This is a genomic window from Verrucomicrobiota bacterium (assembly GCA_039027815.1).
Taxonomy (GTDB): Bacteria; Verrucomicrobiota; Verrucomicrobiia; order Verrucomicrobiales; family JBCCJK01; genus JBCCJK01.
This window is the reverse complement of the sequence record JBCCJK010000015.1, coordinates 1-55470: the sequence shown is the minus strand read 5'-3', so window position 1 is coordinate 55470 and position 55470 is coordinate 1. Positions and strand designations below refer to the sequence as shown.

Sequence of the window (55470 nt, the reverse complement as noted above, 5' to 3'; positions counted from 1 at the left end):
GATGGAGGCGATGGCTTCTTTGGCGTAAGCGTCCAGGCCTTCGAGTTGGGCGAGGTAGGCATCCGCATTGGCTTGATAGTCGCCGGCGTGATCAGGATCGAAGTCGATGAGCGCGTCCCGAACGACCTCAGTAGCTCTCATCCAGCCTTTTACGTCCATCCAGACGTGGGGATCGAGGTGCTCCTCCTCATCCGTGATGACGAAATCACCCTGATCGAGAATGGTTTCGGTAACCGCATGGACCGGCTTTCCAGTTCGCGCGACTCGGACGAGAACGTCCGTCATTTTCCCCTCCAAGAGCAGGCCATTGTAGAAGATGATGTCGGCTGCTTGGAGGGCCTTCACATCGGCGGTGGTAGGCTTGTAGAGATGGGGATCGACTCCTTCTCCAATGAGGTTCTCGACCTGAGCGTGCGGGCCGGCGACGTTGCGGACCATGTCCGCGACCATGCCCACCGTGCCAACGATGCGGTAGGTAGAGGAAGTCTGTGGCTCGGGAGCGTCACAGGCGAAAAGACAGAGCGAGATGAGAAAGAGAAGAAGGAAGCGCATGGCTGTTTTTGGTTGCGTGGAGTGGTGGTCAGACCTCGAAGGTGATGCCAATCGAGGCGTAGGCGAAATCGCGGAGTGAGGCGTCGCCAGGATGGTGGAGAGGTTGGCTGTCGATCCCCCAAGTATGGGCGATGGAAGCGTAGACAAAGCAGTGCTCGTTGAGAGCGATCTCCGCGGTCAACGAGCAGGAAAGATGGTTCAAGCCATCATGGCCGTCCGAAACGAATCCTTGGTTTCCACCCAATTCGATCTGCGGAATGAGGGTCAAGCAGTCATGGACGGGCCAGGGGCGTAGCAAAGAGCCCACCATGAAATAGCCCTCAGACTGGACGCCGTAATAGACGTCCACACTGAGCTCCAGCGCGTGGGGAAGGAGAAGCGTGGTGCCGAGGCCGAGTTCGTTGTCGAAGGACTCGCCAGGCGCGAAACGCAAGTGATTGAAACTGGGGGTGAGGGCCAACGGTCCCCAATCGAAGGTGGAGGAGAGAATGGCGTTGAGTTCTTGATAATGCTGACTCGGACTTTGCCCGAGCCAGAGTTCGAGCGCCGCCTTTCCCAGAGAAGCGCTGCCGGTCACACTGACGAGGCCGTCGCCTTCCAAGAGATCCCGCCCTTCCAGGACGTAATGGGACGCCACCTCCGCAGAAGCGGAGATTTCTGGCTGGAGTGCGAAAGTCGCCGTCGGCAGCAGGAGGAATAAGATGATGGTCCACTTCATGAAACCAGAGTCATGGCGGCTAATCTTGAGTGTTCAAGATATTTTATTTGAGTATTGCAATTTAGTGAGATGAGTTTTCAGTTTCCCATGCCGACCAGCACGGTGGAGAACTACCTCAAGGCGGCCTTGCGTCTCGAAGAAGGAGGGCAGTTCGCTACGGTAGGGGGGATTGCCGAGGAGCTAGCGGTGACTCCCGGCACCGTCACCACGATGATGAAGCACTTGGCGAGCGAAGGCTTGGTGGATTACGCGCCCCGTAAGCAAGTTTCTTTGACGGAGTCTGGACGGGCTGCGGCGCTGCAAGTGCTTCGCCGCCATCGCCTGATCGAGACCTTTTTGGTGGAAATTATGAAGCTCGACTGGGCCCATGTGCATGAAGAAGCGGAAGTGCTGGAACACGTCATTTCCGACCGTCTTGTTGAGCGCATGGACGAGATGTTGGGGCGACCAGACTGCGATCCCCACGGCTCGCCCATTCCCGATGCCAGGGGAGTGGTCTCGGAGCGAGGAGGGCAGCCGTTGTGCGACTGCCGAGTCGGGGACCATCGCCTGCTGCGGGTGCAGGGCGAGCGGCGGGGCCTGCTCGACTGGTTGCAAGAGCGGGAGCTGGTTCCGGGGGTGGTGTTCTCGCTTGAGGAACGGGACGACCAAGCTGGTGTCTTCTCCCTCCAGCTGGCCTCGGGCAGACGGGTGAGTTTCGATGCCGAGGTGGCTGGGAATCTTTGGGTCGGTCCGGCTAGGTGAGGGGATGGGGTGGGAGCTTTCCGGTTTCGGGGGTGCGCTCGACGAATTGGACTGCGGCCTCCAAGGCTTGGTGGCGGGTTTCGTTGAAGGAGGGTTTGAGGTCGCCCGTGCGGCCGATCCGCTCCAAGCGCTCCCGGACCTCGCCCTCCTGGGCACAGATGTAGACGGCCAGTCCGGCGGCCCGAGCCTGGCGGACGACGTTTTCGATGGCGAGGGCCACGGTGGTGGAAAGGATGGGGACGTCCTTGAGGTCGAGCACGAGGGCCTGGGCCTGGTTCAGTTCCTCCTGTTGCCGGGAAATGGCCTTGGCCACCCCGAAGATCATGGGGCCGCTCAGGTGAAGGAGGACGACCCGACCGGCGGCGCGTTCGAAGAGGGCTCGTTCGGCGTCGTCCAACTGCGGCTCGTCCTCGCTGGTGTCGATGGCCTTGACGCCGGTTTCTTGCTGGAGGCGGGTCAGGCGATCGATGGTGAGGATATTGGCCACGAAGACGCCCACGCCGACCGCCACGATGAGGTCGACGAAGACGGTGAGCGCCATGACGCCATACATGATGGCCATGGCGGAGCGGGAGACGTGGTGGGCTCGTTTCAGGAAACTCCAGTCGAGGATGTCGACCCCCACTTTGACGGCGATGGCCGCCAGCACCGCCATCGGGATGCTTTCGAGATAGGGGGCGAAGACCAAGACCACCAGTAGCAGCAGCAAGGCCCGGATGATCCCGGCCACTGGGGAGCGGCCGCCGACTTGGATATTGACGACGGTTCCCATGGTGGCGCCCGCGCCAGGGAGGCCGCCGATGAAGCTGGCTGCCATGTTGCCCAGGCCTTGGCCGATGAGCTCGCGATTGGAGTCGTGCTGCTTGCGGGTCAAGCTGTCGGCGATCATGGCGGTCAAGATGGTGTCGATGCAGCCGAGGAGACCCAGGATCATGCCTTCGAACAAAATCAGGGTGAATTGCTCCCCTGAGAAGAGGGGCAGCCGCAAGGTGGGAAGGCCCATCGGGATTTGCCCGATGCGCCGCAAATCCGCCTCTCGGAAAAAAAGCCAAGCCACCAAGGTGCCGAGGACGAGGGCCGCGAGGTGCGGAGGGCACCAGGGCCGCCATTTTTTGGGCATGAAAAACAGCACCACCAAGGCCAGAGCCGCCAGCAGGCACTCCAGGCTATCCACGCCCGCGAAGAGGTCCGGGAGAGCCCGGACGACTTCGATGGCTCCCCCCGGGGGGGTGGATTGCCCGGTCAGGGGGGCCAGCTGCATGAGAATGAGGAGAACGCCGATCCCCGACATGAAGCCGGAGATGACGCTGTAGGGCATGAGGCTGACGTAGCGCCCGAGCTGGAAGGCCCCCAGAAGGACTTGGGTCAGACCCGCCACCAGGACGACCGCGAAGGCCATGGCGAGGCCGTTTTCGGGATCGGCGGCCACCAAGTTCATGACGACCGCCGTCATGACGACTGTCATGGGACCGGTGGGTTCGGAAATGAGGGTTCGGGTGCCCCCGAAGAGGGCAGCAAAAAGACCGACGCAGACGGCCCCATACAAGCCGGCCTCAGGCCCGACGCCCGAGGCGACCCCGAAGGCCAGGGCCAGGGGCAGGGAGATGACGGCGGTGGTGATGCCCCCAAAGAAATCCCCCTTCCAGGAAATGGATTCAAATCGACCATAGCGGTCAAAGACCCGCCGCAGTGCTCTCTGGTTTCTCTCCATGGGGGCGACCTTGGGGTAAGGAGAGAAAAGGGGGAAGACTTTTTCTGGGTAATTCTTGGTCCGACCCGCCCCGGCTTGGTCAGGGGGAGTTCGTTTTTAGTTTTCGGGGGCGAGAAGGCTAGTGGGGCGGGGAGCACGCCTTCTGAGCGCCTTGGTCTGGCCCGAAATCCACTCGGCCATTCTACCAGCCAATTCTGCAGCTTGGTATTACACCCGCCGACGCTTTCGCTTGAGATCGAGCTGGGCCATGGATTTTTGGATGAGCGCTTCCGTGAGAGCGGCCTCTTCGGGGTCGCTCAATTCATCCAGCGCTTCCTGGGCCTTTTTCATGGCCGCTTCCACGATTTCTTCGTCGATTTCGTCTTCGCCCAGGGCGAGGTCCGTCAGGACGGAGATCCCTTCAAAGGTGATTTCCACCAGTCCTTCTCCCACGGCCAGTTCCTTCGTTTGGTCGCCTATGGTGTAGGAGAGTTCCCCCGGGTGGAGGGTCGTGACGAGGGGCGCGTGCTGAGGAAGCACGCCCATTTCCCCTTTGAATCCAGGCAGGACGGCGATGTCCACTTCGCCAGAGAAGATTTCGCTCTCCGGAGTCACGATGCGCAGGGGAAGAGGCATTTCTTTGAAAACTCGGTTAGTCTTGGCCTTTGTCCACGCTTTCGATCCCGGCCTTCATGTAGAAGTTGGCCTCAGGCACGCTGTCCCATTTGCCATCGAGGATTTCTCCGAAGCCTTTGACGGTTTCTTCCACCGGGACGTAGACCCCGGCCACGCCGGTGAAGACTTCGGCCACGTGGAACGGTTGGGAGAGAAAGCGCTGCAGCTTCCGCGCGCGGTAGACGGTCAGCTTGTCTTCATCGGACAGTTCGTCCATGCCGAGAATGGCGATGATGTCTTGGAGGTCTTTGTAACGCTGGAGGACATTTTGCACTCCCCGGGCCACTTTGTAGTGTTCGTCACCCACGACATCGGGGGCCAAGGCATTCGAGACTGAGGCCAGCGGATCGACTGCGGGATAGATCCCGAGTTCGGCCAAGGAACGCTCGAGCACGACGGTGGAGTCGAGGTGGGCGAAGGTGTTGGCCGGGGCGGGGTCGGTCAAGTCATCCGCCGGGACGTAGACGGCTTGGAAGGAGGTGATGGAGCCCTTGGTGGTGGAGGTGATGCGCTCTTGGAGGCCAGCCATTTCCTCCGACAGATTCGGCTGGTAGCCGACCGCGGAGGGAGTCCGGCCGAGGAGGGCGGAGACTTCCGAGCCGGCTTGCGAGAAGCGGAAGACGTTGTCCACGAAGAGGAGCACGTCCTGGTTTTGCTCATCCCGGAAGAATTCAGCCATCGAGAGGGCGGAGAGGGCCACCCGGAGACGGGCGCCGGGGGGCTCGTTCATTTGCCCGTAGACCAGTGCCACCTTTGATTTCTCAATGTTTTCCCGGTCGATGACGCCGGATTCCGACATTTCCTCATAGAGGTCATTTCCTTCCCGCGTCCGCTCGCCCACTCCAGCGAAGACGGAGTAGCCCCCGTGGTTTTTGGCGATGTTGTTGATGAGCTCCATGATGACGACGGTCTTGCCGACGCCGGCCCCGCCAAAGGCTCCCACTTTTCCGCCTTTGGTGAAGGGGCAAATGAGATCGATGACCTTGATGCCGGTTTCGAGGATTTGGGCGCTGGTGCTCTGGTCGGTGAGGGCCGGGGCCGGACGGTGAATGGGATATTTCTTTTCGTGGGGAACGGGGCCGCGTTCATCGACCGGGTCGCCCGTGACATTGAAGATGCGGCCAAGGATGCCATCGCCCACCGGGACCGAGATGGGGGCGCCGGTATCGACAATCGACATCCCGCGCTTGAGACCTTCCGTGGTGGTCATGGCGACCGCCCGCACCCAACCGTCTCCCAGGTGAGCCTGGACTTCCAGGGTGAGGGTGGTTTCCTGGCCGCCGAGCGGGTAGGTGATGTTGAGGGCGTCGTAGACTTTGGGGAGTTTCTCGGCCTTCGAGAAATCCGCGTCGACGACGGCGCCGATGACTTGGACGATGGTTCCGGTGTTGCTCATGGTAGGGAAAGGTTGCTAGACTTCGGTCTTCAGAATTCAGCGGGAGGTAGTCTGTGGAATGGTTTGGGAAATGGGTGGGGATGGGGCTTGCCTTGGGGTTCAGAATCGAGTGGCTGAAGACGGAATTCTGAAGCCTGACAAACTTCTTCACTCGAGGGCCTTCATGGCGGTGGTGATTTCGAGGAGTTCGTTGGTGATGGCAGCTTGGCGGACCTTGTTGTATTGCAAGGTCAGGTCGGAGATGAGTTCCTTGGCGTTGTCGGTGGCGGATTTCATGGCCACCATCCGGGCCGAGTGCTCGGAGGCGCGGGCTTCCAAGAGCATCTGATACACTTGGTAGTTCAGATAGAGCGGGAGGACGTGGTCGAAGATCTGTTCCACATTGGGCTCGAAGAGGTAGCCTCCGGCGGGCACTTCCCCAATGGCCTCGCCCTCGGTGACCCCGGTATGACAGATCGGGAGGAGGTCAATGAGGATGGGCTCTTGTTTGATGGTGTTGATGAAGTTGGTGAAGGCGATGCGGACTTTATCCACCTTGCCTTCCAGGAACTGATCACGCAGGAATCCGGCGATGACTTTGGCTTCCGCGAAGGGGACCGGGTCCTTGATCTCGAAGTCCGCCAGCATGTTTTTGCCGAGCTTGGCGAGGGAGCGGCGGCCCTTGGAGCCGACGGTCACGATCTGGGTGTCTTCCTGGCAGGCTGGGAGGACTTGTTTGAGGAGGTTGGTGTTGAGTGGGCCGCAGAGTCCCTTGTCTGTGGTGATGACGAGGAGGGCCTCTTTCGTGCCTTCCCGGACTTCCAGGAGCGGGTTTTTGGAGTCCTCGGTGTCTTCCTGAATGTCATTCAGGATTTTATTGAGCATGCCGGCGTAGGCGCGCCCGGCGAGGGCTTGGTCCTGGGCCTTTTTCATCTTGGACGCCGCCACGAGCTGCATCGCGCGGGTGATCTGCGCGGTGTTCTTGACCGACTTGATTCGGCGGCGGATGTCGCGGGTGCTGGGCATCTCAGTGAGGGAGGGTCAGGACCGGAGTGCTTAGCTCCAAGTGCTTTTGAATTCGTCGAGGGCGGCTTTGGTCGCGTCGACGGTTTCTTTGTCCTTTTTCATGCTCGGCTGGTCATCGCGGATCTTGGCCAGGAGGTCCTGCTTTCGCTCCACGAAGAATTTTTCCATGGCGCTCTGGCAGTCCTTGATTCGCTCGACGGCCACGTCATCGAAGTAGCCATTCTGCATGGCGAAGAGGAAGATGACTTCCAATTCCATGGCCATGGGATTGTATTGGCCCTGTTTGAAGAGTTCGACGATGCGCTGGCCCCGCTCGATTTTCTGCTTGGTGGCGGCGTCGAGGTCCGAGCCGAATTGGGCGAAGGCTTGGAGTTCCCGGAATTGCGCCAGATCGAGTTTGGTGGTGCCGGAGACGTCCTTGACGGATTTGGTCTGGGCGGCGGAGCCGACCCGCGAGACGGAGATGCCGACGTTGATGGCGGGGCGGATGCCCTGGTAGAAGAGGTCGGTGTCGAGGAAGATTTGCCCGTCGGTGATGGAAATCACATTGGTCGGGATGTAGGCCGAGACGTCACCGGCCTGGGTTTCGATGATGGGCAGGGCCGTGAGAGAACCGCCTCCTTCGGCCTCGGAGAGGCGGGCGGAGCGCTCCAAGAGACGGCTGTGAAGGTAGAAGACGTCTCCCGGGTAGGCTTCGCGTCCCGAGGGGCGGCGGAGGATGAGGGAGACTTGGCGGTAGGCGACCGCGTGCTTGGAGAGGTCATCGTAGACGATGAGGGCGTCCAGGCCTTGGTCCATGAGGTATTCAGCCATGGCGCACCCAGCGTAGGGGGCGAGGTATTGGTTCGAGGCCGAGTCCGAGGCGGAGGCGGAGACCACGATGGTGTAGTCCATGGCGCCGGCGTCTTCCAGGGTTTTGATGATCCGGGCGACGTTCGAACGCTTTTGGCCGATGACGACGTAGATGCAGTAGAGTGGCTTGTGATCCTTGAGCTGGCCTTCTTCGGCGGCCTTGTTTTGGCGGGCCTGGGAGATGATGGTGTCGATGGCGACGGTCGTTTTGCCGGTCGACCGGTCTCCGATGATGAGTTCCCGCTGGCCCCGGCCGATCGGGATCATGGCGTCGATCGGGAGGATGCCGGTCTGGACGGGAACCGAGACCGATTTCCGTTTGATGATGCCGGGGGCGATTTTCTCGACCGGGTATTCCGCTTCGTTTTCGATCGGGCCCTTGCCATCGATGGGCTGGCCGAGGGCATTCACGACCCGACCAAAGAGACTTTTGCCAACGGGAACGGAGAGGAGGCGGCCGGTGGTTTTGGCTTCGTCCCCTTCTTTGATGTGAAGGCTGTCCCCCAGGAGAATGACGCCGACTTCGGTTTCCTCCAGATTGAGGGCCAGACCAAAGAGGCCGCCGGGAAACTCGATCATTTCCATATACATGACCTCGCTCAGGCCTTCGACCTTGGCCACGCCATCACCGATGGAGCGGACCGTGCCGACATTCGTTTTGGTGACGGAGGTGGCGAGGCTGTTGATTTCGGATTCGAGTTCTTCGAGGATGGTGCTCATGGGAAAAGTGGGCTGGGGTGGCGGCGTTCGGTTTTCAGCAAGGGGCTAGAGGGCTTCGGATAGGTGATGGAGGCGGGCTTGCACGGAGCCGTCCCAGACATCGCTCCCGACTTGGATGCGGAGTCCCCCTAGGAGGGCTGGCTGGGTCGTGAATTCGAAGGTGAGGTCCTCTCCGTATTTGCTTTTGAGGGTGCGTTCGAGCTGGCTTTGGGTGGCGGCATCGAGGGGTTCGGCGCTTTGAATGAGGGTGTGGCGTTTGGCTTGTTCCAGTTTCACGAGACGCCCGAAGGCGCTCAGCACCATGAGGGCTCCGCGGGGATTTTTTTCCCGCACGCCCTTCATGACCTGCAAGGCTCGTTCTCCGGAAAACTTGCCATCGAGAAAGCAGAGCTGGAGGAGCTGGCGAGCGGTGCGCTGGGCGTCTTTGGAGACCTTCATGAAGGATTAGATTTCGGCGACCGCTTCCTGGTTGAGGCGATTCTTGTCCTCTTCGGTCAGGACCTTGCCAGTGACTTTGGAGGTGCTGGCGATGAGGAGGCGAGAGAAGTCCTTTTTGAGGTCGGCCATGGCTTGCTCGCGCTCGAGCCGGGTGGCTTCGCGGGCCTTTTCCACGATTTGCTGGGCTTCTCCGAGGGCGGATTCCTGCTTTTGGGTGCGGAATTTCTCGGCGGTGGCGTTGGCTTCGTCGATCATGGCCTGGGCCTTGTCGTTGGCCTCGGCCATCATCTCTTTGACCTTGTCCTCTGCCAGAGAGAGCTGGTCCTTCATTTTGGCGGCGTTGGCCTCGGCTTCTTCGATGGTGCGGCGCCGGGCTTCCAGTTGGGCCACAATGGGGCCAAAAGCGAGCTTCTTCAGGATGAAGAAGACCAGTAGGAAGCAAAGGAATTGCGCGATGAGCGCAGGAAAGTTGAATCCGAGCAGCCCCGAGCCTTCCGGAGGAGCGGCAGCTGCGATGAGGGCCAAGGAACTGATCATGAGGAAGCGGTAGGTAAGAAAAGCGGAGTGGCCACTGGCCGGTCCGGCCAGCGACCACGCCGATGGGGAATTACTTGATGAACGCAAGGACGAGCGCGTAAATCGCGATCGCCTCGGCGAGTGCCATGCCGAGAACGGCGATGGTGAGGATCTGTCCGGAAGCACCGGGATTGCGACCGGTGGCTTCGGCGGCTTTGGTGCCGATCATGCCAATGGCGATGGCAGCGGCAGCACCGCAGACAGCCATGGCGTAGTCAGCGACGCCGGCGGCGGCGAGGATCATTTCTCCAGCCATAATAGTAGTGGTTGTAGGTTCAGTGGTTTGTTTTCAGTTGTCGATCCCGCCGCCCACAGTCGTGATGCCATGGTCCCGACGGAAAGAGTGTTTTCAATGAGGCGCGCCCTCCTCGTGGTGGTCGTCATGCGTGGTGGAGAGCTGGATGTAAACAGCGCAGAGGAGGGAAAAGACGATGGCTTGAAGGAAGCCCACCAGGATTTCCAAAAAGTAGAAGGGCACCGGCACCAGGACGCGGGCGATGTAGGCCAGGGCGTTGCCCAAGCCGAGCTTGTCCCCTAATTCGGCCATGGTGTGGAGCAGGGTTTCCCCGGCGAAGATATTGCCGTAGAGGCGCAGCGAGAGCGAGAAGGGGCGGACGGAGATCGAGACAATCTCCAAGAGGCCCACAAAGAGGAAGATGGGGATGAGGGCGGTCCGAAGGATCCCGGTCAGCCCGCCCTTGGGGGCGAAGAGGTGGGCAAAAAAGCCGCCCACGCCCATTTCCTTCATGGAGATGACCAGCCACACGACCATGAAAAGCAGGGCGATGGCGAGGTTGTTGTTGATGTCGGCACCGGGCGGGCGGAGGGCCGGCTTGCCATTGAGATAGATGGTGCCGACCCCGGGAATGAGCCCCAACCAGTTGGAGACAAGGTAGAAGAGAAAGATGGTGCAGAGGAGGGGGAAGGCCTTGGGGGCGATTTTCGGGCCCACGATTCCCTCGACAAAGCTGTAAAAGCCATCCACGACCATTTCGAGCATGTTCTGGAGGGTGCCCGGCACGCGCCGCATTTTGCTGGTGGCGGCTCGGCAGACGAAGAAGAGAATGCCGCCGGCGATGAGGGTCACCACGAGAGCATTCGTGAACCAAGGGAGAACCTCAAAAAATGCCTCGGCAGTTTGGCTGACAGCGAGTGGAAGAGAAGGAGCGTGGGCGGTGGCCGGCGACATTCGTGAGGCTGTCTGAAGTGGAGCGGTTGAGGGGTCCCTTCTGAGGGTTCAGCCGGGAGGGGGGAATAGTTGTATGGGTCCCTCGACAGGCAAGCGGAATTTGCAAAAATATCGCGAGACCGCTTGATTTTCCGGGCGATTTCCCGTCAATCGGCGGTCGCTTGTTTTGGCTTGCAGCCAATGCGCTTTGAGCCATGCTTTCCGCCCCGCCCAAAGCACGGGTAGCTCAGCGGTAGAGCGACTGGTTTACACCCAGTTGGTCGGCGGTTCGATCCCGTCCCCGTGCACCATCTGGTCCGAGCGAGGGGTGGTTTGGGGAGCGCGTGATGGCCTCGGCCAGCGCTTCCTTTCTGCTAGCGGCTATTGCCAGGAGACGATGGCGTTGCGGAGTTTGCGCGGGTCGGCTTCGGGTCCCTTTTCATCGCCGAGGGCGACGGCACCCACGCCCTTCTGAAGGGCTCCACTGTCGATGCGACTTTGGATTTCAGTCAGCGGGAAGACGGTTTTGTTGATGGCTTTGTCGAAGTCCCCGTCCACGGCCACGATGTAGGGGAAGCCAAAGGGATCGAAGAGTTCGACTTGGTTTCCCGAGCTGTTCAAGACAAACCCGTCTTTGTAGTCGCCCGAGATGTCACCGGTGGCGTCTTTGCTTTCCAGGAAACGGAGGCCTTTGAAATTGATGTAACGCGTCCCATCATCGGTCCCGATGCCGGTCAGCTCGGACATGAAGCGCGCGTTGTAGCTGCCCGGGACGGCCGCGAACTCGCTTTGGGTGTTGGCGGTGTTGTAAGCGCTATCGGTGGTGGTGGTGGTGGCCCCTTGCGGATAGCGGTTGTATTCCAAGGCGAAGGATTCACAGGCCTGGGCCAAGGCATTGACTGTGGTGGTGGCAGCGGCCCGCCGGGCCTTGTTGGTGACCATTTGGTAGGCGGGGAAGGAGAGCCCGGCCAAGACGGCGATGATGGTGATGACGGTCAACAACTCGAGGAGAGTGAAGCCTGCGAGGCGGCGGGAGAGGGGAAGGGGCATAGGATGGGGGGAAGTGAACGTTTCGAACTGGCAGGCTAGTCCCTCCGCCTGCAAGAAGCAAGGGGAGAACCCGGTGGCCGAGCGAGAAGAAGAAAAAGCCCTTTTCCCACCTTTCCGAGCGCGGGGAGCCGTGGCAGGGAGGGGCTTCCATCCGTGGCTGATTCCTTAGAAACACAACTCCTCAAGCTGCTGTCTGCCCCGAGCTATCAGCCGAAGAACAAGACAGAATTGGTCGCGGCGCTCGGGCTGAAGGGGGAAGCAAGAGCGGACCTCCGGGCGGCCCTTCGCCAGTTAGAGAAACGCGGCCAGGTCCGGCGGGTCCGCAAGAGCCGCTACGCGCTTCCTTCCGAGAAGAGTTCCCAGAAAAGACCAAGCGCAGGGCGGGCGGGGAAAAGGGTCTTGGAAGGGACCTTGCAAGTGGATCGGGGAGGGATGCCCTGGTTTTTTGAGGACAATACGGGGGGGCTGCGCGGAGAGCGCTACTTTGTCAATCGCCACCACCAAGGGAGCGCGCTCCATGGCGACCGCGTGCGGATCCAGCTCCAGGAGGCGCAGGCCAAGGCTTGGCAAAAGCACCTGCCCAGCCGCGCTCGGAAGGCCGTTCAGGAGAAGCGGGGGCCGGAGGCCAAGATTCTGGAGGTGGTTGAGCGACGGAAGGGGGGGGTGGTCGGCACGCTGAGACGCTCCGGAAAGTTCTGGCGAGTGGAGGTGGAGGATTTGCGTTTTCCGCCCGTCATTGCGCTCAAGGGGCAGCCCCAGGGGGGCCAGCTGGAGCGGGCCCCACGCGAGGGCGATCAGGTGGTGGCGGTCATTCACAGTTTTCAGGGAGGCCGCAGTGTTCCCCGAGGCGAGCTGCTCCGGGTCCTGGGACGGAAGGGTGATCCCAAGCTGGACATTTTGGCCATCATCCACGGGCATGATTTGCCGCTGGAGTTTCCCGAGGAGGTCTTGGCGGCGGCGGAGTCGATCGACGAGTCGGTGGCAGGGGAGGGCGTGGCGGAGGAGCGGGAAGACTGGAGGGATCGCGTCGTGTTCACGATCGATCCCTTTGACGCGCGCGATTTCGATGATGCCATTTCGGTGGAATGGCTCCCGGAAGGGGGCTGGCGCTTGGCGGTCCACATCGCGGATGTCTCGCACTACGTGGAGCCGGGGAGCCCTATGGATCGGGAGGCGCGGCGGCGGGGCAATTCCGTCTATCTGGTGGACCGTGTTTTGCCGATGCTGCCGGAGCGGCTTTCGAATGGGATTTGCAGCCTGCGGCCGGAGGAGAATCGCCTGACCTTCGCGGCCATTCTCGATTTCGATCCCAAGGGCCGGGTGCGCAAGGCGCGCTTCAGCAAGGCGATGATCCAGAGCGCCAAGCGCTTTACCTACGAGGAGGCTTTTGCGCTTTTGCAGCCGGTTTTGGAGCAGCCGGCCGCGGCGGCCAAGCGGGCTCCGGAGGGCAGCGTGGAGAAGATGCTGTATGAGGCGTGGGCGCTGGCCAAGCGACTTCGCCGCAATCGCTTCGAGGCCGGTTCCTTGGATCTGGATATGGCGGAGGTCAAAATCGTGATCGACGACCAAGGCCTGCCGACGGAGATGCGGCGGATCGATTACGATGAGAGCCATCAGCTGATCGAGGAATTCATGCTGGCGGCCAACGAGGCGGTGGCCAAGGTGCTCAAGCAAAACAGCCGCCCAGCGCTCTACCGCATTCACGAAGATCCGGACTTCGATAAGCTGAACGAGTTCGCTGAGACGGCCCGGCTGCACGGTCACCGCATTGGCGACCCCACCAATAAGAAGGAGGTCAATCGGCTCTTGGAACAAATCAAGGGCAAGCCGGAGGAGCACAGTCTCAAGATCGCGCTTCTCAAAAGCTTGAAGCGGGCCGCCTACAGTGCGGACCCGCTCGGCCACTATGGCTTGAGCAAGGTGGACTACACCCACTTCACTTCGCCCATTCGACGGTATGCCGATCTGGTGGTCCACCGCGCCCTCCAGGCCTGGCTGCGAAAGAGCCGTGGGCAAGGGGCGCCCCGGACCCCGGGCTATCCCGAGCTTCAGGAAATCGGCGAACACATTTCGAAGACGGAGCGGATCGCGGCCGAGGCGGAAATGGACACCCGCAAGATCAAGGAGATCGAGTATCTCGAAAATTTGGCTCGCGATGCTGAATCCCCCATCTTTGAGGCGGCCATCACGGAGGTGGCTCGGATGGGGGTCTTCGTGGAGCTGAGCGATCTTTTGATCAGGGGCCTCGTCAAGCTGGAGGACTTTCCCAAGGCGCGGCGTGGGTATGCCTTTGACCCCCGGGGGCAAGCCTGGAGCAGCCGGGATCCGGAGCGAGTCCTGGCGGCTGGGGGCAAGGTGCGGGTCCGCATCGCCCGGGTGCACCGGGAGAAGCGCTTGGTCGACTTTTCGATTGTTTCCTGATGGCGAGGGACTGGGTCAGCTGGGTGAGGGCTGGTGTCGGTTTCAGGTTTCGGGCTCGAAGAAAATCAGCGCGGCGTCTGGTGTCGTGGCCTAGTCTGATGGGAAGATCAGGCGGCCGTTTTACCAGTTTCTATGGCGGAAGCTATTTTTGGGTTCCGGCGAGTTCGCGTGCGCCCGTGAAAATGCCCACGAAGTAAAAGAGGGCGCAGATCGCGAAGAGGAGGAAGAGGGCGGTCAGGAGCCAGAAGGGCGTGCCTTGGTGGGAGAGCAGCTTGGCCGCGGTATCGCTTTCCGTGCCTTCGCGCACGACAGTGGGATCGTTCGGGAGATAGACCACCTCCAGCCGCTCTCCTTTTTCGAGATCACGGAAGACTTGGAGGTCGGCCCGGTGGTCGTGAAAGCGGATTTCCACTTTGCTGGCCAGTCGGCGGTCGCGGAGAAATTCGCGAGCGTTGGAGACCCGGGCCTGGGCCTGCACTCCTTCTTGCGCCAGCCGATAACTGTCCTGGAAGGAGGGCAGGACGAACCAGGCGCTGGCGGCCGCCAGGGTGCTGAAGGCCAGGCAGATGAGGAAGCATTTGAGACGCCGTCCCGCGCCGGTGTCTCCCAGGGAGAGCGCCAGCAGGTAGACTCCGCCGAAAAGGCTGATGGCGATGCCGACCTTTTCGTGGACCGGGAGCACTTCGGAGACTTCGTAGGCATCCCGGTAACAAGCGATCCCCACGGCGATGAGGCCGAGGGCCACGACCCAGGCTTGGATGGCTTTGATGGGGAGGCGCAACTGCCCCATTCATCCGAACTCGGGCCCGCTTGACAAGTTTCTTCTCGCTTTCGAGGAAAAAACTCACCCGAGGACGGGGGCGCAAAGACACCGGCTCCCCTCCATTCTACCAGTGAATTCTGGAGCCTGGTATTAGCGGACGTCCAGGGGAGGGCGTTTCCCGACCACCAGGACCAAGGTCTTGGCCTGGCCATTGCGCGAGATTTGCACGGGGACGCTCTCTCCTGGGCTGGCTTCGGCGGCCAGGCGACGCAGTTGGGAAAGCCGTTCGATTTCCTCGCCTCCGAAAGCGGTCACGAGATCGCCTGGGCGGAGTCCGGCGCGGGCGGCCGGGGTGCCTTCGACTACTTGCGCGATCACGACTTCGCCTTCGGGGAGGCCGCTTTCCCGGGAGAGGGCCTTGGTGACTTCTGCCAGCTGCACGCCCATGTAGCCGCGGGTGACCGAGCCTTGGTCGATCAGTTGGCTGGCGACTTCGAGGGCGTCGTTGGCGGGGATGGCGAAGCCGATGCCGACGTTGCCACCGCTGCGCGAGAAGATGGCGGTGTTGATGCCGACGACCCGGCCCTTGTTATCGATGAGCGCCCCGCCGGAGTTCCCGGGGTTGATGGAGGCATCCGTCTGGATGAAATCTTCATAGCCGGTGATGTCGAGATCGGTCCGGCCCAGGCTGCTGACGATGCCGGAGGTGACACTCTGGGTCAGACCGAAAGGCGAGCCGATGGCGAGCACGAAATCGCCCACTTTCAGCTGGTCGCTATTTCCGAAAACGGAAGCGGGAAGGTTTTCAGCTTCGATTTTGATGACCGCGATGTCGGTCGCGCGATCGGAACCGACCACTTCAGCGAAGTAGGCCTCATCCCGCCCTTCTACGGTGACCTCCAGCTTGTCCCCCCCGCGGATGACGTGGGCATTGGTCAGAATGTAGCCATCGGTCGTCAGGATCACCCCGGAACCCAAGCCTTGCGGCACCGGAATCTGCTCCACCGAGCGCTCTCCTCTCTGCGGGCTGCCGAAGAAACGGCGCAAAAGCATTTCCTCTTGGGAGGTGGAACTCCGCTCGACAATGCGGGAGGAGGCGATGCTCACGACGGTGGGCGAGGTCTTTTCCACGATGTTGGCGTAGCCCGAGTTGGGGCCGACGCGGTCGGGCGGGGTGTCCTGGATGGCGACCCGCTCGAGGACACTTTCAGCGGAGAGGCCAAGCGGCAGCCAGAGCGTGGCAAGGAGGAGAGCGAGACGGGTCATAGTGGAAGATGGGTTGCTTGCAAGAGGCGACGAAAGAGGGCCCCTTTGTCTTCAACGCGTTGTCATGAGTTCTTGACGCAAATTGATCGCGAGCTGGACCAGGGGGGTGACTTCCTGGCCGGCATCGCCCGGGAAGGTGTGTCGTCGCAAGGTCACTTCCGGGGGCATGGTCGAGGGTGGCGAGCGTTCCCCCAGGTAATGCAGGTGCTGCCAAAGAGGCAAGTCTTCCCGCCGGCGGATGAGGGCGTCCACTCGGGCGAGTTCTTCGTCATCGGCTAAGAACGCCAGGTAGACGGTGCGCGGGGGAATGGGTCCGGCCAAGCTGTGGGCGGTTTCCAGGAGCAAGGTGACACTGGCCGCGTCGGAGAGGAGGTCTTGGCCGGGGGGATTATCGAAAGCGACCGAGACCAGGATGGCCCCAGCGGTTTGTTTCTCCCCCGGGATGACCAGAAGAAGGGAGGCGAGTTCCTCATCCACGGCGATCTTTTCCGGCTGGTAGTCCATGTTGCCGAACCCGACTGACCCTTCGAGAAAGCGCTGGGTCCGCAAGAGCCGTTGGCGGGCTTCGGCATCGCCCAGGTGACGATTGCCGAGTAGGGGGCCGTGGAGCTTGTCGAGATAGTCTTCCGTGGAGTCGCTATCCGGGAGCTTGGAGACATCCTGTCCGCTGACCCGGTAGCCGGGGATTTCTTGTTCGCTCGGCTGGGTAGCCTGGTAGGCCGTGTAGGCCACCGAGAGGATGATGCCCAAGGGCAGCAACATCAGCAAGAGTGGCAGGAGCGGCTTTTTCTTCTTCATGCGAGCAGGTCGGCGATGGCTTCGGCGGCTCGTTCGTGGGTCCCGCCGAGGCCGAGCTGCTTGGTCAGTTGGTGGAATTCCCGTTGGAGGGTGCGACGGCTTTCCGCGTTGTCGAGGAGCCGCTTGAGCTCGCCCGCGATCTTTTCGCCCCGAGCGTTCCCCTGGAGCAATTCTTTTACGAGAGGTCGATCTGCCAAGATGTTCACGATCCCGAGGTAAGGGATGCGCACCAGCATTCGACCCGCCGAGTAGGTCAAGGGCGCCACTTTGTAGACGAGACAGTAGGGCAGGCCCAGGAAGGCGGCTTCGAGGGTGGCGGTGCCGGAGGCTACGGCGGCCACTTGACAGCGGCGCATGAGGCGACGGGATTCGCCCCTCTGGATGGTGGTGCAGCGAAGTGCGTCGGGAAAGGCCCGCAGACGCTCCTGGATGAGTTTCTCCAGGCCCTCATTGGCGGCCGAGACCACAAAGCGGTAGGAGAGATCGATGTCGTTCAGGAGGGTGATCGCTTGCAGCATTTCGGGGAGCAGGGCCTCGACTTCGCGCTCACGGCTACCGGGAAAGAGCCCGATCAGTCCCGGCTCCCGCTCGATCTCTTGGGCGCGGACTTCGGCCAGTTCGTCCACCAGAGGGTGGCCCACAAACTCGGTTGGGAGACCGGAGGCTTGGTAGAGGGCTTTCTCGAAGGGAAAGATGCAGAGCATGAGGTCGAGCGTCCGAGCCATGGCCGGGATGCGCCCGCGATTCCAGGCCCAGACCTGAGGACTGATGTAGAAGATGATTTTGCCGGGGAAGTTCTTTTTCCGTAGGGCGCGGGCCAGGCGGAGGTTGAATCCCGGGTAGTCGATGAGAATGACGGCCTCCGGCGGCTCGGCCATGAGGCGCGCCACGGTTTCCCGAAAGCGTTGCTTAAACCAAGGATACTTTTTGAGGACCTCCCAGAGCCCGAGCACGGCCGCCTCTTCCAGCCAGTCGTGAAAGTCCGGGTGGGGAGCGTGGGCCTTCATGGCGGGCCCGCCCAGGCCTTTCCATGCGATCGGGCCGCAGCGCCGACGGAGGGCCTCCATCAACTCCACGCCATGGGTATCGCCGCTGGCTTCCCCGGCTACCAGGAAGAGCGTCATGAGGCAGTGGCCGTCTGCGCTTCGATCAAGCGCGTGACCTCGAGCGCCAGTTCCAAGGCGGCCATGCCTTGGTGCCCGGAGACTTTCGGTTGGGTCCCGGTGGCCACGCTTTCGGCGAAGGAGCGCAGTTCCCGCTTGAGAGGTTCGTCTTTTTCGACCGCCACTTCTTCCCGGGAAATCTCGAGACCCTCCCGACGGAAGATGTGTCCGGTCTGCTCTTGGTAGTCGAGCGAGAGGTAGGCGTTTTCCTGGAAGACGCGGATCTTGCGGAGCTTCTCGGGCGAGATGCGGCTGGCGGTGATGTTGGCGACGCAGCCGTTCTCGAAGCGGAGGCGGGCGTTGGCGATGTCCTCCCGTTTGGTGAGCACGGGCACGCCCACCGCGTCGATGCTGGCGACCTTCGAGCGGACGAGGTGGAGGATGATCTCGAGGTCGTGGATCATGAGGTCGAGGACGACCCCGATATCGAGGGAGCGCTTCGGGAAGGGGCTCAGACGATGGGCCTCGATGAAGCGGGGGTGATCGAGATGCGCTTCGAGTTCTTGCAAGACGGGATTGAATCGCTCGATGTGGCCCACTTGCAGGGTGAGGCGTTTTTCATTGGCTAGGTCGACGAGTGCGCGGGCTTCTTCCAGAGAGTTGGCGATCGGTTTCTCGACCAAGACATGCTTGCCAGCTCGCAGGAGGGTCTCCCCCACTTCCCGGTGGTAGGCGGTGGGCACGGCCACGGAGACGCCGTCGGAAGCGGCCATCACTTCATCCAGGGAAGAGAAGGTGCGGGCCCCGAAAGCGTTGGCGATTTCCCGGGCGCGGTCAGGGTCGGCATCATAAATCCCGCTCAGTTCCGCGTTCTCGAGCTCGGCCACGACGCGGGCGTGGTTTTGGCCGATCGAGCCGACGCCGACGACGGCCAGGCGAGCCAAGGGGGGAGGGGAGGTAGTCACGGGAGGAGTGGTCGTCGGGGCGGGCGCAGTTTCAAGCCTCAAGTCTCGGGATTTGCCGCCTCGGCAGCCAGCCCCAGGAGGGAAATCCGGTGCTTCTCGGCCAACTCCCGCACTTCCTCGGGCGCCAGCACCAAGGTCTTGCCCGCTTCCACTGCGATGGCCTGGAGTCCGGCTTCCGCTGCGCTCTCGAGGGTGGCGGGGCCGATCACGGGGACGTCAAAGCGGAGATCTTGCTGGGGTTTGGAGACTTTCACGAGGAGGGCTTTTCCACGCCCGAGCGCGCCCCCGCGCTCGATGCAGGCGTTGGTGCCTTCGAAGGCCTCCACGGCCAGGACCGTGCCGTGGCGGACGATGACGCTCTGGCCGATGTCGAGACGCGAGGTTTCCTTGGCGATTTCCCAACCAAAGTGCGCGTCCTCCCACAGGCGAGCCTTGGGCGTCGGGCCCGCCAGATGGCCCTCCGAGGCCAGCTGCTCCTCGAGAAAGGTGGTGGCCAGCAGGAGATGGATTCCTTCCTTGGCCAGCTCCTCCGCGATGGCGCCAAAGAGCGATTCGGCATTGCGCTGCCGAGTTCGCGCCAGGAGCAAAAGCGTCCGCATGTCCGGGCGAAGATCGAAGAGATGGCGGGGCGCGATCTGCCCCACCATGACGGCTTGGCTGACTCCCTCCCTCTGGAAAAAACGAATCATCTTGGTCAGCTGGCCGACCCGAAACCACGCGAGAGCGTCTACGGCCTGGGCCCACTCCGGCTCGGTCTCCCCTTCGAAGGCCGCCACCACCAGCTTCGAGACCCCGGCCCGGCCAGCGGCCGCGGCGAAGGTGGCTGGGTAAAGGCCGTTGCCGGAGATCAGGCCGAGGGGCTGGGTCACATCCACAGGGGGAGCCATGCCTTCATCTAAGCGGGCAAACCCCGCTTTGCCAAGTGGGGAGGCGAGAGGGCTTAGACTACGGGAGCTTTGCGAATGATCAGCCGCTCAGACACTCAAAGACGGCAGCCCATTTTCTTCTGGCTCCGAGTCCTTGGGCGGGAGTTTCGCCAACTTGCTCCAGTAGTTCATGACGTCCCGGATGAGGGCCACGAACTCCTGGAAATCGGCCGGTTTCACCAGGTAGGAGCTGCAGCGATGTTGATACATATGGGAGACATCCTCGGAGGCCGCTGAGGTGGTGAGAATGAGAACCGGGAGGTGCCGTAACTGGTCGTCGAGACTGATTTCGCGCATCACTTCCCGACCGGTCATGATGGGCATGTTGATATCCAGCAGGACGAGATCGGGACGAACGGCCTCGCGATAGGGTTCCTGCTGCCGGAGGTAGGCCATGCATTCTTGGCCGTTTTCGAGGTGAATGGTCTCTGCTTGGACCCCGGCTTTCTGGAGGCACTTTCGGGTGATGGTGACATCGTGGATGTTGTCATCCACCAGCAAGATGGTGAGAGGCCTCTTCATAAATCTACTCGGTCAGGGCCAAGGCTCCCGAGAGCCCGGCGAGTGACTCGGGGGGTGGAGTGAGATAGCAAGGAAGCGGGTTCGTTTTCGATAGGATCGACTACTAGGGAAGGTAGCAAAATCCCATTGAGAAGGCGAGAAGTTTTCTCGCTCTTTAAAGGTTGCCATGGCAGCACCTCGTCTGTGCTAGTGCCTTGCCATCAGATGCGCCGCTAGATTTGATTGCAGGGTTTCGAGAGTAGTCGACGAGACGTTTCCGAGATGTCTCCTCATTCTTGTCAGTTGAATGGAGGAGACGAAACTGAGCCGCACCACGGATGTCGCTTTCAATCCGGTGCTCGAGAAATCCGCGTCGTCCTCTCCAAGGACGACATCGAAGTCTTCTTCCGCCTGGCGGATTTGAGTGCTGATGCCACAGACCAAAAAATCGCCGAAACCCGGCAACTCCCTGAGAATTAGAACCGGTCTTGCTTTTGAGTTTCCGTCAGCTTGGGGAAGCTCCGCGACGACGATATCCCCCTCCGAAATCATCAGGTCGAGGGAATGGGCGTTCCAGCTTCGGAGTAATCTGGCTCGTCGTCGCTGTAGACCTCTTCCAGCAGGGACGCAGATCCAGTCAGGAACTCGTCCCGCTCGGAGGATTCGAGGATCTCCAAGACGACAACGCTGCCTACGGAGCCCTTGAGGGGTTGTTTCAGTTTAAGGTGAGTCGGATCCTCGATTTCTGCTTCGACTCTCATAGAAGAAGCTACCCTCCTGAGACCGGCGTAGCAATGTAAGAATTTTCTGCGCGACCGTCTGCGAATTGGGCCAAAAGTTCCATTCCGGTGTCAAATATTTTGGCGCAACCCGGGAGGGAATCCGGGCCGAAAGCGGCCGGGACTTCCCTGAGGCGCGTAGGCGGAGGGATGGCGGAAAAGAAACACCGACGCGTGCTGGTTTGGCTGAGGCGGGAGCTGAGAGTGATCGATAACCCAGCCCTTTACCACGCCGCGCAGGCGGCGGCCGAGGTTTTGGTGGTGTATGTGGTGAGTTCTTGGAAGGGCCAGCACCGGTGGACGGGTCCCAATCGGCAGGACTTCCTCTGTGAGAACCTCAAGGCTTTGCAAGGAAACATCGAAAGCCTCGGCGGGCAGATGGTTTTCCGTCAGGGGCGAGCCCATGAGGTGCTGGCCCAGCTGGCTGGGGCCATCCAAGCGGAGGCCGTCTACGCGAACGCCGCGCCCGACCCTTTCGGCCGGGAAGAAGAAAGGAAGGTCGCGAGCTCGTGCCAAAGCCAAGGCCTTCTCTTCGAGCAATTTTCCTCGGTCGTCCTTCACGGGCCCACCGAAGTGCTGAAGGGGGATGGCGATCCCTACCGCGTTTTCACGCCCTACTCGCGGAGCTGGTTTGCCCTGCCCAAGGCCGAGCCTCTCCCCAAGCCACGCTCGCTGCGGGCTCCCTCGGGCGTGCCTTCCGGGGAGGTCCCGAGCTTGGCCACTTGGGGACTCCGGCGGGAGATTCCCTTGCCGGTCGCAGCGGGCGAGAAGGCCGCTCGCAAGCGGATGCGCCACGCGGTGGACCAGCTCATTCCGGGCTACCAGAAGACGCGCAATACGCCCTTTGGCCAGACGACTTCACGATTGAGCCAGGATCTGCGCTTTGGGCTTCTTTCGGTGCGGGAGCTTTACCAGCGGGTGGCGGCGGCGGCTGATGCGGCGGGAGAGAAGGGCGCCCGGGAGGGTTGCCACACCTACCTGACGGAGCTGGCGTGGCGGGAGTTCTACATGGCCATCCTTCACCATTACCCGCAGGTCTTGGAAGAGGATTTCAATTCGCAGTGGGCCGATCTCGTTTGGGAGGAGGGCCGGGGTGAGGCTTGGGAACGGTGGTGTCAGGGAGAGACGGGCTTCCCCATTGTGGATGCCGCCATGCGGGAACTCCGTGGGAGCGGCTTCATGCACAATCGTTGTCGCATGATCACCGCCATGTTTTTGACGAAGGACCTGCACATTCACTGGCGGGCGGGGGAGAGCTATTTCATGCAAAAGCTCCTCGATGGGGAAATCGCCAGCAACAATGGAGGCTGGCAGTGGAGTGCGGGCACGGGCGCGGATGCCGCGCCCTACTTTCGCATCCAAAACCCGTGGTCGCAGAGCGAGCGCTATGATTCCCAGGGCGAATACATCAAGCAATGGGTTCCGGAGTTGCGCGATGTGGCTCCCAAGAAATTGCACCAAGTGCCGGAGGCGCCTTTGGCCAAGGGCTACCCGCTCCCGATGGTCGACCACAAGAGCGAGCGCGAGGAGACGCTGCGTCGCTTCAAGCGCGTCAAGGAGGCCACGGCTTCAACGAAATAGCCCGAGCCGTTTGCGGAGCCCTTTCCCTCGAGTGGCTTCGGTTTCTCCCCACTCCTGCCCGGCCAACCCGGCGCCGCCGCTTTCGAATTCTTGGATGACAATGCCCTCCGAATTGACCACGCGGACGAGCAGACCGAGCAATTCGTCCGCGCTTTCATTGCGGGCCCCGGCTTCCATGGAGCGGAGGGTGAAGGGAGCGGTCTGAAAGGCGAGGCCTCTCCGGGAACCGAGGGCGGTCGCTTGCTCGTGCTCCCCCTCGGTGCGCTTGATGGCCAAGCTGCGCACGCCGCGCAGACTGCCAGGCCGCACCAGGATTTGGTATTCTACGGTGAAGCCGGGGACCTCCTCGTGGCCCTGGTTTTGGATCGCGATGTCGTAGGCGAATTCTTTGACCTCGCTTTCGAAGAAGCCGCTCGTGTCCCGGTGGAGGGTGTCGAGTTTGACCTTTTGGGCTTTGATCGAGAGCTTGTAGTCAATTTGCGCCGGGGTGACCGCCATCCATTCTCGGATGTGGTCCTGGTCCGCCTCGGAAAAGAGATCCAGCCCGACCTCAACCAGCTCCCCGTTTTCCAGGCGAAGACGAAGCGACTCCCCATCCCCGCGGTGGGAGACGAGGGCTGCTTGCAGGGATTTGCCTTCTTGGTTGCGGAAGGTGCGAAGTTCTTCCGCAAAGGTCGGCAGGGCGGAGACGAGGAGGAGGGCAAGGAGAAGTGGGTGCTTCATGAAGAAGCAAACCGGCCCGACTGCGAAAGGTTGCGCAAGAGAAAGAGAAATAGTAGGGCGGGAGAAACGAGCTAATACCAAGCTCCAGAATTCACAGGTAGAATGGAGGGGAGGTGTTGTGTGGAAGAGACGCTGAAGCGCGGGGAAGGAAGAGCCGGAGTCTTTTGAGCCAGCCCTGCGTTGCTCCTCGGTTACGGTGCCTGCACCGCGCCCTCGTCGCGCCTTGGTCTGGCCCGAAATCCACTCGGCCATTCTACCAGCCAATTCTCCAGCTTGGTATTACGACTGCTTTTTCTCGGCCTCGGCATCCCAGGAGGTGCTCTGGAAGCCGGCGTGTCCTTGGCGGAACTCTTGGATGAGGACGCGCTGCTGGTCGAGCACCCGCACCAGGATGCCATCGATCTGATCTCGCCCCCGGACCATGCCGTCGTAGATGGATTCTTCGATCTCAATGGTCTTGGTGAACAACTGCACGCTTCTTCGGGAATCGATTTTTTGATCGAAGGTTTTTTGGCCGAAGACGATCGTCACGCTAGGGATTTTGGAGCTGGTGCCGACGGTGGCGTCGGTGTAGAAGACCTGATATTGCACGGTGGGGCCCGGGACGGCCTGCCGCGCCCGGTTGGTGACGGTGATTTCGTATTTCACGAATTCTTTCTTGTAGTCGATGTAACTGCCGCGATTTCGCATGGTTTGGCCGGCCTTCTGTTTGATCATTTCGCTGTCGAAGTCGTAGTCGATCTTAGCCGGGTTGATGGCGATCCAGCTCTCGATGAAGCGCTGATCAGATTCGCTGAAGAGGGACACTTTGACATCGGCCTCCGCGCCGTTGCCCATCAGGATGCGGACGGTTTCGCCATCCCCGGGATGGGAGAGCAATTTGGCTTGGATGGCTTGGCCGGCGGCATTGCGAAATTCCCGGAAGCCCTCCTCGGCCAGCAGGCCGAGCGGCAGAACCATCCAACTTAGCAGGCAGCAAAGGGTTCTCATCGTTTTCATCCTGGCGTCACCTTTCGGGGACTCTACTTAGAAAGGAAGAAGAAATCACCCTCTTTCCTGGAAAGACTTTGTCAGGCCGGCCGTGGACGAAGTCGGGCCAGATCGTGCAGGAGAAGGGCGGCGGTGGTGGCGATATTGAGTGACTCCATGGCGTGGGTCATGGGCAGGCGCAGCCGGAGGTCAGCGAGGGCCAAGAATTCCTGGGGAAGTCCCTCTCCTTCGTTCCCGAAGAGCAGGAGGAGTGGGGAAGCGGCCACTGGGGATAGCAGGGAGTCGCTCCACTCTTGGGCGTCGGGGCGAAGATCGGTCGCGAGGAGTCGATGAGTGGTCCGCAGTTCGGTGAGTTCCTGGAAGAGCCGGGGAGTGGAACGAATGGGCAGGCGGCAGAAGGCGGTGGCCGAGGCCCGAATGGCGGGGGGCGAGTAGGGATCGGCCCCTTCCTCGCTCAGGAGAATCTGGTCCGCCCCGAGGGCGGCGGCGTTCCGGAGGAGGGCGCCCAGATTGCGCGCGTCCGCGAGCTGGTGGGCCACCACGATCAGGCGGGGAGGGGGTGTGGGCAGGGCGCGTGGCTGGGGACGCGGGGCCAGGGCCCAGACGCCGCGGTGAAAGCGGATGCCGGTTTCGGCTTGGGCGGCGGATTTGGAGAGCCGCTGGCGGGGGAGGGCCGCGGGGAGGGCGGCCTCCAGGTCCCGGTGGGAGTCATTCTGAAAGATGACCTCCGAGAGCGGGAAGCCGTGGGCCAGGGCGGCTTCGATATTGTGACGCCCTTCGATCCGCAGTAGCTCCCCCATGGAGTTCCCTCCGGCGGGGCTCAGAAGGGGGCGCCATCGGTGGGCAGGATCTGCTCCACGATGTCTTCAATGCCTTCGGCCGCGAAATCACTCCCGGGATAGATTTTGCGGGCTTCAAAGAAGTGGGCCAGGGCGGAGCCGAAGAGACCTTCGCGACCTTGCTCCGCCTCCGCTTGCAGTTCCCGACCGGTTTCGATGGCGTCCACGAAATTGACAGCTTGGCGGGAGAGCTCGGCTGTCTGGCGGGCTAGGAAGGGGTCGTCGTAGTATTTGGTGCGGGCCTTTTCGGCGGTTTCCCAAGCGCCGTAGGGATCGCCCGCCTGGACTTGGGCCTCGGCCATGCGGAGGGCGCCTTCGATTTCCTGGTAGCTTTCCATGAGCTTCTGAAGTTCGGCGAGGCGTTCCGAGTCCTCGCTGAGCGCGGCCGCGAACTCGGGGAAGCGCTCTTTGATCTGGCGGTAGTTGCCTTCGCTCCGCAGCCGGTCGAAGTCATTGACTGCCTGAGCCAGGTTGCCGCCGGTCGTTTCCACCGTCTCCAGGAAGGTGCCGAGCTTGGGGTTGCGAGGCCAAATCTCGGCTGCCTCCCGCACTTTGGCGGTGGCTGTTTCCCGATTGCCCTCTTGGAAAGCCAGCTTGGCTTCCAGCAGGTTCATGTCGCTGGCGGCGGTGAAGCCGGTGATGGCGGCCACGGCTTGGGTGCTGTCGAAGTCCGAGGCCACGCTTTCCATCTCTTTCACGAGTTGTTCGGCCAGGGTGTAGTCTTTGACCTGGAGGGCACTGAGCAATTTGTTCGAGCTTTGCACGAAGGCCAGCACTCGGCGTTTTTTCTCGCGAGGGAGGGTTTTGACCGGGACGAGGAATTCGCCCACGGCGTAGGCCTCCGCCAAGCGTTCGGAGGCGGAGTTCATTTCGCCCTGCTGCACGAGATACTGGAAGGCTTCGATGCCTTGCTTGACGTCGTGGATGGCTTCGTTGGCGAAGGTGTCGAGGGTGGAGACGCTGGGATCGCCTCCGAGGCCTTCGCTGAAGAAGCGGCTGACATCGGAACCGTTTTTGAGCTGGAGCTTGCCGTCCCCATCGGTGAAGAGCTGGCGGTAGAAACGGGCCGCCATGAGGACGTGCTGGAAGCGCCGCTGCATGAAGAGCTGGGCCATGAGGACGTGGTATTCCACTTTGGCTTTCAGGAGAGCGGCTTCGCCTTTGGTTTGGTAGGCGCCGCGGAGGGCTTCGATTTCGATGAGCCGTTGGGCGTAGCCTTGGTAGACGAGCGAGGAGTTTTGGATCTCTTTGCGAGCTTCTTGGCGGCCCCCTCCTTGTTGGGTGCCGGCCTCGCTCATTTCGGTGATGGAGGGGTCGGAATGGATGTCGGCGTTGCGGCGGACGCGGTCGCGCTCGGCGGCCAGGTCGGTCAGGAAGTCATCGATCTCCCCGGCGTTCCGCTTGGAGAGAACGACGCCGTAGATGGCGCTCCCGAGCGAGTTACAGAGGTTGGCGTCCCCGGGGTAGGTGGAGGCGGTCGGCAGGAGAGCCAGCGCTTTGCGCAGGCCATCGCCCTCCCGGTAGTAGGGGGAGAGGAAGTGGAGGATTTTTTGGATGGTGGCGTGGTAGTCGGTGGCGGCTTCGCCCGACTGGGGGGGCTCATTGAGGTATTTCTCAAAGCGCGCCCGCATGAGGCGATTGTTGTCCGCTCTCCAAGTGCGGCCGTCGAAGGAGAGCAAGTCCTGGGTGGGATCGAAGGAGGGGATTTCCTGCCCAAAGATGGATTTGGCGGGCTCTTTCTCTGGCTGCTGGTTGATGATGGTGGTGTTGGAAGGGCCGCTGTTCCCATTGCTGGCTGGGCTGGGCTCCGGGGGCGTGTAGACCTGGGCGGAGGCGAGGCTGGCGGTCGCCAAGAAGAGAAGTACAAGTTTCATGGGGAGTGGGGTGGGCCTGAAGGGGCACGAGGGGTAGTGGTAGTCTAACTCTTTTCGATGGCTTCGGCGATGGCAATTCCGCGGCGGTCTATCTGGACTTTGAAAACGAAGGATTGGCCTTTTTCGATGACTTCGGTATTCCCCAGCTCCGCGGGGATGAGCACCGGGATGGGAAGGCCGCTTTCGGATTCCACGCTCAAGAGTTCGCCGGTCAGTTCGTCCCAAGCGACTTTTTCCGCGACCGTCCCGGAGAGCCGATAGGTATTTCCGCGCAAGCTCTGGGAATTGGCGGAAAAGCTGACGCTGTCTAATTCGGTCAAGTTGGGATCGCTCGCGATGGCGCCGCCGGTGTCTTTGACCAGAACGAAGTAGCCAGCCAAGACCGCCGCCACGGTCACGAGGAAGACGCCCAGGATGGGTGCGAGGGGGGCGGAGGATTTCTTTTTGCGACGGGGCATGAGTCAGGGGGGATGGGGAGAGAAAACTTCAGTTCCACTGCTCTTTTTTGCAACCGACATATGCCAGCAAGAGCCCGGCGAGAACGTGGAGACCGAGAACGAAGGCGCAGAGGGAAAAATCGCTCAACCCTGAGGGCACGGCCTGCTTGACAGCGAAGTATTCTCCGGGGTTGAGCGCTTGGATGCTGCCGGACCAACTCCAGTAGGCCGAGATGAAGGGGTGGGCGAATTTCTCGATCGTTTCCGGGAGCGCGAGCACGGCGCCCGAGAGGGGCAATTGGAAGCCGACGAGGTAGACGGAGAGGAGCGAGGCCTGCTCGGGCGATCTCATGAGGGCGGAGATGCCGAGGCAGATGGCGGTCATGCCTCCGGTCACCAAGACCAGCAGGAGGGCGTGATCGAGAAACTCTCCCGGGAAGCTCCAGAAAAATTGCACGTAGCAGGCCATCCAGAGGGATTGGGCCAGAACGAGCAAGCTGAGGAAGGCGATCTTGGAGCTGAGGTAAGCGGCGGGTCGGAGGCCGCCCAGCCGTTCTTTTTCGTAAATTTGGCGCTCGGCTACGATTTCGCGGGCCGAGTTGTTCGATCCCATGAGGGTGAGCAAGACGACCTGAAACATGATGAGGCCCGAGATGACGCCGCCAGTGCGGACGTTGCTGGTGTTGACGGCGAGGTCCCGCTGGAACTCGGCCGCGCTGGCGGGGATGGAGTCGGACAGCTTGCGGATGGGGTCTTGGGCTTGGTCCACGAAGAGGGTCACCAGGATGGGGAACCCGATCAGGATGGCGGCGTGCAGAAGGAGTTGCGTGCGGTCCCGCAGGAAGATCCGTCCCCTTCGCGCCAAGACGACCCAGAATTGCCGGAGAAAACCGGGGAGACGTCGACCGGAAGAGGGCTCCTCCGGGTCTTCCGGCTGGCCCGCGGTGGAGGCTTTGCCGTCTGGGAACATCCTTTCGTAGTAGGGCGCCCGGTGGCGCATCCAGGAGCGTTGCCAGTTGTCCGGCTCGCGTTTCGAGAGCGCGGGGTAGACGTCCTCCGGGGTCTCGACCGAGAAGTAGTGGAGGAGGGCATCGGGGGGGCCGTGGTAGGCGGCCCGGCCTTGGAAGAGCACCAGGACAGAGTCGTAGAGGTCCAGGTTGGCCAGGCTGTGGGTCACGCTGATGACGACGCGATGGTCCTCCTGGGCGATTTGGTGGAGGAGCTGCACGATCTCGGCCTCGGACTTGGGGTCGAGGCCGCTGGTGACCTCATCGCAAAGGAGCAAGGCGGGGTCGCTCACCAGCTCCATGGCGAGGCCCAGTCGGCGCTTCTGCCCGCCGGAGAGGATGGCGACTGGTCGATCGGCGATTTCCTCCAGGCCGACCTTTTTGAGCACTTCATCCACGATTTCCCAGACCCCGCTCGCCCGCTTGGGCCTGACCCGGAGACGGACCGCGTTCTCGATGTTTTCCTCTACCGTGAGATGGTCGTAGGCGATGCTGAACTGGGGGACGTAGCCGAGATCGGCCGGTTCGAGGTCGCCATCGACGGCCAAGTCCCGCCCTTGCCAGAGGATTTGGCCCTCGGTCTCGGCGTGCAAGCCGGCGATCAATTTGAGGAGGGTGGTTTTGCCGCAGCCAGAGGGACCGACGATGGCCATGAAGTGGCCGCCGGTGACCTTGAGGTGGATGTCTTGCAGGAGGGAAAGCGGTTCTTTTCTGCGCGGGAGAGAGAACCCGATGTTTTGAAGTTCGAGCACGGGGGGTGGGGGACGGGGGGGAACGGGTAAGGCCTATTCTGCTAAAAACTCCGCAGATGGGCCAGGGTTTCGGGTTTTCTGGACGAATATCCTCTTTGGGAGGCTTGTCATCGGGCAATAGCCCCTTTTAGTCTGGCCCATGAGCCGAAGAACTCGCAAAAGGCGCAGGAAGAGTGGGGGCGCTCGTTGGTGGGGTCTCTTCGGGCTGCTGGTGCTCGGGTTGGCTTTGGGAGGGTTCCTCGGGGGCTATCTTTGGCTGCAAGGCTATTTGCGGGGCGATGAGTTTCGGCGGCTCTTGGAGCGAGAAATCGGCAAGCCGACGCGATCCAAGGCCCAGTTGTCTCCGCTGACTTGGCAGGGCAATTCCCAGATTTCAGCCGATGAGCTTTTTTTAGAAGGCAAAGAGGGGGCGGTCTTTAGCCGTCTTCGGCTGAAACAAGTGCGGGCCGTGATGGATCTGGGGGCGGTGCGAGAGGGCTTCTGGAAGTTGGATTCTTTGGACACTTCGCTGGCTGAGTTGGATTTCTCCCCGGAGCGCTTGCCCCAGGAAGCTCGGCCTTCGTCCGCGAGCACCAAGGTGGCCTCGTCTCCCGCCTGGTATCAGCGTTTTCTGCCGAGCGAGTTCGTCTTCGAGCGCTTTTCGGCCGAGCGCTTCCGCCTCGTTTTCCCGACGGCGGACGATCTTTGGCTCCTGGAGGAGGGGCGCTTGCTGCTCAGGCCCTCGCCCGTGGCACCTCGGGCTCAAGAGCTGAGTGTGGTGGGAGGGAAGGTGCGGGGTCCCGGGCTGAGGCCTTGGCAACTGGAGAGCGCCAAGCTGCAACTTTCGCCCGACTCGCTCCTGCTGCTGGCCTCCTCGCTCCGAGCCTACGGAGGCGATTGGGAAATGACGGGGGAGCTGGAGTGGGGGGATCCGGCTTCGCTCGAACTTTTCGGCGATTTCAAGAATCTCCCGGTTGGGGAGGTCATTCCAGAGGATTGGAAGCAGCGCTTGTCGGGCACGCTGGCGGGGGAGTTCCGACTCCGCCGGACGCTGGCCGCCGATCGCTTAAGCAGTTATCGCGGGCAGATCGAGCTGCGGGATGGGGTGCTGACGGCCTTGCCGATTCTCGATCAGATCGCTTCCTACACCCGGGTGGAGCAGTTTCGCCGACTGACCCTGGATGAGGCGAGCTGCCGCTTTGTGCAACAGGGGCGAGCCCTGCGGATGGACGATATTGTTTTGAGTCACCAAGGCCTTTTTCGCCTGACGGGTCGCTTGGATGTGGTGGATCGGAATTTGACCGGCCTTTTCCGCCTCGGGGTCACGCCGGGGACCTTGTCCAATATTCCAGGGGCCGAGGCCAAGGTTTTCACGCAGGAGGAAGGGGGCTATCGCTGGACGGACATTGCGGTTTCCGGGACGCTGGAGGATCCCGATCAAGACCTGACGCCTCGCTTGTATGCGGCCGCGGCCCAGCGGATGCTGGAAGTGGTCCCGGAGACGGGATTGATCGTGCTCCGCAGCACCGGTCGGGTGGTGGATGAGGAAGTCATCGAGCGCCTCGGGGGACGGGGGGCGGTGGTGGGGCTGATCGACCAAGGGGCGGGCGTGCTCCGGGATACCGGGAACACGGTCTTGGATGGGGCGGGGGACTTGCTCGAAGGAGGAGGGGAGATGCTGAACCAAGGGAGCGATCTTCTCCGCGGGCTCTTTGAGCGGGATCGCGGGGAGTGAAGACCTTTTCTCCCGATTGACCGGATCGGGGGAGGAGCGGGGTGGATCGGTTTCGGGGCTCGGGGAAGAGGAAGCCCGTGCCATTCTACCAGCCAATTCTGCAGCTTGGTATTAGCGCGAAAACTTCTTCAGGAGAAACCAGACCAAGGCGAGTGAGAAAATCACGAAGAGGGTGCGGCGGTTTTGTTCCCAAAAGCCCGGTTCTTTTTGAAAGCTCCGGTCATCGCCCGTGGCCTGCAAAAGGCTGTTCATGGCCTGCAAGACCGGTCTCGTGCCGACGTGATGGCTGAGGCGCTCGCCGGAGCGACGATAGAGCACCAACTGAGGGATGCCCGAGCCAGGGGGCTGGAGGATTTCCCGGGGCAGCCGCGAGAGGGCGTCATAGCGGATGGCCGGGAAGGTCATGCCATACCTGCGGCGGTATTCCGACATGGTATTGACGTCCTGGTCATGGCTGATGAAAATGATTTCAAAGCGCGGGTTGGCTGCGTGCATTTGGTTGTAAAAATCGACTACGTGGGGCGTAGTTTGGCGGCAGGGGCCGCACCAGAGGGCAGAATAGTAGAAAGCGATGATTTCGACCTCATCCCGCAAGCGATCGCTTTTCAGAAAGGGCGCAAAGCCATCGACCCAAGCGGCCTGGGCCACGAGCGGGGAGAGGAGCAACGGCAGTAGAAATTTCATCGAGAGGCTGGGGAGCGCCGATCCGCTGCGATGAGGTTGCGCAGCAACTCGGGGGAAACCATGGTGGCGACGGTTTCGATGTCTTGGGGCTCGAAGTAGGAGCTTTGGGCTCGGGTGATGATTCCCAAAAGCGTGCCGCTCGGGGTGCTCAAGGGGGCGCCACTCATGCCACCTCGTGCCACCAAATCAGTCACCAGAATGCGCGGCGATCCCGGGATCTTGGGCGCGTTCACTTCCAGGATTTGCCCGGCCGCCAGAAAGCTCCCATTGCCGACCAAGCTGGGGATGCCGTAGCGGGGATCGTAGAAGCCGAAACCGGTGTCGTCCGAGGTGCAGACGAGGGCCCCTTTTTGGGGAATGGCGCCGAGCTTTCGGAAGGGCACGCTTTTGACTCCGGGGAACTCGACGAGGGCCAGGTCGAGATCTGGTTGGGACCAGACGATTCGCCCGGGGTAGCGGTCGATGGCAAAGGCTCCCTCCGCCTGCTCCAATGTGATTCGACCGGCCGGAAGCTTTTTCACGAGACGCAGCTCCTCCAAGTAAAAGGAGCCTTCTGAGACCACGTGCCAGGCGGTGAGAAAGTAGCCGTCTGAGGTGAGGGCGGCCGCTCGTCCAGAGCTGCCCGAGAGGGAGGCTTCCTCGCTCCCGGTTTGCACCAACCCGACCCGGGGTCCGAGCAGGCGGCGGATGCGATCCCGATCGCTCTCGCGAGGCAGCAGGCGCGCGAGGTCTTCATTTTGCTCCATCCGGACGAGATGGTTGTCGAAGCGTCGGTCCTCCAGAGGGGAGACGCAGGCCGTCAGCAGGACGCAAACACTCAGTCGAAGACAGGCCCGGAACATTCAGCGACAGAGGTCGCGCAATGCCAAGGGGAAGCAACCGGAGGATTCTCCCCGTTCTTTCGGCAGCGGCCGGGTGGCCTCACTTCGGCTGCTGGCAGCTGATGCAGTGGATGGTGCCGCCTTCGAGCGCCAAGTCGAGGCAGGGGATGCCGATGGCTTCACGACTTGGGAAGCAGCTCCTGATGGCTTCGAGCGCCTGCTGGTCTTTGCTCGGGTTGCCGAATTGGGGAACCAGGACGGCTTGATTGATGATCAAAAAATTGACGTAGCTGGCCGGCAGCACGGGCAGCCGCCAGTCGGGGACTTCTTGCGGATCGGGGAGCGGCAAGGGGGTGAGTTGGAAGCGTTTGCCGCCGGCTGTCCGATAGCTCTTCAGGCGTTCCAGGTTTTCTTTGAGGCGCAGGTGATTGGGTTTGCCGGAATCCGCTTCGGTGGAAACCAGGAGGTGGTCATCGCTCACGAAGCGGGCCACGTCATCGATGTGGCCGCCGGTGTCATCCCCCTCGATGCCTTTCTCCAACCAGAGCACTTGGCTGGCTCCGAGGCCATGGCGGAGCACCTGTTCCACCTCCCCTCGCGAGTAGTGGGGATTGCGATTTGGGTTCAGGAGGACGGACTCGGTGGTGAGCAGTTGGCCCGCGCCATTCATCTCGATGGCCCCGCCTTCCAAGACGAAGTCGCGGCGGATCCGCCGGAGTCCGGTCGCTTTTTCGATGCAAGCGGGGACGGCATCATCCGCGTCGTAGGGGGCGAATTGCTTGCCCCAGCCATTGAAGCGCCAATCGCCGATCACGACTTCACCGGTTTCCCGATGCTTGACAAAGAGAGGGCCGTGATCCCGGCACCAAACGTCGTCGTTGGCGTGGTCACAGAGGTCGATGTGATTGGGATCGGCCCGGGCCTGGACCAGAAATTTCGCGATATTGGAGTGATGGTGGAAGGTCGAATTGATCCGGACCATCTGAGTGCGTGAAATGACCGAGGCGATCTCGGCGAAGACTTCCTGGGCTCGCTTGATCTTCCCATTCCAGAGGTCGCGGCGATGGGGCCAAGAAAGCCAAATGCATTCCTGAGGAGCCCACTCCGGAGGCAGGATGTAAGGGGAGGTGGGGCGCGCAGCTCGTGCCATCAAACGAATACGTGAGTTCAAGGGGCAACCTGTCAGCCTTGCTGGACAAGCGTTCACGCGAACGGTAGTTTCCTGAACGAGATGCGCAAGATTCTTCACATCGATATGGACGCGTTTTATGCCTCGATCGAGGAGCGCGACCATCCGGCGTGGCGAGGCAAGCCGATGGCGGTGGGGGGGCGGAGCCGGCGGGGCGTGCTCACCACGGCCAACTACGAGGCTCGCAAGTTTGGCTGCCGCTCCGCCATGCCGGTCTTCCAAGCCCTGGAGCGCTGCCCTCATCTGATTTTGGCGCCGGTCCGCTTTGAGGTGTATCGGGCGGAGAGCGCCAAGATTCGCCGGATCTTCCACTTTTTTACGCCGCTGGTGGAACCCCTTTCCCTCGACGAAGCCTATCTGGATGTTTCCGCGCTTCACAGCTCGGGCGCGGCCGTGGCCCGGGAAATCCGCTATCGCATCCAGGAAGAGACGGGCCTGACGGCTTCAGCCGGGATCGCGCCCAACAAAATGTTGGCCAAGATCGCAAGCGATTGGGAGAAGCCGGACGGCCAATTCGAGCTTCGGCCTGAGGAGGTGGAGGCGTTCCTGAGAGACTTGCCGGTCGGCAAAATCCATGGGGTGGGTCGGCGCATGCAGGAGAAGCTGGCTGCGCTCGGGGTGGAGACCTGCCGCGACTTGCAGGCCTTTTCCCGAGCCGAGTTAAGCCAGCGCTTCGGAAAATGGGGTTTGGAGCTCTTCGAGCGTTGCCGAGGGGTGGACCAGCGCGAGGTCCAACCCCACCGCCTCCGCAAGTCGCTCAGCAGCGAGCGGACTTTTTCTGAAAACATCGAGACGCTCGCAGGGCTGGAAGCGCCCTTTGCCAAATTGCTGGCCGAGGTCCGGGAAAGCCGAGAGGGCAAGCATCGGGAACGCGCCCTCAAGGGCTTGGTCGTGAAGCTGAAGTTTGCCGACTTCAGCCAAACTACCGTGGAGCGGGCCAGCGAGGTCATGGAAGCGGGCCTTTACCAGGCCTTGCTGGCGGAGGCTTGGTCGCGGGGGCGCGGTCGAGCGGTCCGCCTGCTCGGCCTGGGCGTGAGATTCGCCGAAGAGCGCAGCCGACAGCCCGAGCAGTTGGAGATGTTCTCCTCCTCCAGCCTGGGATGAGCCGGGGGAGGAGAGGTCGCCAAATTTTGAGATTGAGAATCCCTCTCAACTGCCTATGGTTCCCCCCTATGGCGCTTTCGACTGAACTGGAATCCTGGACGGGCGGCGCACGCTGGCTGCTTCGTGATGAGCGCATGACCATGGCCTGGTGTGAAGGCTCGGCCGCCCGCGATTGCGGGTGGCGGGGGCTCGTCGATTCCAATTCGGTGGAATTCATCCTGAACGTCCGCGGCACGGGCTATGGCTGGATCGAGGGGGAGGAGCCGGTGCGTCTTTCACCCGGGGTTTGGATGATGGCGGCTGGGGTCTCGGGGAACAAATGGGGTTGGAATCGGGAGCGCGGAAGCGGTCATGGCTTTTTGCGAGTGTCCTACAAACGAGATTTCTTTGAGCAAGTGGCCACGGTCTCGGGGGATCGCTGGGCCATTGGCGAAGGAACGCGGCTTTTGCGGGGGCTCAGCGGTCAGGAGTTGAGAGGTTGGGGGGCGAGTGTTCTCCGGCCTTCGGCAGGCGGTGCCCTTTCCCCGCTCTATTTCCGGGCCAAGGCGATGGAATTCCTGGCGCTTTTGGAGGAGATGCGATTGCAAGCGGGCGGCGGAGGATTCTTCTGCTCTCTCCAAAATCGCCTAGCTGAAGAGCGCGTCAGCCGGGTCAAGAAGTGGCTGGCGGATCGTTTGGATGAGCCCCTGGATTTGGAGGCGGCTGCCAAGGCAGTGGGCGTGAGTGCCAGCGCTCTCTCCCGCACCTTTTCCGAGGTGGAAGGAGTGACCTTGCGACGTTATCTCCGAGCCGAGCGCGCCCACTGGGCCGCCAGTTTGCTGGCTGAGGGGCGTTTGACCGTTTCTGAAGTGGGGACGGAGGTGGGCTACCGCAGTTTGAGCCAGTTCACCCGCGCCTTCCGAGAAGAGAAGGGTTGCGTGCCCTCGCAGTTTGCGCGGGCCAATTGATGTGCGGGGCTTGGTTTGGCCGTTTTATACCAAGCGACGCCAAGCGAGCGGGTCAAGGCGGGTAGAAAGCTGACCCCGGCGGCCAAGGTCTTGGGCCCAAAGGCTCTGGGCCCTGGGACCCGTCGTCCTCCCTGCTCCCAGGCCAGCGATAGCGGATGTCGTGAGGGCGCGCTCTGGCCGGCGGACGGGGTGGCCTCTATGGAAAGCGGGTCAGGGACGCTTGCGCGCCTGGTTCGGTGGCTTCGACGAGCGCTTCCACGGTCGAGATGGCCAAGCGTTCTCTTTCGACGCCTGCTAGTTCTGTGAGAGGAGCGATGGCGGAGATGACCGCCTCGCGAACCTTGGCCCCATACTGGGGGATGCCGGCCGTGGCTTCCCGCTCAATGACGGTTTCCCAAGCTTGTCGCATCGCGTCCCAGGCTTGTCCTTCTTCTTCCCAAAAACGGGCGGCTGGGCCGGTGTCGGCCTCGGTCCGGCGATAGAAATTCAGCCCAAATTCCCGGGCGAGGTGATGGGGTTGGTCGGCAAAAACCACGTGTTTGGTATTGAATTGTTCATGGACCCAGCCTTCGGGTGTGATGAGGTGGCGGTTGACGCCCAGGAGGACGTCGTAGTCGTCCCGCTTGGTGTGTTCCCGCCGAGGGAGAGGCCGCCAGACCTCATTTGATTGCCAGACGGAGATCCCGTTCTCGTGGACCCATTTCCCGATGCCTTCGTAGCGCGGGCTGTCATCGACTTGAGTCACGCGCTGCGTCCAGGTGCCAGCGACCGTTTCTTCTGAGAGAGCCACGTTGGTCCAGGTGCGATCGGTGCGGTATTCCGTCAAGTTGGTGTCCTGCCAGGTCCAGATTTGTCCCCAGTGCTTGATGACATGCTGGCGCTCTGGCCCCACCAGGAGAATGTGTTGGAGAGCGATCCGTTCGGGCGAGTCTTCGACCACCAGCACGAGTTCGAGAGCGCTCTCGCGGTAGGGTTTGGTGATTTCGTAGTCCGAGCGCAGGGAGGCTGTCTCCTCGAAGCGGAAGGATACTTCAAAGCTCCCCGCCATCGAAAGAATCGCTTTACGGTCGGCCTCGGGCGGAGAAGCCAAGCCGGAGAGAGAGAAGGACAGGAAAAGAAGGGGAGAGAGAATTCTCATATCATAAAAGGTGGGAAGGTGGAGACAAGCGGCCAAGAACGAACCGACGGCCTCTCAGCGAAAGAGTAACACGATACAGGATAGGCTCTGCCTGAAGGAAAAGCGAAGCGATTTGGCGCTGGTTGCTTGAAAAAAGGCCACCAGGTGGGTGTCACCTGATGGCCTTTGAGAAAAGCTTTTTCGGGCTTCTCTGAAGCTATTTCCGCTTGCGACGAACCAAGGCAAGGAACCCACCGAGTCCAACCAAGGCTATGGAGGAGGGCTCGGGCACTGCGGCCGTGTCAGAGGCAAATCCGGTGGCAGACCAGACCGTGTCGACTTCAAACTGATCGAGCGAGACAAAAGAGCCAGGGAAACTCGCGAGGTTCACAGTGTATTCTGCCGCATTTCCGGTGATTTCATATTTGGCGAAAAATTGACCTTCGCTGTCAGCGTTGGTTCCAAAGACGACGGTCGGAGTGGCTCCTCCCAAGTCACTGAAGGTGAATTCTGTCGCAAAGTCACCAAAGAGAGTCTTCCCTTGGAGAATGATGGTGGTGAAACCGCTGCCTGGTGTGCCGCTCGTGCCGAAGGTGACCGTCTCGGCAACGGATCCGAAGCCGCTGTAATAATTACCGCTGCTCGAGAGATGATCCTCCCCGTTGGAGGTCGCGAAAGTGCCGCTGTCTGTTCCGATATCGGGAGTGTTGTTATTGATGGGAGGATCCGTTTCGCCCTCCGAAGGAACACCAAAAACATCCCATCCCAACCAGGTGGTGTTGGAGTCTCCTCGGAAGGACGGATCGAAGAGATCGGAGGAGGAGTTGATGAGAAAGCTGGCAGCCTGGCTGTTGGCCAAGCCGAGCAGAAGCCCGCTTGCGGTCAGGGCGGCGGCGAATTTGAATTTGCGTTGGAGCATAGTTTCGAAGTTTGGTTGCAATTGAGATCGGGTCTTAATTGCAAGATTTTCAAAAGGCAAGCCAGAAATCGTTGGAAAAAAAACCGAACGCAATCGGAGACAAGCGGTAGCCAATCGCAAGAGTGCGAGGCGGTGGAGCTGGCTTTCTCGGCGAGGCTTGGTAGCAAAAGGCGCGCTCTCCAAGAGCGACCGCTAATATCGAGCAATTAGGCGCAAGTCCTCCATTCGGCTGGAACGAGTCTGCTTTCCTCCTATGACGCCAAACTCTTCCGAGGAACCCGATCCCCAGTCGCTTGTGGAGCAGCCCACGGGTCGTGTTCTCCGCTTGCAGCCCGACTGGGAAAAATGGCTGTCTTTGCTCCCCAAGTTGAGTTCTTCGGCTTACGTGGTTCGCGGTCGGGGGGCCATTTTTTGCCGCTGTGAACGCTTCCCGACCGTGGAATTTCATGGCGATCAGGCCCGCTCCTGTTCCGGAGACCGCGGCTTGACCCTCAACTTGGCCCACTGGTCGGAAGCTTGGTGGTATCAGGAACAGCGAAATGGTCGACTTTTTCCCTGCATCGAATTCGCTGATTCCCTCGGCCGGGGGATCCTGAAGGTTTGCTACCCGAGCGCTCGGGAGGCCAAGCGAGACTTGTCTACCATCGAAGACCTTTCTCTTTATGAGGGGAACGAGTGGGACATTCTCCATCTTCGCCGCAGCAATGTGATGGACTGCGAGTTCTGCCGGGATGGCTGCAAAAAGAATCGTTACACCGACGACGTCTGTGAAATCCTGAGCGAGAGCGCGTCCCGTTCGGCTGAGCTGCACTTCATCGTTCCCAACGAAGGAGCGGTCGTCTGGGACACCATTCGCGCGACCCAGCCCGGGGGCACGGGTTGTTGGGTCTGTCTCTCCGGAGTGGGGCGCTACCTCCACTTGCAGCCGGCCAGCTACCAAAAGGCCGAGGTCATCGACGGCGGCCCCCGATCCGTAGCCTCTTTCACGGACATGGAAGGAAGCCCGGCGCTCACGCTCATCGAGTCGGACGGTTGCCGACTGAAATCGATGGCAAGTCTCGCCAAACGACTCTATTCTTGAACTCGATCCAGCTATGAACATCCAATTCATCATCGCCAGTCAGACCGGCACCGCTCAGGATGCCGCCGAGGACGCCGCCGAAGCCTTCGCAGAAGCCGGATTTCCGGTCAATCTGGTGGATTTGGCTATGCTCGAAGACGTGAATTTTTTGAAAGAAGCCGACTTCATCCTGGGTGCGGTCAGCACCTGGGGCGAAGGCGAGCCGCCGGACGACGCGGTTCCTTTCTTCGAGGCGCTGAAAGCGGCCCCGCCGCTGGGCCTCGACGGCACACCCTCGGCGATTTTGGCCCTCGGCGATACCGGCTACGATCTCTTCTGTGAGTGTGGCAAGGAACTGGAGCGAGAGCTGATCCGCCACGGTGGCGAAATGGCCGTGCCCCGCGTCGATTGCGATGTCTGGTTCGATGACGAGTTGAAAGGCTGGATCAAAAACGTCCTCGAAGCCTTCGAGTCGAGCGCCATTGCTCGCTGAGCCTGGGGGCGGTCCGCCGCGTTCCTTTTGCCTAACCCGATGAGGAACCTCCTCTCGCTTTCCTGGCTGGCGGAAACGCCCTGAGGCTGGATCGAGGAGTCGAGTCGCCTCTTGGGCGAAAGAGCGGGAGGCTTTCAGGCAGTTTCCTGAGTCGGCGGAGCGGTCTTTTTCCAATCGATGGCGGTTGGTCGCCCCACCGCCAGTGCCTCCTCCGGCGAGCAGCAGACGACGAGTGGGCCTCGGTCTGCCCCGCAGGAAACACTCACTTCCTGACAAGCCCCGCGATATTCCACGCGTTCGATGGTGCCTTCGGCAAAGCCTTGACCGGAAGCGACCAAGACCAAGTCTTCGGGTCGCGCCCAGAGGGGGCGCCCGGCGGCCTCTGTTTCAGTCAGACGGTTGATGCCTCCGAAGAGGGCCGCCACTTCGGGAGCGGCTGGTTCGGCCCAGATGGTTTGCGGGGGAGCCAGCTGGACAAGCTTTCCGCGATGGAGGACCGCGACGCGGTCGCCCGTGGTGAGGGCGTCTTCTCCGTGATGGGTCACAAAGAGGGTGGTCAGATGTTCCCGTCGCAGTAGATCGGTGGTGAGGAGTCGGAGGCGCCCGCGTAGTTCGCGGTCTAGGCTGCTGAAGGGCTCATCGAGCAAAAGCAGCTGAGGCCGTGCGGCCAAGGCCCGCGCCAGGGCCACGCGCTGAGCCTCCCCACCGGAAAGTTCGTGGGGGAAGCGTTTTTCCAGCCCGGGGAGACCGACCGAGTCCAAAAGCTGGCGCACCCGTTCCTGTTTCCGGCCTCGATCCGATCGCGGGAGCCCGTAGGCGATATTGCGCTCCACGGAGAGGTGGGGGAAGAGATCGCCTGCTTGCGAGACCATCCCGATGCCGCGCCGATGGGGTGGAAGGTGGGTCTGCTCGTCCGCGATGACTTGGTTCGTCAAACGCAGGGTTCCGGAGTCGGGGCGGGCCAAGCCGGCCAGCAATCTCAGCAAGGTGCTCTTGCCACTGCCGCTGGGACCGACCACCGCCAAAATCTCGCCCACCTGGAGCGAGAGCGTGAGGTCGCGAAGAGCGGCCTCGGATTCGCCGGGATAACGGTAGCGGAGTTGGGTAATCTCGAGCGAGGCACTCATGACCGGTGGCGACGCCAGCCCAGCGTCTCGACCACGGCCAGCCCTCCGGCGCACAGGAGCACCAAGAGAAGGGAAGGGGCGGCGCAGGCGAAAATTCGGCCTTCGTCCACGATCCCATACGTGCGAGTGGCAAGGGTTTCAAAGCCAAAGGGGCGCAGCAGCAGTGTCAAAGGCAATTCCTTGCAGACGTCCACAAAGAGAAGGACGGCCGCGGCCGCCAGAGCGGGTGCCAAGAGGGGCAGGTGGACGGAGACGAAGCTGGCCAAAGGTCCCCGTCCTAGGCAGGCGGCGGCTCGATCCAGTCCGAGGGAAATGCTGTCGAGCCCCTGACGGGTGAGTTGGCCGCCTACCGCAAAATACCGGGCTGCCAAGGCGTAAACCAGCCAGAAGAAAGAACCGGAGAGCAGCCAGCCTCCCCAGCCAGAGGCACCGGGAAACCAGCTTCGCAGGAGCGCAGCCAGGCTGAAAATGCCGAGCGCCATGACGGCCCCGGGGGTGGCGTAGCCGGCGATTCCTCCCAGCCGTGCCAAGGCCGCTTCGCCGCGTCCTCGCCCCATGCGGGCCGCTCCCACCACGATGAGTGCCAGCAGCAGGCAAGCGGCGGTCACCAAGGCGCCCAGCAAGAGACTATTGCCCAAAGCCCCCAAGAAGTCGCCGAAGGGCTGGGCATAAGTGCTGCGAGTTTGCCAGGAGCCGAGAACCGCCAGGGGGAAGCCCAGACCGAGCGCCACCGGCGCTCCGCAAGCAAGCCAAGAAAGGACGCTCACCAGAGGACTGGCCGAGCGGAGCGGGGGCGGAGGCCCGGCCGCGGCGTGGGAGCTGCGCCCGCGCTGCCAGCGCTCCAAAGCGGCCAAGAGCAAGACGGCCAGCAGAACCCAGCCTGCAAAGCGGGCCGCGGTTTCGGCTTCCCCGTAGCCGAACCAGGTCCGAAAGACGCCCACTGTGACCGTGGGAACTCCAAAGTGTTTCACGGCGCCGTAGTCATTGAGCACCTCAAAGGCCACCAGCGAGAGACCCGCCACGAGGGCGGGCCGGGCGATGGGAAGGCTGATGCTGAAGAAGGTCTTCCAAGGCCCGGCCCCCAGGAGCCGGGCGGCCTCCGCGGCCCGGCGGCCTTCGCTCGAGAAAGCCGAGCGAGCTGCCAGGAAGATGTAAGGAGATAGGACGGCCGCCATCATGAGAGCCAAAATGGCGTGTCGGCTGTAGGATTCCCACAAGAGATAGGTCTCTATGCCGTGGTCCCGTCGCAGGGAAACCAGCCAGGGAATGAGCGCTTCGCGCGATTCCGTAGTGACGTAGGCGGCGATGTAGGTGGGCACCGCCAAAGGGAGCACCAAGAGGACGGCCCAAACTTGGCGACCGAAGAATCGGTAGTTTGAAATGCACCAAGCGGCCGGGATGGCCAAGAGGCAGCTGAGGAGACAGACGCCGAGGGTCAGAAAGAGCGAGAGGCGGGCCGCGGGCCAGAAGGTGTTTTCAAGCACGTGCTCCCAACTGTTTCCCTCCGGAAGCGGCCGGACGAGAGACACCAAGAGAGAGGCGATCGGCAGGAGAAGCGCCAGCCCGCAGGCCCAGGCCAGGGCACGCCACCAGGTGGTGGACGAGAAGGCGCCCCACCTCATGGCCAGCCGGCCATGTCAAAGAGACGAACGGCTTCTTCCTGGTAGTCGACCAACTTGTGGAGTGAGGTGGTGTCGGGCAGAAGTTCACCCCAAACCGTTTGGAGCGGCTCGCGCTCCACTCCCTGGGTCACGGCATACTCCGAGGTGAGCGTCTGGTAGAGGCTCTGGATCTCGGGCGAGGTCAGGAATTCGAGCAGTTGGATGGCCTCGGCCGTGTTGGCCGCTCCTTTGACGACGCCGGCACCGCTGACGTTGACATGGGTGCCGCGACCTTTCAGATCGGGTAGGACGACCTCGACGGCAGCCCGCGCCTTCCGGTCGGCCGGGTCGTCCGAGGTTTCCAGGAGGCCGAGGTAGTAGGTGTTCGTGAGGGCGATGTCACCCAGTCCGAGAGCGACCGCCCGGATTTGATCTCGATCTCCCCCCTGCGGAGGGCGGGCCAAGTTGCCGGCCGTTTTTTCGGCCCAGGTTTGCGCTTCGGGCTTGCCGTGGGCATCGATGAGAGCCGCGAGGAGAGATTGGTTGTAAGCGCTGCTGGAGGAACGGATGAGCAGGCGACCTTTCCATTCGGGATTGGCGAGATCGAGGTAAGTCTGAGGCGCGTTTTCGACCCGGTCCTTGGCCACCGCGAAGACGCGGGCCCGCATGGTGACAGGCCACCAGAGCCCTTCTTCGCTCGCGAGACCTTCCGGAATGCGGCTCGAGAGGGTCTCGCTTTCAACCGGCGCGAAAAGTCCCGCTTCCGCGGCGCGGTCGAGCGTTCCGGCGTCGACCGTCCAAAAGAGATCGGCTTGGGGAGCCTGTTGCTCGGCCTTGATCCGCTCAATGAGTTCGTTGGCCCCGGCCTTCACGACCTTGACTTCGATGCCCGTTTCGTCCGTGAAGCGCTTGAGGACTGCTTGGTCGGCCGAGTAGTGACGTTGGGTGTAAAGGCGCACTTCACCCGCCGCCAGCAGATTGGCCGTCAAGAGGAAGGAAACAAGGAGGGAGAGATGTTTCATGGTCTTGTGTATTTTTGTTTAGGAAGGGGCGCAAGAGGAATCATCGCGCCGGGACTCTCGAATGGCGTGCTGCAAGGTAAGGATTTTCGGAAAATCTCTTGGGTTGGCTTGCTGGGAAATGGCGGCTGGCTGTGCGGGCTTTGCGAGACCTTCTGGCTTGCGGTCAACGCTTAGGCACGAGATGAAAAGGGCTTTTTGGATCATGATAGGGGTTTCGGTCACGGCAAGCAGCGCGGAAGATCCCTTTCTTTGGCTGGAAGAGGTGGAAGGGGAATCGGCCTTGGCTTGGGTTCGGGAGGAAAATGCCAAGAGCGAGGCCGCCTTGGCAGGAACCGAGGACTTTGAGAGTTTGCAGGCAGCACTCCTGGCCGCCTACGACTCGCCCGACAAGCTGGCGGCGGTTTCAAAAATTGGATCCCACTACTACAATTTTTGGCGCGATGCCTCGCAGGTCCGAGGCGTTTGGCGTCGCACGACCCTGGAGGAGTATCGCCAAGAGGAGCCCACTTGGGAAGTCGTGCTGGATGTGGATGCCTTGGCCGAGGAGGAGGGAGAAAACTGGGTCTGGGGCGGCGCGCGCGTGCTGGAGCCTGAGGCCGACCGAGCGATGCTTCAATTCTCGCGCGGCGGAGGCGATGCCAAGGTCGTGCGCGAGTTCGATCTCCTGGCCAAGCGCTTTGTGAAAGGGGGCTTTGAGATTCCTGAGGCCAAGACCAACGTGAGTTGGCTGGATCGCGACACCCTGCTGGTCGGCAGCGACTTCGGTCCGGGATCCCTCACCGAATCGGGCTACCCCAGGGTGGCGAAGCGTTGGAGCCGGGGCACGCTGCTCGCCGAGGCGGAGAGGGTCTTCGAGGGAGAGATCGGGGATGTCTCAGCGGGGGTGCGCGCGTGGTGGGAAGATGGCCGGCGACAGGTGATGGCCTACCGTTCGACGAGCTTTTACACCGATGAAGTTTCTTGGCAGGTCCAGGGGGAGCTGGTCCGGCTGGAGAAGCCGGATGACGCGGAGGTCTCGACCTTCCAAGACCAGTTTCTCTTCGAACTGCGGTCCGATTGGCAGACTGACCAGAGGACCTTTCCGAAAGGGGCTCTCCTGGCGATTTCGCAAGAGGCCTTCCTCGCGGGCGACCGGGATTTTGAGGTCCTCTTTGCGCCGAATCCTCGGAAATCACTGGCCGGGTTTTCCGAGACCAAAAGTTGGCTGCTGGTGAATGAATTGGAAAATGTCCGCAATCGCCTCTACGCCGTGAGACTGACAAAGGAGGGCTGGGAACGGAAGTCTTTGGAGATCCCCGAGAATGCCACGGTCAGGGTCTGGGGAGAGGACGCGGAGGAAAGCGAAGCGCTCTGGATGAGCGTCACCAATTACCTCACCCCCACCACTCTCTTGCGCTCGCAAGGCGTGGGGCAGCCCTTCGAAACACTCAAGCAAGCGCCTCCTCGCTTCGAGGCAGCCGGCTTCCAAATTCATCAATGGGAAGCCACCTCGGCCGATGGCACCCAAGTGCCTTATTTTGTGGTGGGTTCAGAGAGCTTGGGACAAGAGCCGCGCAAGACGCTTCTCTACGCTTACGGAGGCTTTGAAATCCCTCTCTTGCCGGGCTACTCGGCAGGGCGTGGGATTGGTTGGCTGCAACGAGGCGGGGTTTACGTCGTGGCCAATATTCGCGGGGGCGGCGAATTCGGACCAGCCTGGCACCAGGCGGCTCTCCAGGAAAATCGACAGAAGGCCTTTGATGATTTCATCGCCGTGGCGGAGGACCTCATTGCACGTGGGGTGTGCACCTCCGCCAGCCTCGCGGCCATGGGGGGATCCAACGGGGGGCTTCTCATCGGGAATATGTTGGTGCAGCGCCCCGATCTTTTCGGCGCCCTCGTTTGTGCGGTGCCGCTTTTGGATATGAAGCGCTATCACCAATTGCTGGCCGGGGCCAGCTGGGTCGCGGAGTATGGCGATCCCGACGAGGAAGGCGTTTGGGACTGGTTGGAGGGCTATTCCCCTTATCACCAATTGCAGAGTGAGGTGGACTACCCGGCAATTCTTTTTACCACCTCCACGCGCGACGATCGGGTTCACCCTGCGCACGCCCGAAAGATGGTCGCCCGCATGAAAGAGCAGGGGCATGCTCCGCTCTACTACGAAAACATGGAGGGCGGGCATGGGGGCGCTGCCAATCACCAACAGGCCGCCTACGTCGATGCTCTGGAGTATCAATTTTTGTGGGAAAACCTGGAGAAATGAGAAATCGACCAAGTCGATGCTCTCATCTTTTTATTCGATTTAGTCAGTTCCCCGTTTTTCGCAAGAATGGAGCCCATGAAGGCTATCATTCCTTTTTGCGCTGCTGGGGCTGCTCTCTTTCTGAGCAGCTGTGTCACGACTTCCATTTCCAATGCCTCCCATCCTTCGAGGAGTTCGTGGCGCGGAGGCGGCAATTCGCTTTACCGAGGGGAACTCGCGACCGCCGATCTGCTGGGACTTTCTTCGGCGGCCTCCCCCACTGAGGCAGCCATCCAATCCGCCTTACGGCGCGGGAAAGCGGGAGTGAATTTGTCACCCGGGGCCAGGGTCATGTTGCTGCAGTCAGTGGCCCTCCGCCCCGACCCCGAATTGCTTTCTGCCATGAATGCCTATTTCGATCCCCAGGTTTTTTCAGGGATTCCCCCAAAGGGCGGCGGCAGTCCAGAGATGCAGGCCAAGAGTCTGCGTTTGGCAGCTGCGCGGGCGGGTGCCTCCCATGTGATTTGTGTGTTTGGTACACTGGAAACCTCTGAAAGCCAAACTCCGGGGGCCGCCCTTTCCTGGGTCCCCCTTGGAGGGGAACTCGTGCCGGACAAGGACCGCCGCACTCGGATCAACCTCACGGCCCTGGTCATGAATGTTTCTTCCGGGAATTGGCGCTCGGTTTCTTCGGCCTCGGTGGGTCGACGGCATGTGAGCGCTGGATTGAATCGCTCCTTGGCCTGGGACCAACAGGTCCTAGCCTTAAAATCCCAAGCTTACCCTCTTCTTGCGAAAGAGATCACCGCTTTGTGAGGGTGCGAGTGAGCGTTTTTCCTTTCTCAACTCCCAACTCGAAGACGCCCTGATAGATTGAGGTGGGCATGGATTGGAGAAAAAGGCGCTCGCAAAGAAGACCTTTTGCTCTCAAATGTGGTTGATTTGCTGGCTTTTGAGCAAAACGGTTCTACAGCGTCACTTTGCTATTATGAACACTCTCGCCGAGCTTGACAAGCTAAGCCCTTCCAGAGAACTGACGACTTCGCCTTCCTCCAAGCTAAAAAATGCCTTCAAGTCGGTCTTCCAACGCGTCTTGGAAGAGGGCCCCCTCAGTATCACGCGAAATCGAAAACGAGAAGCCATCCTCCTTTCGGTGGAACTCTATGACCAGATGGTCGATGCTCTTGCTGCCTAGGATCTTCTCAAAACGCTCAAGAAGGATTATGAGGCTCGGTTCCGTGGGATGCAGACCGCCGAGTCGAAAAGAGCCAGTGAAAAAGCTTTTGAGACTCCGGCTGAGGAAATCGGACAAAAAGCGGTGAAGCAGGCTCGTTTGCAGGCTTGAAAGCCCAGCCTGCGATTTATGTCCTAGCCGGGGTCAATGGATCTGGCAAAAGCAGTCTAGGTGGCGCCCTTTTCAACAGCTGCGGAGTCGATTTTTACAACTCCGATTTGGCGGCCTTCCGGATGCGCCGTCTTCATCGCAATTTGACTCAGGAAATGGCTAACAGCCATGCCTGGCATTTGGGAAAAGAGATGCTGGAGGCCGCCCTTGCCAAAAAGGAGACCTTTGTTTTGAAACGACTTTAGGAGGGCAGACCTTCACCGATTTGCCGTTGCAGGCAGCGCAATCCGGCTTCTTCCCCATATCGAGGCCTTGCGCCTTTTCGATAACTCCTCTGAAGCCAATCCTCGGAAAGGGCGAAAGCCTCTTCCCCAGCTGCTTTTGGATCTGAGAAAGGGAAAGATTGTTGGGCCGGACAGTTTTACAGAAACTCCAGATTGGGCCAAGTCGATGGTAGAAAAGGCCCGTCAGCTTGCGGAGGCCACATGAGTTAAGAGTTCCGGGTGGCCGCAAAAGACTCTTCCTCCTTCGGGAGGTTCGGGATCAAGCGGCTGGTCGCTTGAGAGATACTCTTGGCAGTGGGCATGAAATTCTCTTTCCGTTGTCGCTCGGCGCACCGCATCCAGGAAGATTCCGTCGTGAATGCCGACCGCGATGTAGTTGAGGAACTTCTTCATTCGCTGGACGTGCCCGTTGGCTTTTCGGTATTGGTGAGTCGCGCGAACTTCCTCGCTTAGCTCCAGGATGTAGTCCCGCAGGTCGCGTAAGGTGGGGGAGGAGACCTTTCCGCGGATTTGGTCGAACAGCCAAGGATTGCGAATGGCGCCCCGCCCCAGCATGAGCCCGTGGGCTCGGGTTTTTGCCTGCATGGCTTGGGCTGTTTTTAGAGAGACGATGCTGCCGTTGGCCTGCACCGGGTAAGGGAGAGATCGGACGGCTTCCGCCAGGCAATCGGTATGCACGGGACTTTGGTACTTTTCCTTCACGGTTCGCCCGTGGATGGCGAGACCATCGATGGGGAGCTTCTCAAAACACTTCAAGAGAGCGGGGAATTCCTTTTCCGATTGGTAGCCGAGGCGCGTCTTGAGGGTGAGGGTGCCCTGCACCACCGGGCGAAGAGCTTCCACGAGGCGTTCGATGCGCTCAGGGTCACGAAGGAGAGCGCCGCCACAGTCCTTGCCGCAGACCACCGGAGCGGGGCAGCCTAGATTGAGTTCGATCCCTGAGATGGGGTGCTCTTGCAGGAGCAAGGCGGTGCGGACGAGGTGTTGGGGGTCGTTCCCAATCATTTGCGCGATGACGGGTTTCGCGGTCTCGAACTCATCCACCGAACGCAGGATGAAGGCCTCAGGGTGGGACTGCCGATGGACGCGGAAATACTCAGTGACGTAGACATCCGGCCCCCCTCGGCGTTCTAGCACGCGCCAGAAAGCCAGGTTGGTGACATCCTGCATGGGGGCGAGGGTGAGGGTCATTTGTGAAATCGATTCCGAGCGAGGAGCGCCCTGGAAGAGAAGCGCCTTGAGCCTGCTTGGCTCTCTGTGGCTGGCCACTTTAGCAAGGCGCTGCGGAGCCAGAAAGTCTCCCTGGTGACACCAAGCTGCAAACGACCCTCGAAAAAAGAAAAGAGGTGCCCCAGCGGCTGGGCCGAAGAGCCAGTCCCTTCCAGGTAAAAAGAGGCGCCCCTTGCGGAGGGGCGCCTCGAATCCACATCAAATGAAACGCTTGAAGAAAAGGATCACCTCTCAGTTAGGAATTTTGAGGCGCTGGCCAGGTCGGATGATACTGCCGGAGATGCTGTTGGCAGACTGAATTCGGCTGACCGATGTGCCATACTTGCGGCTGATGGCCCACAAGGTGTCACCGCTTTTGACGGTGTGGTAGGCGAAGGAAGGCTTCGGCTTGGGTTTAGGAGCAGGAGGAGGCGTGTAGTTGCTGGGCTCCGCGCTAGCGGAGGCGGGAGTGTCGTAGCCCGTGCTGCGGATCGGTGGACTGCTGGTGCCAGCGTAACTGCGTCCACTGACAGCCGCCTCGGGAATGTAATTTCCATTCTCATCGAAAGGAAAATCCGCAGTAGGCTGGTTGGGATAGGGGTTGCGAGAATTGGTGGTCGAAGTGGTGCCCTGCGGAGTGCAGCCGGAGAAGGCGAGGCCAAAAACCCCGCAAAGAAGAAGAAGGTGTGGAGAGTGAGTCATGTCAGCAGATAAGTGCTGTCAGGGTGAGTTGAATGCAAGCATTCGACGCCCAAGAACTTCCTGATTTCTCAGAGGGCGCTGGTGAGGGGGCGGCTTGTTAGGAAAGTTTCCAAAAAAATGGCGCCTATCTTGGGGTGTTCCGAGCACTCTCCTCATCGGGAACGAAATCGTGGAACAAATGCGGAACTCCCTCTTTTTCAGGCCTTTTCAGGCGAGACCTCTGAAGACGCCTCTTCCAAGGCGAAACACAACATGTAGTAGTGTGCCTAATTTCAGCCCCCAATATGTCGGAAAAAGTTTGACCTTTCTGCGGGGAATTCGCATGCTGTTGATCGCGTCGACTCGTAGCAAAGCGCCGGGAATCTTCCCCAATTTCAATTCGAAAAAGTCAATCTTACCTTCATCCTCATGGCCACTACCCTGATCAAAGTCGGAGACCGCAGCTTCACCCTGGACAAAGCCAAAGCCGAAGAGGCTTTCTCAGCCAAAAAGGTCATCAACGGGCGGGAGACGATGTTTTTCAACATCCTGCCTCTCAAATACACCTGGGCCTATGAGCTTTACAAGACCATGAAGGCCAACCACTGGGAGCCGGAGGACATCCCGATGCAAAAAGATGTCGAGCAGTGGCGTGACACGGGCGCGGTCTCTGAGGTGGAGCGGTGGATCATCAAAATGGCCGTGGGCTACTTCTCTGCGGCGGAGGGCATCGTGGGCGATAACATTATGCACGTGATTCGCGAGCAAGTGACCGCTCCCGAGTTGAAGCTCGTCCTCGGAAGACACGCGCATGAAGAAAACATCCATGCCGATAGCCTCGTCTACATGTTGTCATCACTTGGTCTCAATCCCCACGAATGCGAGGCGATGTTTGAAGACGTCGAGACCATCAAGCGCAAGACTGAATTCGTGGTGACCAATAGTCGGGCCATGCGTCGCGACGTCGACCTGACGGACACCGCCAACAAGCAAGCCCTCGCTAAAAACATGTTCCTTTTCGGGCAGTGCATGGAGGGCACCCAGTTCTACGGCCTCTTCGGCATGGTGCTAGCCCTCTACCGGCAGAACAAGTTCCCCGGCATCGGACAGATGTTCCGCTACACCCTGCGGGACGAGTCGAATCACATCGAGCTTCTAAGAAATCTCTTGATGGATTTGGTGGAAGAAAATCAGGATGTCTGGACGCCCGAGTTCAAGGAAGACCTGCGAGAAACCATGCGCGAGGCCACCACGCTTGAGAAGGAGTTCATCGCTGACTGCCTCCCCGTCGGCGCGGTCGGACTCAATGTGGACGAGTTCACTCAATACATTGACTACATTGGAGATCGCCGCCTGACCGACTGCGGCCTTACTCCGCTCAACGATATCGAAGTAAGCAATCCCTTCCCGTGGCTGGCCGAGATGATGGACATCAAGAAGGAGCAAAACTTCTTTGAAGGCCGCGTGACCGAATACCAGAAAGCCTCCGCGCTGGGAGCGGTGGATGACGATGAGCTTTGAGAGTTTGTTAGGTCTCAGAATTCAGGCTGTAGCGAGAGGTAGCATGTCATTACAAACCTTCGAGAATGGAGCTGTTTGGAAGCATGCTTGCCGTTCGACAGCAGACATCGATCAAAAGTCTGGGGCTCCGAAAAATTTTGGTCTTAGAGATCAGATCCAAAGCGCCGCTCTTTCCATTCCGTCCAATATTGGTGAAGGCAAGGAGCGAGACTGCGATGGAGACTTGGTTCGATTTCTGAGAATCGCCAAAGGCTCTGTAGCCGAGCTTCCCACCCAGCTTTCCATCTCACGCCGACTCGGAGTCGCTTCCGCGATGATTGATCGGCTGGTCGCCGAAACCAAAGAGATCGCGGCCATGCTTCGAGCACTCATCAAGTCCGTCCCGGCCCGCACCGCAACCTCCTGAATGCTGAAGACCGAATTTTAACCAACTCTTACCTACCATGATCCAACGCATCACGCTCACCGAAGACCTCGCGCTCAAGCGCCTGGTCGCCCAACCCACTACGGAAAAACCCGCCTTCGCTTGGCGAGATGTTTTCGGGGAGACGTCCTCCAGTCCAGAGGGAGTGGTGATTGAAGATGAGACCCAAGGCGAGCAAACTTTTTGCCTGCGTGAGGTAGCCGACACCATCGGAGCTGCTCTCACGGACCTGCTGCTTTCTCGGGAGCAGGACGACATTTTCAATGAGAGCAATCGCGGCTTTGTCGCCAACGTGGCCCGCAGCGTGGCGGACAACATCGCCTGCCAGGCCAGCCAACACGGTGGGGCCGTCCGACTGACCCGAAGTGATCTCTACCTGCTGATCGAAAAGGCACTCGTGGAAAATGACGCCCACGACGTGGCCAAATCCCTTATTTTCCGTCGGGCCGCCGCTGAGGGGGCCCTCGAGGTGGAAGCCACTTCGACCCCAGCCACCATCCGCCTCATTCGTCGCAATGGGACGGTGGTTCCTTGGGCGGCCTCCAAAATCGAAATTGCCGTCCGCAAGGCCTTTCTCTCGGTCGGGGAAGACTCGGAGCCTGCCGTGCGCCTTGCCCAAGCGGTGACGGAACGAGTCGGCTTCGGAGAGCAGGCCTTCATCGAAATCGAGGACGTCCAAGATTTCGTGCAAGAGGAACTCATGAAACACGGCTTCTTCAAAGTTGCCGAAAGCTACATTCTCTACCGGGCCCGCCGACGGGAACTGCGGGAGCAAGAACGGGTCGAAGCCGCCCAGGCCCAAGGCAGTGAACAACAGGACACCATGGTCGTCGTCAAGCGGGCTGATGGCACCAGCGAATTCTGGGATGGCAGCGAGCTGCAACGCCGCATCAAATTCGCTATGATCGGGCTCGAGCTGGACCTAAGCGAAGCTGAAATCGAGCGCGAACTTCGCCGGGCCATCCCGGCCGAAATCGCCGAAAAGGATCTCCAGGCCACCATCATCCTCAACTCAAAATCCCTCATCGAAAAGGATGCTGACTTCGCACGCTTTGCCGGTCGCATCCGCTTGACCTACATTTACGAAGAAGTTCTGGGCTGGGACATCCTCACTGATGGCATCGCGGGCCTCAAAGAGAAGCACCAAAAGGCTTTCAAGCGATACCTCCGCCACGGCGTCGAAATCCAGCGCCTCAGCCCCAAGCTGCTGGAGTATGACCTCGACAAATTGGCCGCTGCTCTCGACCCCTCTGCCGACCTCGACTTCGACTACCTCGGCATCCAAACGCTCTACGACCGCTACCTCATCGTCGACAAAACCGGCGAGACGCATCGTCGCCTAGAGACGCCCGCCTTCTTCTGGCTGCGCGTCTCCATGGGCCTCTTCCACGCCGAAGAGGAAAACCGCGAAGACTGGGTCATCCGCCTCTACAACCTCTACAAAAGCCGCCGCTTCTGCTCCTCCACCCCCACCCTCTTCAACAGCGGCACCCTCCACAGCCAACTCTCCAGCTGCTACCTCTACAAGATCGACGACTCCATCGAGTCCATCATGCAGCGCGGCATAGCCGACAATGCCTACCTCAGCAAATGGGCCGGGGGCCTTGGTGGTTCCTGGACCGCCGTCCGCGGCACCGGCAGCTACATCAAGGGCACCAACGGCGAAAGCCAGGGCGTCATCCCCTTCCTCAAGCTCCACAACGACCAGCTCTGCGCCGTCAACCAAGGCGGGAAGCGAAAAGGCTCTGGCTGTGCCTACCTCGAAACCTGGCACAACGACATCGACGACTTCCTCGAGCTGCGGAAAAACACCGGAGATGACCGCCGCCGTTGCCACGACATGAACACCGCCAACTGGATCCCCGACCTCTTCATGCAGCGCATGGAAGCTCGCCAGAACTGGACCCTCTTCCGATCAAACGAATGCCCCGACCTCCATGACCTCTACGGCAGCGCTTTCGCCCAGCGCTACGCCGAATACGAGGCCATGGCCAAAGAAGGCAAGATCTGGGGCAAGGAAGTCCCCGCCATCGAACTTTGGAAGAAAATGCTCAAAAGCATCTTCGAAACCGGCCACCCCTGGATCACCTTCAAGGACCCCTGCAACGTCCGCAGTCCGCAGGACCACGCCGGCGTGATCCACTCCTCCAACTTGTGCACCGAGATTACCCTGAACACGAGCGACGAAGAAACCGCCGTCTGCAACCTCGGCTCGGTCGTCCTCGATAGCCACGTCGATCAGCAAGGAAACCTCGACCACGAAATGCTGGAAGAAACCGTCCAGGTCGCCGTCCGCGCACTCGACAACGTCATCGACATCAACTTCTACCCCACCGCAGCTGCCAAAACCGCCAACAGCCGCCACCGACCCATCGGCCTCGGCGTCATGGGCCTACAAGTTGCCCTCTTCAAGCGCGGCCTCAGCTTCGCCAGCCCGGAAGCCGTCGAATTCAATGACGAATTCATGGAAGCCATCGCCTACCACGCTTACAGCGCCAGCGCTGACCTGGCTGCCGAGCGTGGCACCTACCAGAGCTATCAAGGCTCCAAATGGGACCGCGGGCTGCTTCCGCAAGACACCATCGACCTCCTGGTGAAGGAGCGCGGGGAAGAAATCGACATCCCGCGCGGCGGCAAACTCGATTGGACTCCCGTCCGCGAAAAAATCGCCAAGAGCGGCATGCGCAACAGCAACGTCCTCGCCATCGCCCCCACCGCCACCATCAGCAACATCATGGGCACCACCCCCTGCATCGAGCCAAACTACAAAAACTTGTATGTGAAGAGCAACCTTAGTGGAGACTTCATCGTGCTCAACGGCACCCTCGTGAACGACCTCAAAAAAGAAGGCCTTTGGAACAAGGAAATGGCCGAGCATCTGAAATACTTCGACGGTGAACTCGCGGACATCGAAACCATCCCGCAGTGGATCAAAGACAAGCACAGAACCGTCTTCGCTGTCGACTACGAATACCTCATCGACGCCTCCGCCCGGCGTCAAAAGTGGATCGACCAATCCCAGTCCGTAAACCTCTTCCTAGCCACCCCGGACTTGAAGGCCCTGAGCCACATGTATCGCCGCGCCTGGGCCAAAGGCTTGAAAACCACCTATTACCTCCGCACCTTGCAGGCCAGCAACATCGAAAAAGCCACCTCCGAGAACAAAAAAGAACTCCGAGGCCTGGTCGCCAAAGACGCTGGTCCCGCAAACGCAGGAGCTGCCGTAGCAACAGCCACCAGCGAACCCAAGACCCACACCGAAGCCGAGAAGCAACAATGCTCCCTCGACGCCATGATGAACGGCGGAGAATGCGAAGCCTGCCAATAACGGAGAGGGGACACTCCTGTCCCCGGCATTAGGGAACGTGGATTTGCAATCCGCGAGAAACCAACACCTGGCCCTCTGACCCATGGGACCGCCGAACCCCACTCTTTATCTCTTCGGCGGTCCCAACGGAGCTGGAAAAACCACCTTCGCCCGGGCTTATCTACGCCAGCTCAAACCTATCCCGCGCTTCCTCAATGCCGACGAGATGGCGCGTGGTCTCTCTCCCCTCAACCCGCCAGCCGTGGCACTCCGTGCCGGGAGATTACTACTGCAATAGGTTCGTGAGCAAATTGATCGAGGATGCTCCTTTGGATTGGAGAGCACCTTGAGCGGATCCAGTCAGTCGAGACTGTTGGATTGCGCAAAGTCCCGAGGCTATCGAGTGGAGCTTTTCTTTCTGTGGATTCCTTCGGTTGAACTAGCGCGGGAGAGAATCCGAAGGCGGGTGGCCCTCGGTGGACATGACATTCCGGATAAAGACATTATTCGCCGATTTGCACGCAGCTTGAAGAATCTGGTTCAAGTGTATGCTGCGATGGTGGACTCTTGGGAGCTATTGGATAACCGGACACCGACTCCGAGCTTGCTCCTCTCGTCGGAATCCGCTACCTTACAAGAATTGGAAGCACTTCTATGCAGCCCATAGAGACAGCATCAATTGAATCACTCAGCCGAGCTCAAATTAGGCACGCGGCTGTAGTAACCATGGAGAAGGAACTCCGTGAGGAGCACAAACGCTGGGGCCTTCCGCTGATCGTGTGGCAAGAGGGACGAGTCATAGGGCAGGAACCCTGAAAACTGAACTCTGAATTCTAACAACCTTGAGCGCGGCGACCCCCATTGAACCTGACCGCTATGCTGACACGGGTTTCTCAGTAGCCGACACCCCGCCAGCCATCAACGCCCTGCTCTTCCGCCGGATGATGGAGAAGAGTGGAGAAGAGCGGCTTCGCATCGGCTGCCAAATGGCAGACGATGCCCGGAGGCTTGTCTGGTCGGGTAATCCGCAAGAGCTACCCGAGGAAGAACGCCGCCAAGAGTTCTTGAACCGCTTCTATGGCGCCGAACTGAATTCTGAAAACTAGCAAACTCCATCCGTCATCGCCAAGTTGATCGAAACCGCCAAGTCGCTCGGTCAGGAAATCCCTAAGCCGAAAGGAAGTCTTTCCTACGCCTGAACTGAATGTCAAAAATCGAGATTTGAACATTTAATGGCTGGGCTGAATGGCGCGGGATTAAGCGGCGAGATCGTGATTTGAGTTGTGGTGATACTTGGCGTGATAGCTGGCACGGGGCTTGGTCATGAAGGTGTAGTTTTTGGGCCTTCGCTTGCGGCAACGCGGCTCG

54 protein-coding genes and 1 tRNA gene (1 of these 55 only partly in view) are annotated in these 55470 nt (G+C 60.7%); 18 read left to right on the top strand and 37 right to left on the bottom strand.

All coding sequences use genetic code 11. The annotated features are described in order from the left end of the window. Nucleotides 1-552, bottom strand: partial view of a zinc ABC transporter substrate-binding protein gene (locus tag AAF555_06130; GenBank protein ID MEM6911145.1) — the 5' portion only. 405 nt of this gene lie to the left of the window's left edge; only the first 552 of its 957 coding nucleotides appear in the window; its start codon is at nucleotides 550-552; its stop codon lies beyond the left edge, outside the window. A gap of 28 nt (nucleotides 553-580) precedes the next feature. Continuing rightward, nucleotides 581-1270: a hypothetical protein gene (locus AAF555_06125; protein MEM6911144.1), complete on the bottom strand. Its 690-nt coding sequence runs from the start codon at nucleotides 1268-1270 to the stop codon at nucleotides 581-583. A 69-nt stretch (nucleotides 1271-1339) separates the two neighbouring features. On the opposite strand from AAF555_06125, the gene AAF555_06120 reads away from it, so the two are divergent. Continuing rightward, nucleotides 1340-2014 (top strand): metal-dependent transcriptional regulator, encoded by a 675-nt coding sequence (locus AAF555_06120; protein ID MEM6911143.1) that lies wholly within the window; start codon nucleotides 1340-1342, stop codon nucleotides 2012-2014. Here the strand turns inward: AAF555_06120 and AAF555_06115 are convergent. The 9 genes from AAF555_06115 to atpB all read right to left on the bottom strand — a co-directional run bounded on the left by AAF555_06115 (nucleotide 2007) and on the right by atpB (nucleotide 10555). After that, nucleotides 2007-3725: a SulP family inorganic anion transporter gene (locus tag AAF555_06115; GenBank protein ID MEM6911142.1), complete on the bottom strand. Its 1719-nt coding sequence runs from the start codon at nucleotides 3723-3725 to the stop codon at nucleotides 2007-2009. The genes AAF555_06120 and AAF555_06115 overlap by 8 nt on opposite strands. Before the next feature lie 207 nt (nucleotides 3726-3932). Beyond that, on the bottom strand, nucleotides 3933-4340 hold the full coding sequence (gene atpC / locus AAF555_06110; protein ID MEM6911141.1) for an ATP synthase F1 subunit epsilon: 408 nt from the start codon (nucleotides 4338-4340) through the stop codon (nucleotides 3933-3935). A 16-nt stretch (nucleotides 4341-4356) separates the two neighbouring features. Further along, complete coding sequence (gene atpD / locus AAF555_06105) at nucleotides 4357-5775, bottom strand: F0F1 ATP synthase subunit beta (protein ID MEM6911140.1); 1419 nt, start codon at nucleotides 5773-5775, stop codon at nucleotides 4357-4359. Nucleotides 5776-5922: 147 nt separating this feature from the next. Continuing rightward, nucleotides 5923-6780, bottom strand: coding sequence for an ATP synthase F1 subunit gamma (atpG, locus tag AAF555_06100; protein MEM6911139.1), 858 nt, complete (start codon nucleotides 6778-6780; stop codon nucleotides 5923-5925). 30 nt (nucleotides 6781-6810) lie between these two features. Beyond that, nucleotides 6811-8352 (bottom strand): F0F1 ATP synthase subunit alpha, encoded by a 1542-nt coding sequence (atpA, locus tag AAF555_06095; GenBank protein ID MEM6911138.1) that lies wholly within the window; start codon nucleotides 8350-8352, stop codon nucleotides 6811-6813. Between the two features lie 45 nt (nucleotides 8353-8397). After that, nucleotides 8398-8790 carry a F0F1 ATP synthase subunit delta gene (locus AAF555_06090; GenBank protein ID MEM6911137.1) on the bottom strand — a complete coding sequence of 131 codons (393 nt, stop codon included), beginning with the start codon at nucleotides 8788-8790 and terminating at the stop codon, nucleotides 8398-8400. 6 nt (nucleotides 8791-8796) lie between these two features. Continuing rightward, the gene (gene atpF / locus AAF555_06085; GenBank protein ID MEM6911136.1) at nucleotides 8797-9327 is read right to left on the bottom strand and encodes a F0F1 ATP synthase subunit B; all 531 of its coding nucleotides are present in this window, start codon (nucleotides 9325-9327) and stop codon (nucleotides 8797-8799) included. Between the two features lie 70 nt (nucleotides 9328-9397). Next, nucleotides 9398-9610: an ATP synthase F0 subunit C gene (locus tag AAF555_06080; GenBank protein MEM6911135.1), complete on the bottom strand. Its 213-nt coding sequence runs from the start codon at nucleotides 9608-9610 to the stop codon at nucleotides 9398-9400. Nucleotides 9611-9715: 105 nt separating this feature from the next. Beyond that, nucleotides 9716-10555: a F0F1 ATP synthase subunit A gene (gene atpB / locus AAF555_06075; GenBank protein MEM6911134.1), complete on the bottom strand. Its 840-nt coding sequence runs from the start codon at nucleotides 10553-10555 to the stop codon at nucleotides 9716-9718. Between the two features lie 215 nt (nucleotides 10556-10770). Between atpB and AAF555_06070 the strand changes: the two genes are divergently transcribed. Then, nucleotides 10771-10845 (top strand) — tRNA-Val (locus AAF555_06070). Between the two features lie 70 nt (nucleotides 10846-10915). Here the strand turns inward: AAF555_06070 and AAF555_06065 are convergent. Then, nucleotides 10916-11584 (bottom strand): prepilin-type N-terminal cleavage/methylation domain-containing protein, encoded by a 669-nt coding sequence (locus AAF555_06065; GenBank protein ID MEM6911133.1) that lies wholly within the window; start codon nucleotides 11582-11584, stop codon nucleotides 10916-10918. Nucleotides 11585-11737: 153 nt separating this feature from the next. On the opposite strand from AAF555_06065, the gene rnr reads away from it, so the two are divergent. Next, nucleotides 11738-14005, top strand: coding sequence for a ribonuclease R (gene rnr, locus AAF555_06060; GenBank protein ID MEM6911132.1), 2268 nt, complete (start codon nucleotides 11738-11740; stop codon nucleotides 14003-14005). Nucleotides 14006-14147: 142 nt separating this feature from the next. Here rnr and AAF555_06055 read toward each other — a convergent pair whose 3' ends face one another. The 9 genes from AAF555_06055 to AAF555_06015 form a co-directional block, all read right to left on the bottom strand. Then, entirely contained in the window at nucleotides 14148-14795 is a 648-nt protein-coding gene (locus AAF555_06055; GenBank protein MEM6911131.1) for a DUF3592 domain-containing protein, read from the bottom strand. Between the two features lie 123 nt (nucleotides 14796-14918). Then, nucleotides 14919-16034, bottom strand: a complete 1116-nt coding sequence (locus AAF555_06050) for a trypsin-like peptidase domain-containing protein (GenBank protein ID MEM6911130.1) — start codon at nucleotides 16032-16034, stop codon at nucleotides 14919-14921. A 51-nt stretch (nucleotides 16035-16085) separates the two neighbouring features. Beyond that, nucleotides 16086-16832: a hypothetical protein gene (locus AAF555_06045; protein ID MEM6911129.1), complete on the bottom strand. Its 747-nt coding sequence runs from the start codon at nucleotides 16830-16832 to the stop codon at nucleotides 16086-16088. Continuing rightward, nucleotides 16829-17956, bottom strand: coding sequence for a lipid-A-disaccharide synthase (gene lpxB / locus AAF555_06040; protein ID MEM6911128.1), 1128 nt, complete (start codon nucleotides 17954-17956; stop codon nucleotides 16829-16831). Before lpxB ends, AAF555_06045 begins: the two co-directional genes overlap by 4 nt. Further along, nucleotides 17953-18900, bottom strand: coding sequence for a Gfo/Idh/MocA family oxidoreductase (locus AAF555_06035; GenBank protein ID MEM6911127.1), 948 nt, complete (start codon nucleotides 18898-18900; stop codon nucleotides 17953-17955). Before AAF555_06035 ends, lpxB begins: the two co-directional genes overlap by 4 nt. Before the next feature lie 38 nt (nucleotides 18901-18938). After that, nucleotides 18939-19787 (bottom strand): UDP-2,3-diacylglucosamine diphosphatase LpxI, encoded by an 849-nt coding sequence (gene lpxI / locus AAF555_06030; protein MEM6911126.1) that lies wholly within the window; start codon nucleotides 19785-19787, stop codon nucleotides 18939-18941. 87 nt (nucleotides 19788-19874) lie between these two features. After that, nucleotides 19875-20348 carry a response regulator gene (locus AAF555_06025; GenBank protein ID MEM6911125.1) on the bottom strand — a complete coding sequence of 158 codons (474 nt, stop codon included), beginning with the start codon at nucleotides 20346-20348 and terminating at the stop codon, nucleotides 19875-19877. Nucleotides 20349-20534: 186 nt separating this feature from the next. Further along, complete coding sequence (locus AAF555_06020; protein ID MEM6911124.1) at nucleotides 20535-20879, bottom strand: type II toxin-antitoxin system PemK/MazF family toxin; 345 nt, start codon at nucleotides 20877-20879, stop codon at nucleotides 20535-20537. Further along, nucleotides 20879-21088, bottom strand: coding sequence for a hypothetical protein (locus AAF555_06015; GenBank protein ID MEM6911123.1), 210 nt, complete (start codon nucleotides 21086-21088; stop codon nucleotides 20879-20881). Before AAF555_06015 ends, AAF555_06020 begins: the two co-directional genes overlap by 1 nt. Before the next feature lie 168 nt (nucleotides 21089-21256). On the opposite strand from AAF555_06015, the gene AAF555_06010 reads away from it, so the two are divergent. Continuing rightward, on the top strand, nucleotides 21257-22687 hold the full coding sequence (locus AAF555_06010) for a deoxyribodipyrimidine photo-lyase (GenBank protein ID MEM6911122.1): 1431 nt from the start codon (nucleotides 21257-21259) through the stop codon (nucleotides 22685-22687). Here the strand turns inward: AAF555_06010 and AAF555_06005 are convergent. The 6 genes from AAF555_06005 to AAF555_05980 all read right to left on the bottom strand — a co-directional run bounded on the left by AAF555_06005 (nucleotide 22676) and on the right by AAF555_05980 (nucleotide 29309). Then, nucleotides 22676-23410, bottom strand: a complete 735-nt coding sequence (locus tag AAF555_06005; GenBank protein ID MEM6911121.1) for a hypothetical protein — start codon at nucleotides 23408-23410, stop codon at nucleotides 22676-22678. The two genes, AAF555_06010 and AAF555_06005, sit on opposite strands and share 12 nt — an antisense overlap. Nucleotides 23411-23689: 279 nt before the next feature. Further along, nucleotides 23690-24409, bottom strand: a complete 720-nt coding sequence (locus AAF555_06000; protein MEM6911120.1) for a hypothetical protein — start codon at nucleotides 24407-24409, stop codon at nucleotides 23690-23692. 71 nt (nucleotides 24410-24480) lie between these two features. Continuing rightward, on the bottom strand, nucleotides 24481-25200 hold the full coding sequence (locus AAF555_05995; protein MEM6911119.1) for an RNA methyltransferase: 720 nt from the start codon (nucleotides 25198-25200) through the stop codon (nucleotides 24481-24483). A 20-nt stretch (nucleotides 25201-25220) separates the two neighbouring features. Then, a complete protein-coding gene (locus AAF555_05990) occupies nucleotides 25221-27113 on the bottom strand; it encodes a hypothetical protein (protein MEM6911118.1) in 1893 nt (630 codons plus the stop codon). Between the two features lie 44 nt (nucleotides 27114-27157). Further along, nucleotides 27158-27571, bottom strand: a complete 414-nt coding sequence (locus AAF555_05985) for a hypothetical protein (GenBank protein ID MEM6911117.1) — start codon at nucleotides 27569-27571, stop codon at nucleotides 27158-27160. A 28-nt stretch (nucleotides 27572-27599) separates the two neighbouring features. Next, nucleotides 27600-29309: an ATP-binding cassette domain-containing protein gene (locus AAF555_05980; protein ID MEM6911116.1), complete on the bottom strand. Its 1710-nt coding sequence runs from the start codon at nucleotides 29307-29309 to the stop codon at nucleotides 27600-27602. Between the two features lie 139 nt (nucleotides 29310-29448). Here AAF555_05980 and AAF555_05975 point away from each other — a divergent pair, with 139 nt between their 5' ends. Further along, the gene (locus AAF555_05975) at nucleotides 29449-31023 is read left to right on the top strand and encodes a hypothetical protein (GenBank protein ID MEM6911115.1); all 1575 of its coding nucleotides are present in this window, start codon (nucleotides 29449-29451) and stop codon (nucleotides 31021-31023) included. 111 nt (nucleotides 31024-31134) lie between these two features. Here AAF555_05975 and AAF555_05970 read toward each other — a convergent pair whose 3' ends face one another. The 3 genes from AAF555_05970 to AAF555_05960 form a co-directional block, all read right to left on the bottom strand. After that, the gene (locus AAF555_05970; GenBank protein MEM6911114.1) at nucleotides 31135-31707 is read right to left on the bottom strand and encodes a thioredoxin-like domain-containing protein; all 573 of its coding nucleotides are present in this window, start codon (nucleotides 31705-31707) and stop codon (nucleotides 31135-31137) included. Beyond that, complete coding sequence (locus AAF555_05965) at nucleotides 31704-32549, bottom strand: serine protease (protein MEM6911113.1); 846 nt, start codon at nucleotides 32547-32549, stop codon at nucleotides 31704-31706. The genes AAF555_05970 and AAF555_05965 overlap by 4 nt, the downstream gene beginning before the upstream one ends. Before the next feature lie 79 nt (nucleotides 32550-32628). Then, the gene (locus AAF555_05960; GenBank protein MEM6911112.1) at nucleotides 32629-33678 is read right to left on the bottom strand and encodes an agmatine deiminase family protein; all 1050 of its coding nucleotides are present in this window, start codon (nucleotides 33676-33678) and stop codon (nucleotides 32629-32631) included. 81 nt (nucleotides 33679-33759) lie between these two features. Here AAF555_05960 and dinB point away from each other — a divergent pair, with 81 nt between their 5' ends. Both dinB and AAF555_05950 read left to right on the top strand, forming a co-directional pair. Next, nucleotides 33760-34821, top strand: coding sequence for a DNA polymerase IV (dinB, locus tag AAF555_05955; GenBank protein ID MEM6911111.1), 1062 nt, complete (start codon nucleotides 33760-33762; stop codon nucleotides 34819-34821). A 68-nt stretch (nucleotides 34822-34889) separates the two neighbouring features. After that, a complete protein-coding gene (locus tag AAF555_05950; GenBank protein ID MEM6911110.1) occupies nucleotides 34890-35768 on the top strand; it encodes an AraC family transcriptional regulator in 879 nt (292 codons plus the stop codon). Nucleotides 35769-35964: 196 nt separating this feature from the next. On the opposite strand, the gene AAF555_05945 is transcribed toward AAF555_05950, so the two are convergent. Then, on the bottom strand, nucleotides 35965-36906 hold the full coding sequence (locus AAF555_05945) for a DUF6607 family protein (protein ID MEM6911109.1): 942 nt from the start codon (nucleotides 36904-36906) through the stop codon (nucleotides 35965-35967). A gap of 196 nt (nucleotides 36907-37102) precedes the next feature. Continuing rightward, on the bottom strand, nucleotides 37103-37804 hold the full coding sequence (locus AAF555_05940) for a PEP-CTERM sorting domain-containing protein (protein ID MEM6911108.1): 702 nt from the start codon (nucleotides 37802-37804) through the stop codon (nucleotides 37103-37105). A gap of 253 nt (nucleotides 37805-38057) precedes the next feature. On the opposite strand from AAF555_05940, the gene AAF555_05935 reads away from it, so the two are divergent. Together AAF555_05935 and AAF555_05930 are read left to right on the top strand one after the other, a co-directional pair. Then, nucleotides 38058-38885, top strand: a complete 828-nt coding sequence (locus tag AAF555_05935; protein MEM6911107.1) for a hypothetical protein — start codon at nucleotides 38058-38060, stop codon at nucleotides 38883-38885. Between the two features lie 13 nt (nucleotides 38886-38898). Then, complete coding sequence (locus AAF555_05930; protein ID MEM6911106.1) at nucleotides 38899-39357, top strand: flavodoxin domain-containing protein; 459 nt, start codon at nucleotides 38899-38901, stop codon at nucleotides 39355-39357. Nucleotides 39358-39491: 134 nt separating this feature from the next. Here AAF555_05930 and AAF555_05925 read toward each other — a convergent pair whose 3' ends face one another. The 3 genes from AAF555_05925 to AAF555_05915 are packed head-to-tail and all read right to left on the bottom strand — an operon-like array spanning nucleotide 39492 to nucleotide 43107. Beyond that, entirely contained in the window at nucleotides 39492-40484 is a 993-nt protein-coding gene (locus tag AAF555_05925) for an ABC transporter ATP-binding protein (GenBank protein ID MEM6911105.1), read from the bottom strand. Next, the gene (locus AAF555_05920; protein MEM6911104.1) at nucleotides 40481-42106 is read right to left on the bottom strand and encodes an iron ABC transporter permease; all 1626 of its coding nucleotides are present in this window, start codon (nucleotides 42104-42106) and stop codon (nucleotides 40481-40483) included. The genes AAF555_05925 and AAF555_05920 overlap by 4 nt, the downstream gene beginning before the upstream one ends. Next, nucleotides 42103-43107, bottom strand: a complete 1005-nt coding sequence (locus AAF555_05915) for an extracellular solute-binding protein (protein ID MEM6911103.1) — start codon at nucleotides 43105-43107, stop codon at nucleotides 42103-42105. The genes AAF555_05920 and AAF555_05915 overlap by 4 nt, the downstream gene beginning before the upstream one ends. Nucleotides 43108-43309: 202 nt before the next feature. On the opposite strand from AAF555_05915, the gene AAF555_05910 reads away from it, so the two are divergent. The 4 genes from AAF555_05910 (at nucleotide 43310) to AAF555_05895 (ending at nucleotide 46921) form a co-directional block, all read left to right on the top strand. Next, nucleotides 43310-45352, top strand: coding sequence for a prolyl oligopeptidase family serine peptidase (locus tag AAF555_05910; GenBank protein ID MEM6911102.1), 2043 nt, complete (start codon nucleotides 43310-43312; stop codon nucleotides 45350-45352). A 75-nt stretch (nucleotides 45353-45427) separates the two neighbouring features. Next, a complete protein-coding gene (locus tag AAF555_05905; GenBank protein ID MEM6911101.1) occupies nucleotides 45428-46147 on the top strand; it encodes a hypothetical protein in 720 nt (239 codons plus the stop codon). Nucleotides 46148-46319: 172 nt separating this feature from the next. Further along, a complete protein-coding gene (locus tag AAF555_05900; protein MEM6911100.1) occupies nucleotides 46320-46526 on the top strand; it encodes a type II toxin-antitoxin system prevent-host-death family antitoxin in 207 nt (68 codons plus the stop codon). Between the two features lie 146 nt (nucleotides 46527-46672). Beyond that, nucleotides 46673-46921 (top strand): hypothetical protein, encoded by a 249-nt coding sequence (locus AAF555_05895; protein MEM6911099.1) that lies wholly within the window; start codon nucleotides 46673-46675, stop codon nucleotides 46919-46921. Nucleotides 46922-47143: 222 nt separating this feature from the next. Here the strand turns inward: AAF555_05895 and AAF555_05890 are convergent, their stop codons facing one another. Continuing rightward, entirely contained in the window at nucleotides 47144-48151 is a 1008-nt protein-coding gene (locus tag AAF555_05890; protein ID MEM6911098.1) for a tRNA-dihydrouridine synthase family protein, read from the bottom strand. A gap of 270 nt (nucleotides 48152-48421) precedes the next feature. Next, the gene (locus AAF555_05885; GenBank protein ID MEM6911097.1) at nucleotides 48422-48871 is read right to left on the bottom strand and encodes a LysM peptidoglycan-binding domain-containing protein; all 450 of its coding nucleotides are present in this window, start codon (nucleotides 48869-48871) and stop codon (nucleotides 48422-48424) included. Between the two features lie 408 nt (nucleotides 48872-49279). Here AAF555_05885 and AAF555_05880 point away from each other — a divergent pair, with 408 nt between their 5' ends. The 5 genes from AAF555_05880 (at nucleotide 49280) to AAF555_05860 (ending at nucleotide 55208) form a co-directional block, all read left to right on the top strand. After that, complete coding sequence (locus tag AAF555_05880) at nucleotides 49280-50371, top strand: ribonucleotide-diphosphate reductase subunit beta (GenBank protein ID MEM6911096.1); 1092 nt, start codon at nucleotides 49280-49282, stop codon at nucleotides 50369-50371. A 43-nt stretch (nucleotides 50372-50414) separates the two neighbouring features. Continuing rightward, a complete protein-coding gene (locus tag AAF555_05875) occupies nucleotides 50415-50777 on the top strand; it encodes a four helix bundle protein (protein MEM6911095.1) in 363 nt (120 codons plus the stop codon). Between the two features lie 37 nt (nucleotides 50778-50814). Continuing rightward, nucleotides 50815-54123 (top strand): ribonucleoside-diphosphate reductase subunit alpha, encoded by a 3309-nt coding sequence (locus AAF555_05870; GenBank protein MEM6911094.1) that lies wholly within the window; start codon nucleotides 50815-50817, stop codon nucleotides 54121-54123. Nucleotides 54124-54412: 289 nt separating this feature from the next. After that, entirely contained in the window at nucleotides 54413-54769 is a 357-nt protein-coding gene (locus AAF555_05865) for a zeta toxin family protein (GenBank protein MEM6911093.1), read from the top strand. Between the two features lie 175 nt (nucleotides 54770-54944). Beyond that, entirely contained in the window at nucleotides 54945-55208 is a 264-nt protein-coding gene (locus AAF555_05860) for a hypothetical protein (GenBank protein ID MEM6911092.1), read from the top strand. Nucleotides 55209-55470: the final 262 nt, after the last annotated feature.

Excerpts from the sequence above, each read along its gene's own strand:
- AAF555_06125 (MEM6911144.1), bottom strand. The coding sequence starts at position 1,270 with ATGAAGTGGACCATCATCTTATTCCTCCTGCTGCCGACGGCGACTTTC.
- AAF555_06120 (MEM6911143.1), top strand. The coding sequence starts at position 1,340 with ATGAGTTTTCAGTTTCCCATGCCGACCAGCACGGTGGAGAACTACCTC.
- AAF555_06115 (MEM6911142.1), bottom strand. The coding sequence starts at position 3,725 with ATGGAGAGAAACCAGAGAGCACTGCGGCGGGTCTTTGACCGCTATGGT.
- atpC (MEM6911141.1), bottom strand. The coding sequence starts at position 4,340 with ATGCCTCTTCCCCTGCGCATCGTGACTCCGGAGAGCGAAATCTTCTCT.
- atpD (MEM6911140.1), bottom strand. The coding sequence starts at position 5,775 with ATGAGCAACACCGGAACCATCGTCCAAGTCATCGGCGCCGTCGTCGAC.
- atpG (MEM6911139.1), bottom strand. The coding sequence starts at position 6,780 with ATGCCCAGCACCCGCGACATCCGCCGCCGAATCAAGTCGGTCAAGAAC.
- atpA (MEM6911138.1), bottom strand. The coding sequence starts at position 8,352 with ATGAGCACCATCCTCGAAGAACTCGAATCCGAAATCAACAGCCTCGCC.
- AAF555_06090 (MEM6911137.1), bottom strand. The coding sequence starts at position 8,790 with ATGAAGGTCTCCAAAGACGCCCAGCGCACCGCTCGCCAGCTCCTCCAG.
- atpF (MEM6911136.1), bottom strand. The coding sequence starts at position 9,327 with ATGATCAGTTCCTTGGCCCTCATCGCAGCTGCCGCTCCTCCGGAAGGC.
- AAF555_06080 (MEM6911135.1), bottom strand. The coding sequence starts at position 9,610 with ATGATCCTCGCCGCCGCCGGCGTCGCTGACTACGCCATGGCTGTCTGC.
- atpB (MEM6911134.1), bottom strand. The coding sequence starts at position 10,555 with ATGTCGCCGGCCACCGCCCACGCTCCTTCTCTTCCACTCGCTGTCAGC.
- AAF555_06065 (MEM6911133.1), bottom strand. The coding sequence starts at position 11,584 with ATGCCCCTTCCCCTCTCCCGCCGCCTCGCAGGCTTCACTCTCCTCGAG.
- AAF555_06055 (MEM6911131.1), bottom strand. The coding sequence starts at position 14,795 with ATGGGGCAGTTGCGCCTCCCCATCAAAGCCATCCAAGCCTGGGTCGTG.
- AAF555_06050 (MEM6911130.1), bottom strand. The coding sequence starts at position 16,034 with ATGACCCGTCTCGCTCTCCTCCTTGCCACGCTCTGGCTGCCGCTTGGC.
- AAF555_06045 (MEM6911129.1), bottom strand. The coding sequence starts at position 16,832 with ATGAAGAAGAAAAAGCCGCTCCTGCCACTCTTGCTGATGTTGCTGCCC.
- lpxB (MEM6911128.1), bottom strand. The coding sequence starts at position 17,956 with ATGACGCTCTTCCTGGTAGCCGGGGAAGCCAGCGGCGATACCCATGGC.
- lpxI (MEM6911126.1), bottom strand. The coding sequence starts at position 19,787 with ATGGCTCCCCCTGTGGATGTGACCCAGCCCCTCGGCCTGATCTCCGGC.
- AAF555_06025 (MEM6911125.1), bottom strand. The coding sequence starts at position 20,348 with ATGAAGAGGCCTCTCACCATCTTGCTGGTGGATGACAACATCCACGAT.
- AAF555_06020 (MEM6911124.1), bottom strand. The coding sequence starts at position 20,879 with ATGATTTCGGAGGGGGATATCGTCGTCGCGGAGCTTCCCCAAGCTGAC.
- AAF555_06015 (MEM6911123.1), bottom strand. The coding sequence starts at position 21,088 with ATGAGAGTCGAAGCAGAAATCGAGGATCCGACTCACCTTAAACTGAAA.
- AAF555_06010 (MEM6911122.1), top strand. The coding sequence starts at position 21,257 with ATGGCGGAAAAGAAACACCGACGCGTGCTGGTTTGGCTGAGGCGGGAG.
- AAF555_06005 (MEM6911121.1), bottom strand. The coding sequence starts at position 23,410 with ATGAAGCACCCACTTCTCCTTGCCCTCCTCCTCGTCTCCGCCCTGCCG.
- AAF555_06000 (MEM6911120.1), bottom strand. The coding sequence starts at position 24,409 with ATGAAAACGATGAGAACCCTTTGCTGCCTGCTAAGTTGGATGGTTCTG.
- AAF555_05995 (MEM6911119.1), bottom strand. The coding sequence starts at position 25,200 with ATGGGGGAGCTACTGCGGATCGAAGGGCGTCACAATATCGAAGCCGCC.
- AAF555_05990 (MEM6911118.1), bottom strand. The coding sequence starts at position 27,113 with ATGAAACTTGTACTTCTCTTCTTGGCGACCGCCAGCCTCGCCTCCGCC.
- AAF555_05985 (MEM6911117.1), bottom strand. The coding sequence starts at position 27,571 with ATGCCCCGTCGCAAAAAGAAATCCTCCGCCCCCCTCGCACCCATCCTG.
- AAF555_05975 (MEM6911115.1), top strand. The coding sequence starts at position 29,449 with ATGAGCCGAAGAACTCGCAAAAGGCGCAGGAAGAGTGGGGGCGCTCGT.
- AAF555_05970 (MEM6911114.1), bottom strand. The coding sequence starts at position 31,707 with ATGAAATTTCTACTGCCGTTGCTCCTCTCCCCGCTCGTGGCCCAGGCC.
- AAF555_05965 (MEM6911113.1), bottom strand. The coding sequence starts at position 32,549 with ATGTTCCGGGCCTGTCTTCGACTGAGTGTTTGCGTCCTGCTGACGGCC.
- AAF555_05960 (MEM6911112.1), bottom strand. The coding sequence starts at position 33,678 with ATGGCACGAGCTGCGCGCCCCACCTCCCCTTACATCCTGCCTCCGGAG.
- dinB (MEM6911111.1), top strand. The coding sequence starts at position 33,760 with ATGCGCAAGATTCTTCACATCGATATGGACGCGTTTTATGCCTCGATC.
- AAF555_05950 (MEM6911110.1), top strand. The coding sequence starts at position 34,890 with ATGGCGCTTTCGACTGAACTGGAATCCTGGACGGGCGGCGCACGCTGG.
- AAF555_05945 (MEM6911109.1), bottom strand. The coding sequence starts at position 36,906 with ATGAGAATTCTCTCTCCCCTTCTTTTCCTGTCCTTCTCTCTCTCCGGC.
- AAF555_05940 (MEM6911108.1), bottom strand. The coding sequence starts at position 37,804 with ATGCTCCAACGCAAATTCAAATTCGCCGCCGCCCTGACCGCAAGCGGG.
- AAF555_05935 (MEM6911107.1), top strand. The coding sequence starts at position 38,058 with ATGACGCCAAACTCTTCCGAGGAACCCGATCCCCAGTCGCTTGTGGAG.
- AAF555_05930 (MEM6911106.1), top strand. The coding sequence starts at position 38,899 with ATGAACATCCAATTCATCATCGCCAGTCAGACCGGCACCGCTCAGGAT.
- AAF555_05925 (MEM6911105.1), bottom strand. The coding sequence starts at position 40,484 with ATGAGTGCCTCGCTCGAGATTACCCAACTCCGCTACCGTTATCCCGGC.
- AAF555_05920 (MEM6911104.1), bottom strand. The coding sequence starts at position 42,106 with ATGAGGTGGGGCGCCTTCTCGTCCACCACCTGGTGGCGTGCCCTGGCC.
- AAF555_05915 (MEM6911103.1), bottom strand. The coding sequence starts at position 43,107 with ATGAAACATCTCTCCCTCCTTGTTTCCTTCCTCTTGACGGCCAATCTG.
- AAF555_05910 (MEM6911102.1), top strand. The coding sequence starts at position 43,310 with ATGATAGGGGTTTCGGTCACGGCAAGCAGCGCGGAAGATCCCTTTCTT.
- AAF555_05905 (MEM6911101.1), top strand. The coding sequence starts at position 45,428 with ATGAAGGCTATCATTCCTTTTTGCGCTGCTGGGGCTGCTCTCTTTCTG.
- AAF555_05900 (MEM6911100.1), top strand. The coding sequence starts at position 46,320 with ATGAACACTCTCGCCGAGCTTGACAAGCTAAGCCCTTCCAGAGAACTG.
- AAF555_05890 (MEM6911098.1), bottom strand. The coding sequence starts at position 48,151 with ATGACCCTCACCCTCGCCCCCATGCAGGATGTCACCAACCTGGCTTTC.
- AAF555_05885 (MEM6911097.1), bottom strand. The coding sequence starts at position 48,871 with ATGACTCACTCTCCACACCTTCTTCTTCTTTGCGGGGTTTTTGGCCTC.
- AAF555_05880 (MEM6911096.1), top strand. The coding sequence starts at position 49,280 with ATGGCCACTACCCTGATCAAAGTCGGAGACCGCAGCTTCACCCTGGAC.
- AAF555_05875 (MEM6911095.1), top strand. The coding sequence starts at position 50,415 with ATGTCATTACAAACCTTCGAGAATGGAGCTGTTTGGAAGCATGCTTGC.
- AAF555_05870 (MEM6911094.1), top strand. The coding sequence starts at position 50,815 with ATGATCCAACGCATCACGCTCACCGAAGACCTCGCGCTCAAGCGCCTG.